Genomic DNA, 55,451 nt, shown 5'->3' with positions numbered 1-55,451 from the left:
AGCTGCCCGGACCCGATCCGCGGCGGCGCCGACATCCTGGTGCTGTGCGAGGTCTTCACCATCGACATGACCCCGCACGAGTCCAACACCCGCGCCGAGCTGCGCGAGGTCGCCGAGCGCTTCGCCGCGCAGGAGTCGCTCTTCGGCATCGAGCAGGAGTACACCTTCTTCAAGGGCTCCCGCCCCCTCGGCTTCCCCGACGGCGGCTTCCCGGCCCCGCAGGGCGGCTACTACTGCGGTGTCGGCGCCGACGAGATCTTCGGCCGCGACGTCGTCGAGGCCCACCTGGACAACTGCCTGAAGGCGGGTCTCGGCCTGTCCGGCATCAACGCCGAGGTCATGCCCGGCCAGTGGGAGTTCCAGGTCGGCCCGCTGTCGCCGCTCGAGGTCGCCGACCAGCTGTGGGTGGCCCGCTGGCTGCTCTACCGCACCGCCGAGGAGTTCGGCGTCTCCGCGACGCTCGACCCGAAGCCCGCGAAGGGCGACTGGAACGGCGCGGGCGCGCACACGAACTTCTCCACGAAGAAGATGCGGGAGTCCTACGACGCGATCGTCGCCGCGTGCGAGGCGCTCGGTGAGGGGGACAAGCCGCTGCAGCACGTGAAGAACTACGGCGCCGGCGTCGAGTCCCGGCTCACGGGCGCGCACGAGACGGCGCCGTGGGACAAGTTCTCCTACGGGGTGTCGAACCGCGGGGCGTCCGTCCGGATCCCGTGGCAGGTCGAGAAGGACGGCAAGGGCTACATCGAGGACCGCCGCCCGAACGCGAACGTCGACCCGTACGTGGTCACGCGGCTGATCGTGGACACCTGCTGCACGGCGCTGGAGAAGGCGGAGCTCGTCTGACCGCACCACCATCACGTCCCGGGCGCCCGCCGCTTCGCGGTGGGCGCCTTCGGCGTTCGTGGGGCCGCCGCCCGGCCCCGCCCCGGTTGGGCTAAGCGCCTGCGGCGAAGTTCGGGGCTGATGACCAGCCACGTCCTCACCCGGCCACCCCGCTCCCACGGGGCCCCGGGGCGAAGCCCGCGGAATTCGCTGCGCCGCCCACCCCGCCGGAGGCACTCGGCCCAGGTCGCGGGGGGTCGCGGGGCCGCCGAGGGTGGAGCGCATGGGTGGCGTGCGCAGGGTGGTGGCGGGTCGGCGTGCGTTGTCCGGCGCGGGGGCCCTGGCCACCGTGCTGGTCTTCCTGGTCACCGCGCTCGCCTTCTGCCGCGTCACCGTCGCCGATCCCGCCTACTGGACGCGTGCGTTGCGGGCCGCCGACGCCTACGACCGGACGTACGACGAGCTGCTCGTCGACCCCGGCGTCCGGGCCGAGCTCCGCTCCGGCGCCCTGGGCGTCCCCCTGCGCAACGACGTCCTCATCGACCAGCTCCCCCTGCTCGTCCCGCGCCCGGCGCTCCAGGCGGCGGGTGACCGCGGCGCGGTCGCGCTCACCTCGTATCTGACGGGCCGTACGGCCGAGCCGTCCCGTGCGGAGCTGGTGCGTCCGCTGACGCGCAGCGCCCAGGCCGCGGGGGAGCGGCAGCTCGCCGCGCTGAAGGCGGACGCGGAGCCGCAGACCGCCGAGCGGCTGGGGCAGCTGGCGCGGGACCTGCAGGAGGTTCCCGCCGACCAGTGGCGCTCCGGCGGGGCGGTGACGGCGCTGCGGCCGCCGCTGAGCGCGTTCGTGAGCGATACGTGGGATCCCGAGACGGCCGCGCAGATCAACGGGCTGCTGGATCCGCTGCTGCAGGTGGTGGGCGGTGCGACGGCGGCCACGGGTGCGGCGGACGAGGCGAAGGCGCCGCGGACACCCCCCGCCCCCGCGGCTCCCCCCGTCGCGGTCGCCTCCGATGCCCCCGCCGGGCTGGACGCCCTCCGCCCACTCCTCGTCGTCGCCGGCTCACCGCTCGCCTCCGGCACGGCCGTGCTCGGCACCGCCGCCGTGTGCGCGCTGGTCCTCGGCATGGCGCGGCGCGCCGGGGTGTCCCGGACCCAGACGGCCGCGGCGGTCTGCGGCGGGGCCGCCGTGCTCGCCTCGGCGGCCGGGCTGGCGGCGTGGGCGGCGCTGCCGGCGCCGGCGCAGCTGACCGGCGGGCTGCCGCAGAGCGCCGGCGCGCTGGTGGCGGACGTGGCGCGGCAGTTGTACGGGGAGGCGGCCCGGCGCTGGGCCGTGGCCGTCCTCGCGCTGACCTCCGCCGCCGTGGCCCTGCCCGCGCTGTGCCGCCGTTCACGCCGGCAGGCGCTCGCGGCGGCGGCGCTCGTCGCCGCGCAGCTGGTCCTGCTGCCGGCGGCGCCGTCGGCCGCCTCCACCGGCTGCAACGGCAGCACGGAGCTGTGCGACCGCCCGTACGACGAGGTCGTGCAGATCGGCGCGCACAACGCCATGTCCACCGTGGCCGACGGCTTCCTCAACGCCCACCACGACCCGTCCATCACCGGCCAGCTGGACCTCGGCGTACGGGCGCTGCTGCTGGACACCCACTACTGGGAGACCGGCGAGACGCTGCTGCCGCCGGGGCTCGGGCTGCGCGGACAGGCCCGCGACACGCTGGTACGGGCCGTGGACGACGTGGTCAGCGCCCGCCGCGGCACCTGGCTCTGCCACGGGCCGTGCCGGCTCGGCGCGAGCGGCCTCACCGCGCAGCTGCGGGCGGTCGGCCGCTGGCTGGACGCGCATCCGCGTGACGTCGTCACCCTCATCGTGCAGGACGGCATCACGGCCGCCGACACGGAACGGGCCTTCCGCGAGGCGGGCCTGCTCCGCCATCTGGCCCGCCCGCCGGCGGATCCGACGGCGCCGTGGCCGACGCTCGGCACGATGGTCCGGCGGGGGCAGCGCCTGGTGGTGTTCGCCGAGCAGGGCGACGGCCCGATGCCCTGGTACCCGAACCTCTACCGGTACGCCACGGAGACGCCGTACCAGATCGCGGAGCCCGGGCAGCTCGGCTGCGTACCGGGCCGGGGCGGGGCGAGCCGCGCCAAACGGCTCTTCCTGCTCAACCACTTCGTCACCCGCGAACGCAGCGCCGACCGCCTGGCCGCGGCCGCCGTCAACCGGCCCGACGTGATCGTGGCCCGCGCCCACGAGTGCGCCCGCACCCGCGGCGGACTGCCGACGGTGATCGCCGTCAACCACGTCCAGCTCGGCGACGCGGTGGAGGCCGCCCGGCGGCTCAACGCCGAAGGGCGCTGAGCGGCGGTCAGTTGCAGCGCTTGCCCTTCGCCGGGAGCCGGCCCTTCAGCAGGTAGTCCTCCACCGCGCTGTCCACGCACGTGTCGCCCGCGAGGTACGCGGTGTGGCCGTCGCCGACGTGGGTCAGCACCCGCGAGCCGTTGGCCAGCACGCCGGCCAGGGCGGCGGCGCCCGCGTACGGGGTGGCGGGGTCGCGGGTCGTGGAGACGAGCAGGGCCGGGGGCGCGCCGCTGGCCCGGACGCGGTTGGCGGTGTTCTCGCCCGCGACCGGCCAGCCCGTGCAGGTCAGCAGCTCGGCGGCCATCGCGTCGCCGAACAGCGGGGACGCCTCGCGGAACCCGGCGACCGCGCGGGTGTAGTCGCGCGGGGCGTAGCGGCGGCTCTCGTCCCGGCAGCTGATGGCGCGGTTGGCGTCGTCGGCGTTGGCGGTGGCGTCGTCGGGCGCGCGGGACGCCGAGCGGGACGCCCCGCTGAGCGCCGCGCGGGACGTACGGCCGGAGCCTCCGCCCGCCAGTCGTACCAGCGGCGCGCCGTCGCCGTCGGCGAGCGCGGTGAACGCCTCGCGCAGCGCGGGCCAGCCCTGCTCCTTGCTGTACAGGGCGCCGATGATCCCCTGGACGAAGGTGTCCTGGTCGAGATCGCCGGCCTTGGTAGCCATCGTGTTGCTGTCGAGGTCGATGAACAGCTGGTTCAGCGTCCGCCCGGCCTCCCGCGCGCTGCCGCCCAGCGGGCAGGAGCCCTCCTCCTGCCCCGAGTTGTCCGCCGTGCAGTCCGCCACGAAGCTGTCGAGCGCGAGCTGGAAGGCGCGCGCGTCCGCGAGCGCCGTCTCCCGCGGGTCCTTGGTCACGTCCATGACGCCGTCCAGTACGAACCGGCCCGCCCGTCCTGGGTACTTGGCGAGATAGTTGGCGCCCAGCTTCGTGCCGTAGGAGAAGCCCAGGTAGTCGAGCTTCTCGACGTCCAGGGCGGCCCGCATGACGTCGAGGTCGCGGGCCGAGTCCACCGTGCCGACCCAAGGCAGGACGTCGCCCGCCTCGCGGCCGCACGTCTCGTTGACCAGTTCCTCGGCACGGGCGATGGTGACGGCCTCGGGCGTGGTGTCGGGGGTGTGGTCCAGCTCGTCCCAGTCCGCCTCGGCCGGCTCCCCGCAGCGCACCGGCGCGCTGCGGCCGACGCCGCGCGGGTCGTGGCCGACGAGGTCGTAGACGGTGTTGAGGCGCCCGAGCCCGTCCGCGAACGCGGCCAGGCCCTCGACGCCGGACTCGCCGGGACCGCCGAAGTTCAGCACGAGGGCGCGCCGTTCCCGCTGTTCGCCGAGCGCTCCCGTGGCGGGCACCCGCAGCATGGCCAGCTCGAACGTGCCGCGGTCCGGCACGGCGTAGATCTTCGGCACCTTGAGCGTGCCGCACTCGAAGCGGCTCGTGTCCTCCTGCGGAGGGGTGACCCCCGCGGCCTTCAGCTCCCGGGCCAGCTCCGGCCCGCAGGCCCGCCAGGCGATCCGCTGGGCGTAGAACGCGCCCAGCCCGGGGGGTGTGCCGGGCTGGGCGGCGGGTGCGAGGACGAGGATCCCGGCGACCGGCAGCGCCACGGCTGTGACCAGGGTGGCCGCGGACCGCCAGGGGCGGGGCGAAATGCGTGGTCGGGGGCCCATGCGGTCACGGTAGGCGGGGGGTGGGACCACCGCATCCGGGCGCCGGAGGCTCGGACGCCGGACGCGCGGGATCAGGGACGCGCGGGATCCGACGCCGCCCTACGCGGCCGCGTCCACCCCCGCCAGGAAGTCCGCCACCGCGGCCGTGAACGCCTCAGCGTCGTCCAGCCACGGGAAGTGCCCCGCCCCCGGCTGCACGACCAGCCGCGCGCCCGGCAGCAGCGCGGCGTGCTCGGCGACGGTCGGCGGCGGGGAGTTGACGTCGACCTCGCCCGCCAGCAGCAGCGCGGGAGCGGTCAGCGCGGCCAGGGCGGTGCGGGTGGCCGGCGGGTCGAAGGCGCCCGCGGAGCCGTAGACCGCGGCGCCCTCGTCGTTCCGCTCGGTGGCCTCGGCGGCGTGCACGGCCCGCGCCGCCCCGTCCCAGCGGCCGTGCCGCAGCGGGGCGAGGTCCGCCAGCGCCTGCGGGGTCACCCGGCCCGCCTGCAGCGCCTCCAGCGCCGCGTACGCCTGGGGGAACCACGGTTCGCCGGCGCGCAGCCGCGCCACCTCGCGCCGCAGTTCGTCGGACGGGGCGAGGCCGACGGCGAAGGGGCTGGGCGTGACCAGCACGAGGCTGCGCACCCGGTGCGGGTGGCGGGCGGCGTACAGCACCGCGAGGTTCGTGCCGCCGCTGTGGCCGAGCAGGTCCATCCGCTCCAGGCCCAGATGTCCGCGCAGCGCCTCCACGTCGTCGACCAGCCGGTCGCAGCGGTACGAGGCGGGGTCGGCGGGTGCCGCCGAGCGCCCGGTGCCGCGCAGATGCGCCAGCACCAGCCGGCGGCGGCGGTCCAGCCCGCCCAGCCCGCCGAGGTAGCCGGGGGACTGCAGCGGACCGCCGGGGACGCAGACCAGGGGCAGGCCCTCGCCCCGTACGTCGTAGGCCAGCCGGATGCCGTCGTAGGCGTCGTATCCGGGGCCGTCGTAGCCGGAGTCGGGGGAATCGGGGGAGGCCGCAGTCACGGCGGCCATCCTCCCCGGGGAGGACGGCCGCCGCGAACGGTTTTCGCCGGTGGCGGAGTCGCTCGTCAGGCCAGGATCTTCGCCTTGGCCTGCTGGAACTCCTCCGGGGTCAGGTCACCCTTGTCACGCAGCTCCGCCAGCCGGGCGAGTTCGTCGGCGTGGCTCTTGCCGCCGCCACCGCCGCTGCCCGCCGCGTCGCGGACGTAGTCGCGGAAGGCCGCCTCGTTCGCCCGGGCCTGCTTGATGTCGCGCTCGCCCATGCTCTTGCCGCGCGCGATGACGTACACCAGGACGCCCAGGAACGGCAGGATGATGCAGAAGACCAGCCAGCCCGCCTTGCCCCAGCCGCTCAGGGTGTGGTCACGGAAGATGTCCATGATGACCCTGAACAGCAGGAACAGCCACATGATCCAGAGGAAGAACCAGAGCATGGTCCAGAACAGGTCGAGCAAGGAGTAGTCGTCCATGATGGCCTCCGTCCTTCGGACACGGCTGTCCGCTTGGGGCCAGTATTGGACGGTATGGCGCACGTCGCATCTTGAACCGTCCGGGCCGGTGCACCGCCCCGCGCGCTCACTCCCCGGACTGCTCCGCCCGCTCCCCCGGCCAGTCCAGCCGCAGCCGCACGGCGCGCGGCAGCGACGCCACGACCAGGTCGTACGAGTCCTCGATCAGCTCCCGCACCAGCTTCCGCGGGACGGATCCGTCCAGCGTCACCGTGTTCCAGTGGCGCTTGTTCAGGTGGTAGCCGCCCACGATCGCCGGGTACTGGGACCGCAGCCGCACCGCCAGCTCCGGATCGCACTTCAGGCTCACCGTCAGCGGCCGCGCGGGCAGGGCCGACAGGGCGAACATCTTCCCGCCCACCTTGAACACGGACACCTCGGGCGCCCGGGGGAAGGGCTGCTCCTCCACCGCGCCGATGAACTCCAGGCAGGCTTTCCGCAGCAGGGCCGGGGTGAAGGCGGTCTTCGCGGTCATGGCAGGAAGACTATGCGGCGGGTGTGTCGATTACGGGCCCGGCCGTTCGTCGGTGGGGTGAAGACAAGCCGAGACTCGGGAGGATCCCATGCGGTACATGCTGTTGATCTGCGGCGGCGGCGAAGCGGAGGAGACGGCTCCCGTCGACGCGCCCGTGACCGACGAGCGCGCCATCGACGACGACGCCCTGGACTGGGTCGGCGCCACCGCCGCCCGGCGGACCGGCCACCGGCTGCGCCCGCCGGCCGAGGCGGTCACCGTCCGCGTGCGCGGGGGTGAGGTGCTGCGCAGCGACGGGCCGTTCGCCGAGACCAAGGAGTTCGTGGCCGGCTACGACCTCCTCGACTGCGACACCCTCGACGAGGCGGTCGAGGCCGCCGCCCGGCACCCCGTGGCCGCCGGCGGGGCCGTGGAGATCCGTCCCTACTGGGACGACGTCAGCGACGAGGACGCGGTCCGCGCCGTGGAGGAGGACCTGGTCCGCGCGACCCGGGAGCGGGACGCGGACCGGATGGCCGTGCACTTCGACGCGGACATCGAGCGGTACGACGCGACGGACCTCACCGGCGTCAGGGCCGTGACCGGGGCCGACGCGGCGCGCGAGCAGGAGGAGGAGTTCTTCGCCGCCTTCAGCGGACCGCTGGACGTCCGGACCGCCGGGCAGCGGCTCCTCGTCGGCGAGGGCCTCGCCTTCAGCCACGGCATCCACCACGTCACCGGCACCCTGACCACGGGCGAGGCGTACGACGCCGCCGTCCGGGTGACCACGGGCTACCGGCTCGACCGCGGCCGCTGGCTCGTCGTACACCGGCATCTGTCGGTCGCGGGCAAGGGATGACGGCTGAGCGTGCGGAGGGCGGCGGCGTCGAGGAGGCGGTCGCCGCCGCCTTCCGCGAGGAGTGGGGCCAGGTCGTCGCGACCCTGATCCGGATCACGGGTGACTGGGACCTGGCCGAGGAGTGCGCGCAGGACGCGTTCGCCAGGGCGCTGGAGACCTGGCCGCGCGACGGCGTGCCGGCCGGCCCCGGCGGCTGGCTGACCACCACCGCGCGCAACCGCGCCCTGGACGTGCTGCGGCGCGCGGCGGTCGGCGAGCGCAAGCTGCGGGAGGCGGCGATGACCTGGGACGACGGCGGTCGGGGGGCGTACGACGGTGGGCTGGGGGCGTACGACGAGCAGGAGGCGGCGTACCGGGACAGCGGACTGCACGACGACCGGCTCCGGCTGATCTTCACCTGCTGCCACCCCGCGCTGGGGCTGGAGGCCCGGGTGGCGCTCACCCTGCGCACGCTCGCGGGCCTGACCACCCCGGAGATCGCCCGCGCCTTCCTGGTCCCCGAGGCGACCATGGCGCAGCGGCTGGTGCGGGCCAAGCGGAAGATCCGCGACGCCGCCATCCCGTACCGGGTGCCGCCCGCGCATCTGCTCCCCGAACGCCTCACCGGCGTGCTGGCCGTGGTCTACCTCCTCTACACCGAGGGCCACACCGCCGGCACCGGCACCGACCTGGTGCGCGCCGATCTGTGCGCGGAGGCCCTGCGGCTGGCCCGGCTGCTCGCCCGGCTGATGCCGGACGAGCCCGAGGCGCTGGGCCTGCTCGCCCTCGTGCTGCTGCACGACGCCCGCCGCGCCACCCGGGTCGACGCCGCCGGCGATCTGCTCACGCTGGAGGAGCAGGACCGTACCCGCTGGGACCGGCCGCGGGCGGCCGAGGGGGAGGCGCTGCTGGAGACGGCGCTGCGCCGCGGCCGGCCCGGCCCGTACCAGCTCCAGGCCGCCATCGCCGCCTGCCACACCCTCGCCGCCTCGGCGGAGCGGACGGACTGGCCGCAGATCGAGGCGCTGTACGGGGAGCTGCTGAAGGTGCTGCCCACCCCGGTCGTCCGGCTCAACCACGCGGTGGCCGCGGGCATGGCGCGCGGGCCGGACGCCGGGCTGGCGCTGCTCGCCGGGCTGACGGGCCTGGACGACTACCATCTGCTGCCCGCCGCCGAGGCCGATCTGCTCCGCCGGGCGGGGCGGCGGAGCGAGGCCGCCGCGGCGTACGAGCGGGCGCTCACGCTGGTGGAGAACGACGCCGAACGCCGCTTCCTGCTCCGGAGGCTGCGCGAGTGCGCTCCGGGGTGAGCGCGGCGCGTGCGTGCCGGGCACGGGGCCGAACGGGTCGGATCGCCATCACCGCAGGCCACGGGCCCGCGCGCGGCGGGCGCGGAACGGGGATCATGGGTAGTGGATCCGAGTAGTGGCGCAATGGCCCCGTCCGATGCCGCAGTGATCCTGTTGATGCCGCAACGACCCCGTACACCTCCGGGAGGCGCGATGAGCCCGTCCGGGGCGCGTCGCCCCGATCCCCGGCCCGCACTGCGGGAGGCCGCGGAGCGGCTGAGCCGCGCGTACGAGGGGGTCTTCGGCCGGGAGACCGTCGAGCGGTTCCTCGGCGAGACCTACGCCGAGCTGGCGTCGCGCAGTACGGTGCCCTCGCTGCTGCCGCGGCAGACGGAGGCGTTCGCCCGCCAGCGGCTGCAGGCGCTGGCGCGGGTGGAGGGCCGGGACCCCCTGCCCGGCCGGCCGGTCGTGCTGTTCCTGTGCGTGCACAACGCCGGGCGCAGCCAGATGGCCCTCGGCCTGTTCACCCGGCTCGCCGGCAGCCGGGCCCAGGGCTGGTCGGCCGGCTCCGAACCCGTCGGCGGCGTTCACCCGGTGGCGGTCGACGCGATGCGGCGGCGCGGCATCGACATCTCCGGCGAGTTCCCCAAACCCTGGACGGACGAGGTGGTCCGGGCGGCCGACGTGGTCGTCACCATGGGCTGCGGCGACGCCTGCCCCGTCTACCCCGGCAAGCGGTACGTCGACTGGCCGCTGCCGGACCCCGACGGCCAGGACCTGGACGCGGTGTGCCGGATCCGCGACGAGATCGAACGCCGGGTGCGGGGGCTGCTGGTGGAGCTGGGCGTATCGGAGGAGCCGGAGGGCGGCGGGGGAGCGGTGATGACGCGGCCGGAGCCCGAGACCTGAGCGTCCGTCACGCGGGATGGTGCGCGGCCAGCGCCGTGCCCAGCCGGCGCAGGCCCTCCGCGATCTCCGCCGGGGTCTGGGTGACGAAGCACAGGCGCAGCGTCGCCGGGTCGGGCGTGCCGGCGTAGAACGGCGCTCCGGGCACGTACGCCACGTCGTGCCGGACCACCTCGGGCAGCAGCGCCGTCGTGTCGTGACCGTCCGGCAACCGCACCCACAGGAACATGCCGCCCTCCGGCCGGTTCCACACCGAGCCCCGCGGCAGCGCGTCCGGCAGCCCGGCGAGCATGGCGTCGCGGCGCTCGCCGTACGCGGCGGCCACCCGGGCCACATGGGCGTCGAGGTCGCGGTCGGCGAGATAGCGGGCGGCGGCCAGCTGGTTGACGGTCGGGGTGTGCAGGTCGGCGGCCTGCTTGGCCACGGCGCAGGCCCGCAGCAGCGCGGCCGGCGCGCGCAGCCAGCCCAGCCGCAGACCGGGGGCCATCACCTTGGAGAAGCTGCCGAGCAGGGCGGTGCGGTCCGCAGCGCCCGGATGGGCGGCGATCCAGGGCACGCGTTCGCCCTCGAACCGCAGCTCGCCGTACGGGTCGTCCTCGACGATCCACAGGCCGCGGCGCACGGCGATCTCGGCCACGGCGGCGCGGCGGGCGGTGGGGAGGGTGCGGCCGCTGGGGTTCTGGAAGTTCGGCACGACGTACAGCAGTTTGGGCCGCTCCCGCGCCACCAGCTCGTCCAGGGCGGCCGGGTCGAGGCCGTCGCCGTCGCCGGGCACGGACACCACGCGGGCGCCGGCGAAGGCGAACGCCTGCAGCGCGGCGAGATAGCAGGGCTCCTCGACCAGCACCGTGTCGCCGGGCTCGATCAGCGCGGTGGCCAGCAGGGACAGGCCCTGCTGCGAACCGGTCGTGACCATCAGGTCGTCGGGACCGGTCGGCACGCCGCGCACGGTCGTACGGGCGGCGAGGGCGGTACGCAGGGCCGGCTCGCCCTCCGTCGTGGCGTACTGCAGGGCGCGGGCCGACTCGTCGCGGAAGACGGCGGCGTACGCCTCGGCTATGCCCGCGGAGTCGAAGAGCTCGGGCGCGGGCAGGCCGCCGGCGAAGTTGATCACCTCGGGGCGGGCGGTGACCGCGAGGATGTCGCGTACCGGCGAACCGCCGATCGCGGTGGCCCGGGCGGCGAGCGCGGGCAGGGCGGCGGGGGCGGACACGGACACGTGGACGGCTCCTTCGGGTGATGCGGCCAGTCCCCGCACCCTAGGCATCGGCGGGCCGCAGGCGGGGGGCGTTTCGCCATCCGGACGGGGGTCGGTGCGGTGGGTCAGGGGGTCTTCCCGCCGGCTTCCCGGGCGGCGCGCTCCAGCCGGTCGCGGTAGTCCGCCCACCAGGCGGCGTCGGCCTCGGGGGTGCTCGTGTTGGTCTCGTCCATCCCGACGGCGCCGTCGATGAGTTCGCGGAGGATGTCGGCGTGCCCGGCGTGGCGCTGGGTGTCCGCGACGACGCGGACGAGGGCGTGGTGCAGCGTCACCCGCGCCTTGTCGGCGGGCCACCAGGGCACGCGGCCGACGGCGTCCAGCGGCAGCGCGTCGATCGTCGCGTCCGCGTGGGCCCAGGCCCGGCGGTAGAGGCCGACGACGAACTCCCGCGACTCGTCGGCGGTCGCCCACATGTCGGCGTTGGTCTCCGCCCCCGCGTCGAGCCACGGCTGCGGCTCCCCGGACGGCCGCCCGAACGTGTCCCCGAGATACCCCAGTTCGACACTGGCCACATGCTTCACCATGCCGAGCAGATTGGTCCCGGTCGGCGTCATCGGCCGGCGGATGTCGTACTCCGAGAGCCCTTCGAGCTTCCACAGCAGGGCGTCCCGCGCGGACTGCAGATAGCGGCGCAGGTCGTCCTTGGGGTCGGTCACTTCGTTCATACGAACAGTCTGCCGGGCGGGTGATCTTTGTCCAGTGCCTCAGGGCGACTGTGACTTTGCGTGGTAACTGTCGTACGTCCTAGCCCGTCACCAGCGCCTCTGTGTTCAGGATGGCACGCCATCTGTCGTCGAATTTGCACCGTACTTGTCGTCTCGGCCGCATTTGCGGCCAAGTTGTCGGCAACTTCGGAGCTCTCACGTGTACGGGTGGCATCTGCCACTTGCCTGTAGGTGTGACCGATCGAAGCGCTGACCACCTGGTACATCGGCCCGAGGAGCGTGTCCCGGAGCTGTGGTCGCACAAGTGCACCTGGCGTGACCTTCTACTGCCGCAGTCTTGCGACAGGGGCCGGGACGATTTGGACCTCGATGATGGCTGGGAGAATCGATGGACGGCGACATGGCGGTAAGCCGGTGACTCGGTGACGTGCCCCGTGGCGCATTTGCGGTCGGCGCCGACGGCTGGGCGGCAGCCCATGCGGGGATTTACCTGGCGTCGTGATCAGCGCCATCGTCCGGGGCTGGAGTTCTTGGTGAGGACGGGGAGACTGCATGCCTTCGAGAGCTTGGAGGAGGACCGGCTGCTGCTCGCCTTGGACTTCTGCGGCGACGTGGTCGAGTTACTGTCACAACCCCTGGAGCTGAAGTTCCGCGCCGGTGGCCAGTGGCGGCGGCACATCCCGGACTTCCTGGTTGTCACCCGCGGCTCGACATGGCTGATCGATGTCAGGCCGGCACGGCTGATTCGGCCGGAGGACTTCGAGAAATTCTCTGCGTCGGCCGTGACAGCGGGGAGCTGCGGCTGGGGCTACGAGGTCGTGGCGGGGTGGAAACCGCATGTGGCGACAGCGATCGAGGCGATGGCGGCGCGACGGCGAACAATGGCGGACCCGCTGGGCACGCAGGCGACCTTGCTGGCAGCATCACGTCGGGGACTGCCCTTCGGCGAGCTGGCGGTGAGCTGCGAGTACTGGCCGGTGGCGCGGGCACACCTGCTGCATCTGCTCTGGCACCGCCGATTGGGAGTGGATCTCTCGCAGCCGCTGTCCGATGCCTCGCCTGTGGTCTGCTCGGAAGAGGCGTCGTGAGCGGGGCCGAGGCGCTGGACTTGTCGCCGGGAAGCGTGCTGGTTCTGGACGAGGCGCAATGGACGGTTGAACTACACGAACCGCATCTCGGTCACGTCCAGTTGGTGGCCGCAGACGGAGTCCGGCAACGAGTGAGTTACCGCTTCTTGGTGAACCATCCCCGCTGCCGCACATCCTCGCAATCGAAGGGCGCGTGGGTCGATCGAGGCCGCCAGCCAGCGACCATGCGTGATCTCACGGCGGAACAGCTGAAGATCGTCAAGCTGCGGTTCGCGCATCTCATGGAGCTCAACTGCGGCTATCGCAGCGGAGATGCAGACAAGCCAGCCCCGGGCGAGCCGAAACCTCAGTACGACCCGGATCGCACGACATTGGGGGAACGGCGCGCAGCCAAGGTCGCAGAACTGGCGGCGCTGAATCCTGAGGAAGCGCAGATGCTGGGCTTGGCGAACGTGGGGGTGCGGACGCTGGAGCGGTGGGAGGGCAAGCGCCAGCGCTTCGGGCTGATCGGATGCGCCGACGGTCGCTGGTTACGCGAAGGAGGCGGGCACCCCAGCATCAGCGAAGAAGTCCGCCAAGCGATTCTCGCGGTTCGGGAGGAGACCAGGCACCGCTCGCGGGTCAATGGTCGCACCCGTGCCACGATGATCCGCCGCTACATAGGCGAGACGTTCGACGATCCGGATGCCATCGAGGTCCCGAGCTACCACACCCTGCGGCGCGTCTGGCATGAGTGGTTCGGATCCGGAGGCGCCCGGCAGCGCTATGAACGCTCGGCGGATCTGCCGAGGAAGAACGGGTACGTGGTGGTGATCCGGCCCGGCCAGGTCGTCGCACTCGACACGACGATCTTGCCGGTCATGGTGCGCGAGCACGTATTCGGCGAGCCGGTACGGGTGCATCTGACGCTGGCGTTAGACGTCTACACGCATTCGATCTGCGCGTTCCGCCTGACGCTCGTGTCGGACACATCGGTAGACGTGGCGATGGTGCTGCGGGACGTGATGCTCCCGCTGCCCATGCGTCCCGAATGGCCACAGGAGATGGAATGGCCGTATCCGGGGCTCCCGGCAGCTGTGGTCGCACAGTTCGCCGGCCACCCTGTTGCGGGCCTGCCGTTCTTCTCCCCGGAGACCGTGACCGCTGATCACGGGGCCGTCTACCGCAATCATCATCTTGTCGAGGTTCAGGAAGCCATTGGGTGCCGCGTCCTTCCTGCTCGTGTCCTCCGCCCCACCGACAAGCAGGCGGTGGAGCGAGTCTTCCGCAGCATCCGTTCCCTGCTCTTCGAGCACCTGCCCGGATATACAGGCGTTGACGCTGCTGACCGAGGCGCCGCCCCGGAAGATGACGCGACCCTGTCGATCGACGCGATGGAGAGCCTCATTGCCCGCTGGGTGGTTCAGGTGTGGCAGAACCGGCGGCTGGGGGACTATGCCCCGAGTTGGGACCCCGACGGGGACCACAGCCCGAACTCGCTCTTCGCCTCCTCCTTTGGGCAGGTCGGGTTTCCCATGGAGATCCCGTCGCCCGAGCTCTACTACCGCTTTCTGCCCGAACATCGGGTCCGGCGCATCCATGGTCATCGCGGCGTGAAGATCAAAGGGCTCTGGTACTGGGACGAGGTCCTGGAACCCTTTGAGCACCAGCAGTCCACTCGCGGAGGTGCGCGCAAGCACACCTGGGTGATTCGGCGTGAGCCGCGCGACCGGCGCACCGTGTTCTTCCAGCACCCACTCACCCACGAATGGCACCCGCTGCGCTGGACGGGGATGCCGCCGGAAGGCGAAGTGCCCGCCTTCGGCGACCTTCGGGCGGAAGAACTGCTCGCGACGGTTCGCCAGGCCGGCCTGAAACCCCGCACGGACGCCGAGTTGCTGCCCATTCTCCTGGAGCTGATGGGCACGCACGATCCCGTCGCAAAGTGGCCGACCCAGATGACGAAGACCCAGCGCACACAGCTTGCCCGAGAGGTGGGCCAGGGCAAGGCTGCCGCTCGGGATCGTCCACGCACCACGGGCCGAGCCCCGCAACCCCTGCCGCGAGCAGCGGGCGAATCGGCGGCTCGGACGGCTGCCGAGACGCGGGCCCAGGAAACCGCCTTGAGTCTGGAAGCGCACCGCCGGCGACGGCGCAACGAGGTGGCCATGTCCCCGCCCGGGTTGCCGACTGAACTCGGAAGCAGCTACCGCACCCGCAACCTCTTCGCGCTTCCCAACGACTCCGAGACCAACCCGGACGATACGGCGCAGGAGCCCAGCGATGAACACCTCGGCAAGGAATGACCTGCAACAGCACACCACCGCCAGGCTCGGCGACTCTCTGCCTTTCTTACGCCTCGGCCCCAGGCCGGATCGCACCACCTACCAGGGCTGGCAACAGTGGCGCACAACCCGCGGCTCCTTCGTCCCGGCGCCAAAGATCAGTCTGAACCAGTACCGGCTGATGACTCCGCGCAAGCGCGCCATCCACGACCTGCACCGAGCCGCGTCCCATGTCAATATGCGCCTTCTGGAGACGCCGATGAGCGCCCGGGTCACGGCTCTGATGCGAGCCCGCATCCAGAACAATGCGCTGCGCGTCGAGCCGGGCACCCGCGACGGCCTCATGATCAACGGTGGCGGCTACCAGGGCAAGACCGAGACTGCCTGCCAGACAGCCGCCGAGTTCGAGGACTTCTGGTGGGACCTGGTGGAAGAGCTCGGGCCAACCCCCATTCCAGGGACCCGGGACCTCATCGCCCCGGTCGCCTACTGCCAGACACCGGTGAAGGCGACCCCCATCGCGCTCTGCGAAGCCATCCTGGACTTCTACGCCGCCCCCTACGGCAAGAACCTCCGCGGCATGATCCGCAACGTCCGCGGGTCGATCAAGGCCCACAGCACGTCCGCCCTGCTGATCGATGACATCACGCGCTTGAAGATGCATCGCGAGGATGACCAGGACACCCTCGACCTCATCCGCGACCTGATGAGTCTGGACGTCACACTGATCCTGATCGGCGTGAACATTCCGCGCTCCGGCCTGCTCCGCGAGGGATGGCACGACCCCCGCACCGGCCAGTGGACCTACCAGCGCCTGAAGGCGAGTCGCAGCTACAACCCCGACGCGTCCACCCAGACCGAGCGACGCTTCGACATCATCAACCTCGATCCCTTCGACTACACCACCGACGCCGGCATCTCTGCATTCCTCACCCACCTGGCCGGCGTCGAGGACCAGCTTCGACTGTTCGATGCCGGCCCGGGGACCCTCACCGAGGGTCGCATGCCCGAATACCTCTACGGACGCACCGGCGGCATCGTCGGCCTCCTCAAGCGTCTCCTGGAGGACACCTGCACCAGGGCGATGGAGCGCGGCCTCGAAACGTTCACCATCGATCTCTGCGACGAGATCGACATCAACCTGGGAAATCTGCCCGACCGGGACCCGGACGCAGGCGAGGTGCCCCATATCCCCGACACCACGCCAGCCAGGACACCCAGCAAGAAGCGTCGCAACACTGTGCTCGACGACCGTGGCACACCCCAGGCGGCCGACAAGTGAGCGGGCAGCGCACCGGGCCCCGTCCGCTACCCCGCGGCCTCGATCCTCTGCCAGACGAGATCCTCCCGGGGTTCATCCTTCGTCTGGCCTCCCACAACAACACCAGCCCGGCCGTAATCGCCCACAGACTGGGGCTTGTCGGCGGAACCGACATGGTCAACCGGACGATGATCCCGGCCGGCTTTACGCTGAATCTCGACGATCAGCGTCTCCAGCAGGCTGCCGGCGCGGCCAGAATCACCACAGACGAGCTCAGAGCGCTCCTCCTGGAACCGCTCCGCACGCGCTACGGCCCCCTCGACACCGAGACGAGGTCGGCCACCCCCCAAGACCTCGGTCGCTCAAGTCACTGGCTCTACCTTCGCAACTCTCAGTACTGCCCGCGATGCCTCGCCGATCACGCAGGCACTCCGGCTGCCTTCGGAGGTGCCTGGAAGCGCCGGTGGCGCCTCCCGGTGATGTTCGCCTGCACCCAACATGGGCAGCTCCTCCGCTACAACTGCCCAAGCTGCCGACAGCCAGCACAGTCCGCCCAAAGCGGGATGATCTCCCGAGCCACCCTGGAAGGACTGCATCCAGCTCATTGCCGCAACCCCCGACAACCCGTTGACTCATCCAACTCATCACGCCCGACCTGCGCGGCAGACATGAGAGCCATTCGCCCCTCCATCAAGCTGCCCGACACGGAGACCCGATCAGTCCTGCTGGGCTTCCAGGAACGCATCGACACCCTCCTTGCGGATGACGGGCCAGCGGACATCGACAGCTGCGGCAAGCCGATTCCGGCGGCCACATACTTCGAGGATCTTCGCTTCGCGGTCGCGCTCACCTTGGCCACGTGGCCGGCCGTCGAACTGCTGGCTCCCAACCGGGCAATCGCCCGGATAGTCGAGGGCGAGGCCCAGCGCCTTCGGATAAGGGCTCACCGCGGTCGACGGGGCACCAAAGCCGAAACGCTCCGCATGGCCCCATTCATCGTTCCACCGACGTCCTCGCTGGTCAGAGGTGCCGTCCTGAACACCGCCGCCCAGCTCCTCGAAGGCTGGAACCAGCGCTCACTGCCGATAGTGGTCGGCGGCGCGCTCAGGGGGCACGGCGGCCTCCGCCGTTACCTCCAGCAGCGAGTGGAGATCTCAGCCGCACTACGATCCCTCCTCGAAGCACAGCTCCCGCGAACTGACCGCAGGTGAAGTTCAGGCTCCAGTCGTGCGCAGCATGGCCTGCAATCTCCGGACTTCAGAGATCAAACGCGGCACGTCCTCACGCGCCGAGGCGATGAAGTCAAGGTCGGCATCGAGCTGGGCATTGGGACTGATGAGCGTCTGTCGCCCGTTCACGAACCTGCTCAGATACATCTCGCCGTCATCCAGGTCCGTGGTGTCAGGCGCGAGCTGAATGCAGCTCGCGCCGCCAGTGGCACCTTGAGTTTCGAGCACGGGAACCCACGGACCCGCCGACGCTCGGGCGACTCGAGCCTCCATCTCGGCAAGCTCGTCCTCCGTCAACTCCTCCATCGACATAACGGAATCACGCCTCCCTTCTGGCCAGGAGTCCACAAGGCCTCGCCCCGTAGTCATCCCGTCCGTGTCAACCAGACATCGACAGCTGCCTTGACCTGCGTGAACCGCTGATCCTGTCGTTTGCCAGACGCGGCCACGTCGCTGAGCGCATAGGCGGTCGTCTTGAAGCCGTCCGGATGATGGAACTCGGCGCCCCAGTTCCCCAGACTGACGGACATCACGTCACTCCGCTCAAGACGGTACTGCCCCCACGGATTGACGATCACGATCACGTCCTTTCGCACCTCCAGCCGCACCCGGAGGAAGGCGAACCAAGCGAAGAGGCACAGTGCAACAGACAGGGCGGTCCACGCGGCAGCGGACTGCACCCTCGGCCAAGTCGGTGACGCTGCCCAAGCGCCCCAGGCAACCGTCGCCCGCACGCTGACGATTCCCGCGACGAGGCAGACCCCAGGTCGGGTCGCTCCACCGATTCGCCAGGCCGCCACAGGAGTCTCGCCCGCGTTCCTCATGGCGGGATTCTCCCGCACGACCGTGAACAGCAACCAGTCGGCGAGGCGGCTCAATCTACAAGTCAACGGGCCTGCTGGCTCGACGACTGCGAGCGGAGACGACAGTTGGCGTGCTCGTCCGACAGATAACTTGCAACGTCACAGCGACCATCTTGCGCGGACGCCCCGCAGACCCCCGGAGTTATTCGAATGGGAGTTCACAACTCCGGTCTGACCAGCGGGATTTGTCAGTGTGGCGTCGTACAATGGAGGAAGAATCCAAGCCGGGATTCCGTGACGCCGAGGAGGTCGCCAGATGCCCGTGGCCCGCTCCCCCGTCCAGCCCACCCTCTTCCCCCTGCGCAAGAAGCCACTGCCCGCCGGGAAACCGCGCGTGTGGTACATCGCCCATAACCGCCGGCTCAAGGCGATGCGGATAGCCATCGCCCTGCTCGACACGGGGGTGTACACCCCGCAGCAGGCAACCGACCGGCTCATCCACGAGACGGCGGCCAGGATAGGGGTGCATCCGCCGTCCGCGACGACCTGCGCGCAGGTGCGCAGGCTCCTGCCCCGGATCTGAGTCCCGCGCCCGGCGCGGCCCGTCAGCGGGCCGCGCCGGTCCCTGCTCGCGGCACCGGAACGCGTCACGGCGCCGCGGGCGTTACGGTGAGGGACCATGGCGAACGATACGCAGGCGGACCAGTGGAACGGTGCCAACGGCCGGTTCTGGGCCGAGCACAGCCGGCGGTACGACGCGGTGCTGCGGCCGCGGACGCGGGCGCTGATGAAGGCGGCGGCGGTCGGCCGCGCCGACCGGGTGCTGGACGTCGGCTGCGGCTGCGGCGAGACGACGCGGCTGGCCGCGTCCTCGGCCTCCGAGGGCTCGGCGCTCGGGGTGGACCTGTCCGCCCCGATGCTGGAGATCGCCCGCGCGGCGGCGGCCGAGCTGCCCAACGCCCGCTTCGAGCAGGCGGACGTCCAGACCCGGGACTTCGGCACCGAGGAGCCGTACGACCTGGTCCTCAGCCGCTTCGGCGTGATGTTCTTCGACGCGCCGGAGACCGCCTTCGGCAATCTCGCGGGGGCGCTGCGCCCCGGCGGCCGGATCGCGTTCGTCTGCTGGCAGGGGGAGGGCGGCAACGACTACTTCCAGGTCCCCTTCGCCGCCCTGGCCCCCTACGTCGAACTCCCCGCCCCCGTGGCGCCGAACGCCCCCGGCGGCTACTCCCTCGCCGACCCGGACCGCGTCGCCGCCCTCCTCACCGGCGCGGGCTTCACCGAGCCGCGGCTCGAATCCCTGACGGAGCCGCTGCGGATCGGGGACGACGCCGTGGACGTGGTGTCCTTCCTGCGCCGCAGGCCCGTGTTCCGCGAACTCCTCGACCCGCTGGACGACGAGACGGCGGCCCGCGCGACGGACGCGCTGACCGCGGCGCACCGCCCGTACGAGACGGCGGACGGCGTGCTGATGAACGCGCCGTCGTGGCTGGTCACGGCCGCCCGGCCGTAACGGCGGGCGGCCGGGGGCGTCACGCGCGCCACTCCTGGCGGTATGCGGGATCGCGCGCGTACGGCAGGGCGAGCTGGGCCACGGTGTGGCGAAGGGCGGCCGCGTACCCTTCGAGCCGGGCGAGCTCGACCAGGTCCGGCTGACCCACGGCGAGCCCCGCGTGGAGGGCCTGTGCGAGGCGCTGGGTGGCGTCCACCGCCACCGCGCAGCCGCGCTCGCAGTCGTCGACGAGCGCCTGCTTGGCGTTGAGGTCGGCGACCTGGCCCTGCCATCCGTGCAACCGCCCGCTGATGGCGGCGTCCCGCTCGTGCGCGAACCGGGTGCGGAGGAACGGGATCAGCCCGTCGGGGGCGACGAGGCCCGCGATGTCGGGCAACGCGGGCGTGGGATCAGGGGGCGGGAGCGGGGCGGGTGGGGGTGCGGTGCCGATCAGGAGGTCCGGGGCGGGGGCGATGGTGGCCAGGGGGTCCTGGGCGGGGGCGATGGTGGCCAGGGGGTCCGGCTCGACGGGCAGCGCCGCAGTCAGCGGGTCCGCCGCCGGTGGCCCGGCCCCGACGTCGGCGCCGATCCCGGCCTGCGGTGCCGAGGCGAGTGGTACGACCCCGGCCCGGAGGTCCGCCGACGGGTCCGGTGCGAGGACGCCGGCGGGTGCGGTGAGGCCGCCGGGTGCCGACATCCAGCCGCACATCCGGCACAGGTAGCGGTTGTCGTGCCCTTCCACCACGGCGCCACAGCCAGGGCATATGGCCTGCGTGGCTTCGATGTCGGGCTCGGCAGCGGCGTCGATGGTCTCCACCTCCAGGAATAGCGACGGCACGTCCGCCGTCGACTGCACTGCCACCCGGCTACCCGGACACCAGCGGCGTATGCGTCAGCGCCTAACCTGTGCCCGTGCTCACCTACCCCGAGGCCGGCGCGACCCGGAACCCGACACTCCCCTCCGGCTACCGCCACCTCTCACACACGGCCCGCCTGGGAGAAGGGGAAGCCGTCTTCACCGCGGCGGCGGAGGCAGTCCTGTCCTGGGAGATGCACCGCCACCTCATCGGGGTCCGGATCCAGGCGGACGGACCGCGAGCCGTGCGAGGCGCACACGTCGAGGTGACGCTCGGCGCGGGACCCCTGCGGATCACGGCACCGTGCGAGGTCGTGTGGACGGTCGACGACGAGCACCGCGCCGGGTTCGCCTACGGCACGCTGCCCGGGCATCCGGAACGCGGTGAGGAGGCGTTCGTGGTGACCCTGGCCGAGGACGGCGGGGTCACGCTCACCGTCCGGGCGTTCAGCCGCCCCGCGGCCCGATTCGCCCGCGCGGCGGGCCCCCTGGTCCCGGTGTTCCAGCACGCCTACGCCCGAGGTCTCGGCCGCACCCTGCGGAGGCTCGCCGCGGCGCGGTGAGCGGGTACGCGCAGCGCGCCGCGAACGCCCGCCGCCGTACCGCCCGGGGGTCCGACGCGCACCTCACGCGCACCGGGGGCGGGACGCACCCCGCGGCCGGGCCGCGGAAATTCAGCTGCGTCCTCACACGCGCACCCTCACACTGGAGCGGGGCTGAGGCAGGCACCGGAGCCGCCCGCCGACGCGACAACCGGCGCTTCCACCTGCGCGATCACCGTCGTCGCCTCCTCACCTCACCTCACCTCACCCCATCCGTCCTCCCGAGGAGACCCTCATCCAGGCTGCCGTGACCGTCACCCCCGCCCGTGTACCCGAGTTGCTGCTCAATCTGGCGACCGTCCGTCCCGTGTTCCTCTGGGGTGCGCCCGGGATCGGCAAGTCGTCGCTCGTGCGGACGTTCGCCGCGTCCCTGGGGCTGGAGTGCGTCAGCCTGCTGGGTACGCAGCTCGCGCCGGAGGACCTGATCGGCGTCCCCCAGATCCGCGACGGCCGCAGTGTCTTCTGCCCGCCGGAGAGCATCGCCCGCGACGAGCCGTACTGCCTGTTCCTCGACGAGCTCAACGCGGCCACCCCCGACGTCCAGAAGGCCTTCTACTCGCTGATCCTGGACCGGCGCATCGGCTCCTACGAACTCCCCGAGGGCAGCATCGTCATCGGCGCCGGCAACCGCGCCACCGACAACGCCCTCGCCCGCCCCATGGCCTCCGCCCTGGTCAACCGGCTCACCCACATCCATCTGCGGGCCAGCGCCACCGACTGGCTGACCTGGGCCGGGGAGCAGGGCATCCACCGCTGGGTGACCGACTACCTCGTCGACCGGCCCGACCACCTGTGGTCGCAGCCGCCCAAGACGGAGGAGCCGTTCTCCACGCCCCGCTCCTGGCACATGCTCTCCGACGTGCTGCACTCCTTCGGTCCCACGCTCGACGACGAGACCCTGAAGGTCATCGCGTACGGCACGCTCACCCCCTCCCACGCGGTCTCCTTCTGCGGCTACGTCAAGATCGTGCGCAACGCACACGGCCTGGACGCGATCCTCAAGGGCGACGCCTCCTGGCCGCACCGGCTCGAGGACCGGGACCTGCTGTACTACCTCGCCGAGGCGTTCCGCGGTCGGCTGGTCAAGGACCTGCCCGCGAGCAAGGAGCACGTCTCGCCGGCCGTCCGGCAGACCGCGTACCGGGCCAAGTCCCTTTTCGTACAGCTCGCGGAGATCTCCGTGGAGGTCGCGCAGACCGTGATCGCCGAGGACGCGGACGGCCAGCCGGTGCTGCCGGCGTGGTTCCTCGTCGAGGCCGCCCGCGACATGCCCCGCCTCGTCGAGGCCCGCCGATGAGCCCTCTGCGACCCGAGCCCCGCTGATGAGCCCCGTGCCACCCGAGGCCCGCCCATGAACCTCCTACGATCCGAGCCCCGCCGATGAGCCCCCGCGCCCGCGCCAAGGGCGAGCAGCGGACCGACCCCGCCCACGAGGCGTATCTCGCCGGGCTGGACGTCATCCGCCGCAACCCCGCCCTGACCGCGATCGGCGCCCGGACCTGCCGGTCGCAGGACTGCGCCCACGCCTCCACGCAGGGCGGCCTGGTCCGCGTCACCTCGGACGGTGTCCTCCACGTCCACCCCACCCTCCGGGCCGAACCCGGCGACTGGGCCTGGGCCCTCGCGCACTGCCTGCTGCACCTCGGCTTCGGTCACGCCCCGGCCGCCAAGGGCACCCGGACCCAGCCCGACCGCTACGACCTGGCCGCGCGCTGCGTCGTGGTCAACCGCTTCCTCCTCACCTTCCCCGCCGGCAGCACCCCCGCCCATCTCCCCCTCACCTATCCGGGCGGCGACGAGGAGGAACTCGGCGCCCGCTGGCGGCGCGACGGCATCCCCGCCGAGTACACGGACTGCGGCGCGACCCCGGGCGAACCCGATATCGTCCTCGTCCCCTGGCACGAGTGGTCGCAGCCCGAGGACTGGCAGCTCGCGTTCGCACACGCCCTCACCCGCACCGTCTCCGCCTCGATGGACGTCGCGGGCGGCCGCCGCGAGACCCTCGACGGCCAGCGCGTGCGACTCCACCCCTGGGAGCGCGCCCTCAACTGGTTCATCTCCTCCTACCCCCTCCTCGGCGGCATCGCCGCCGGCCTCACCCTCGTAGCGGACGCCGAACTGGCCCGCGCCCACGGCATCTCCATCGCCGCCGTGAACGCCACCGCCGGCGAGATCTACCTCAACCCCCTCAAGCGCTTCACCGACGAGGAATGGCGCTTCATCCTCGCCCACGAGATGCTGCACGCCGCCCTGCGGCACGGCGACCGGTGCGGCGCCCGCGACCCCTATCTCTTCAACGTGGCCGCCGACTACGTCATCAACGGCTGGCTGCTGGAGATGAACGTCGGCGACATGCCCCAGGGCCTGCTCCACGACCCGGCCCTGGCGGGGCTGTCCGCGGAGGAGGTCTACGACCGGCTGGTCACCGACCGGCGCCGGCTGCGCAGGCTGGCCACCCTGCGCGGCAAGGGCCTCGGTGACGTGCTCGGTCAGCCGCTGCCCCACGCGCCCAGGGACTACGTCGACCTCGACGAGTTCTACCGCCGCGGCCTGCACCAGGGCCTCGACCTCCACCAGCGTGAACGCGGCCGGCTCCCGGCCGGGCTGGTCGAGGAGATCCGCGCCCTGTCGCAGCCGCCCGTGCCCTGGGACGCCCGGCTGGCCCGCTGGTTCGACGAGTACGTGCCGCGCCCCGAGCCCGTGCGCACCTACGCCCGGCCCGCCCGCCGCCAGGCGTCCACACCCGACATCCCCCGCGCGGGCCGCTACTTCCCGCCCGAGGAGGTGCCGCGCCACACCTTCGGCGTCCTCCTCGACACCTCAGGCTCGATGGACCGCACCCTGCTGGGCAAGGCGCTGGGCGCCATCGCCTCGTACGCCACGGCCCGCGACGTACCCGCCGCGCGCGTGGTGTTCTGCGACGCCGCTCCGCACGACGCCGGCTATCTCCCCGCGACGGAGATCGCCGGGCGGGTGCGCGTGAAGGGCCGTGGCGGGACCGTGCTGCAGCCGGGGCTGGACCTGCTGGACCGCGCCGAGGACTTCCCGCCCGCCGCGCCCGTACTGATCATCACCGACGGCGACTGCGACGTCCTGCGCGTGCGCCGCGAGCACGCCTATCTCGTCCCGCGCGGCGGCGGACTGCCGTTCACGCCCCGCGGGCCCGTGTTCCGGTTGAGCTGAGCGAGCCGGCGTCTGTGCCGCGCCCGCAGGCCGTGCCGTCTGGCCTCCCTGAACTCCGCGCTCACGCTGCGCCGTCGCGCGTGGCGCTCCACGGCGGCCGCGATCTGTTCCCGTACCACGTCATCTGCGTCTGTCATGTCACTCAGCGTGACACAGCCGCACGACACCCCGCGTCCCCCTGTGGATAACTTCCCTCCGGATGGCTCCTCCGGATGGCTCACGCCGCGTCCGCGACCGCCACTTCGATGCCCTTCAGCCGCTCCGGCTCCGCGACGACGTCAATCCCGTCGATCAGATCGCTGTCCGGCGCGAACGAGAACGCCAGCACCACCCGCAGCTCCCCGAGCGGCGCCATGACCAGCCCGACCGCCCCGTCCAGCAGCGCGACACCCGTGAACCGGGCCCGTCCCGTCGCCGCCATCGCGCCCTGGGCCACCGTCTGCGCACCCCGCACGGTCACCGGCTCCGGCGTCGGGATGACGGCGGCGTCGGCGTACAGCACCACGTCCGGATGCAGCAGCGAGACCAGCGCCTGCAGATCGCCGCCCCGCGTCGCGGCGAGGAACGCGTCCACGACCCGCAGCCTGCGAGCCGCGGAATCGGAGCCAACTGCGCCGGACGAGCCGGCACCACCCCGCACCCGCCGCCGCGCCCGGCTGGCCAGTTGCCGTGCCGCCGCCGGGGTCCGCTCGATCATCGGCCCGATCTCGTCGAACGGCACGGAGAACATGTCGTGCAGCACGAAGCTCAGCCGCTCCGCGGGCGTCAGCGTGTCGAGCACCACGAGCAGCGCGACCCCGACCGAGTCGGCCATCAGCGCCTCCTGCTCCGGATCACGCCCGGCGTCCTCCACGGCGCGCGCCGGCGTCGGCGGCAGCTGGGCCTCCAGCGGCTCCTCACCGCGGGTACGCCGCGAGCGCAGCATGTTCAGGCACACCCGCGACACGACGGTGGTCAGCCAGGCGGGGAGGTTGGCGATCTCGTCGGCGGCGGAGCGGTCCAGCCGCAGCCATGCCTCCTGGACGGCGTCGTCCGCCTCCGCCAGCGACCCGAGCATGCGGTACGCGACGGCGCGCAGCCGCTGGCGCTCCTCCTCGAACCGCCCGGCCAGCGAGGCGATGTCGTCCGCCATGTCCCAACTCCCTGCACTACAGCATTCCCTGCACAACAGCGCGAACCAGCTGATTCGACCCTACCGACGCGCCCCGGCCCACGATCACCGGGGCCGTGAACGGTTCCCGGCCCGACGGCGTAGTACCCCGCAGGCGCGGTCCAACCGGAAAGGCCAGAAGCAATGATCACGCGTACACGGCGTACCGTCATCCCCGCGGCGCTCGGCGCGCTGCTCCTCCTCGGCGGTGCCGCCTGCGGCTCCGACGACGGCTCCGGCAGCGGCTCGGGCGCCGGTTCGGGCACCGAGGTGTCGATCACCTCGCCGGCCGACGACGGGTCGATCAGCATCCCGTTCACGCTGAAGGTGGACGCCAGCGAGGAGCTGGGCACCACGGACTCCGGCAAGCACCACGTCCATCTGTACTTCGACGGCGACGACCAGAAGTACGAGGTGGTCGAGGAGGCCAGCCACGAGATCACGGCGGAGTCCCCGGCCGTCGCGGGCCTGACGCCCGGCGAGCACACCCTCAACGTCTCCCTGCGCAACGCCGACCACTCGCCGGCCGGCGCGGAGGACGAGATCACGGTCACCGTCGGCGAGGGCGGCGCGCAGCCGTCCGCCTCGGGCGACACCGGGGGCGGCGACGACGGCGGCTACGGCTACTGAGGCGGACATGGCTGCGAGGCACACGGCACCCGGCCCCCCGACCACCAGGCGCGACACCGCCACCGTCACCCGCAACAACGCCCGCACCCGCTGGTTCCACGCCGGCGTGTACGTCGTGGTGTCGGCGCTCCTGCTGACGGGCTGGTGGCTGACCCTGGGCCACGAGGGCGATCCGAGCGTACTGGCGGAGCTGCTCGACACCCCCGATCCCGAGCTGCACACGAACCTCGGCTGGGCGCTCGCCTCGTACGCGGCGGCGGGCGCCCTACTGGGATGGCGGGGCGCGCGGACCCTGCTGCGGGACTCGGTGCGCTTCCGCCGCTCCGACCTGCGCTGGTTCGCCCGCCTCCCGGGGGCCGCGTTCACCGGCCGATTCGCCCGCCACGAGGGGCACTTCGACCCGGGGCAGCGCATCGCGAACCTGCTCATCCTCGCGCTGCTCCTGGTGCTCATCGTGACCGGGATCGGCCTGGACCAGGTCTCGGGCGGCCCGGCGTTCGTCTGGTACCGCCGCATCCACGTCTGGTCGACGTACGCCCTCACCCCCGTCATCGCCGGCCACATCCTGATCGCGGCCGGCGTACTCCCCGGCTACCGCGGCGTATGGCGCGCCATGCACCTGGGCGGACGCCTGCGGCGGACGGTGGCGGGGCGGCTGTGGCCAGAGTGGCTGGAGCGGGACGAGGGGAAGCGGCCACGGTAGGCGGGTGTCACGGACCCCGGCCCGCAGCGGTCGCGGTCCGCGCGGCAGGGGTCAGGGCAGCAGGCCGAAACCGAGCAGGACGGCCGCCTCGACCCGCACCGTTCCAGGGGTGAACGCCCCGTCCGACTCGGGATCTCCTCCCATACGCACCCCATGGCTGCGAACGCCGAGCGACTCCGGGTCGACGTCCTGGACATGCAGGACGGTACCGAGCCGGATCCCGCACGCGTCCGCATACACCTCGGCCTTCCGGCGGGCCGCCGCCACCGCCCTGCGGCGGGCCTCGTCGCGCATGGCGGGCTTCTCGAGCACGTCGAAGTGCACCTCGTCGACGCGGCTCGCGCCCGCCTGTACGGCGTCCTCGATGAGGCGGTCGAGCCCGTCCAGCCGCTCGGTTCGGACCGTGTACGTCGCCTCGCAGCGGTAGCCGAGGAAGACCCGCTCTCCGCCGTAACCCTTGAAGTCGGAGCGGAGGGTGAGCCGTGACCCGGACACGTCCTCGTCGGGTATGCCGTGGACGCGCAGCACCTCCCGGAACCTGACGACGGCGCCGCCCGCCTCGTCGAACGCCTCCTTGGGCGACGGAGCGTGCAGATCGACCGCCAGGGTCACCTCGGCCACCTGCGGCTCGGCCGAAACACTCCCCGCACCCAGCACACTGAGCCCCCAGGGCTCCTTGATCTCCGCCATACGGCGATCGAACCACCCCCACCCACCCGCCACAACGCCCTTCGGGCGTCCCCTCTGTACGGGCCGCCGCCGCGGCGACAGCGGGGGATCGTTTCGTGGCGGGTATCGCGTGCACAGCCCGCTGGGCGGCATCCTGGCGGCGCTGCTGCGATGCCCCCTGCCGTACCGCCGGGAGCGGCGCGCCGCTCAAGGGCGCGCCGGCCGCCGCCGGCTTCACCGCCGAGGTGATCGCCTGCGTCGCGGCCGCTAGGTCGGCTGCGCGTACTGGCCACCGGTGACACTTCGGGCCGCCATCGACGGGGTGTCCGCGGGGCGAGCCTCGCGCCGCTCGTAGCCACCCTCGCGCCCTTCGCCTTCTTCGGTGGCCCGGGACGCCGTGGAGGGATGGTCGGCGATCTGCGCCCCGCTCTCCGGCGTGATCACGGGCAACATGTGGGCGTTCCTCAGCGTCCGCAGGCCGCTGGGGGAGGCACAGGACTGAGCTGGCCCGGACTACGACGACGAACTCGACGTCGGCCGCAGTCGCACGTCCCGACGCGGGCGCCGACCCTGGGCGGTCTCCGGAGGCCGCCAGGAGTGCGGTGCTGCTCGCCTACGGCGCCGATCCCGAACGTCCCTCCTGCGACGGCCTTACCCCGATGCACATGGCGTCGGTGTCGGGGCACGAGATGGCAGTCCGTCTCCTTGCGGCGCACATCGCGAGGAAGCGCCGGACGGATGGCCGGAATTACACCTGACCTGCTTGAATGCGGGCATGGGTGAAGTGCCTACAGCCATTTGGGTGTTCATGACCGGAGCGATGGCCGCCGGGATTCTCATCAACCGAAGGCAGGACCGCCTCGCGGCCCATCTCGTCGACGGCAGGCGGATCCAGTTCCGTTGCGCGGTGAGAAATCCGCAATCGCCCCGCTGGACGAGCGGACGGTTCGTGGTCGACTCCGGATTGTGGTCCTGGGAGCCGTGCTCGACCCGGGGGGACGTACGAACCCTGCCCGCCGACCTGCGGCTGGCGCAGGTGCTGCCCCAGGGCGCACCGGAGGCGAAGCGGACCCACTTCCGATCCATGATCATCAAGTGCTCGTCATCCCAGGGCGACGTACTGATAGCCACCGTCCCCGGACAGATCGAGCACCTGTACATGGCGCTGACCCGCGCCTGATCCCCATGCCGGGGCACACTGCCATCCTGGCGGCCCGTGCCTGGCAATGCCGCCAGCTCCCCTCGTAACGATGGCAGGGCGGCCGCAACCCTGATCCGGCCCGTCGCGTACGTTGCTCACCCATGACCGACATCGAGAAGCTCACGGGACTGTTCGCCGCCCTCGGAGCGGCGAACCCGGAGAGCTGGGCCATCTCCGAGATCGACGAGGATCTGCCTCAGCTGGCCCGCTACCGGCTGCTTCGCGCGACGTCGCGCGATGTCGCCGCCTGGGAGGGCGCAGCGTCGCGGTGGGTCGAGGGATACCAGCGTGGCGGCCCGGCATCGGAGCCGATTTCTCGTGCGCTGGCCGCCGGCGTCACGGTGGAGGATCTCGGCGTGATCGCGCGCGAGGTGGCCCGTGAGACTGCGCTCGGCCTGTTGTATCGCTTGTCTGACCCGACGGACGACGCTGCCCCGGCCGGCATGGAGGCTGACCTTCCCGGCTGGCAGTTGGTGGAGATTTCGGCGGCCGGCGAGGCGACCGGCCGGGTGCTCGACGGCCTGTACGAGGACCTGGCGGAGCTGGATGGTACGCGGGAGGGCGAGGGGCGTTGATGGATGTGCGGGGTCCGGAGCCGCTGCCGCAGTTCCCCTATCACCCTGATCCAGTGGCGACCGGGTCGGTCGCGCCCTCTGACGCGGAGTGCATCTGCTGCGAGCGAGTTCGCGGCTTCATCTACGTCGGCCCCGTGTACGCCGTCGACGAGATCGATGAGGAGCTGTGTCCGTGGTGCATCGCCGACGGCAGCGCGGCGGAGAGGTTCGAGGCGCAGTTCACCGAGGTCGACGGTGACGTGCCACTCGACGTCGTCCGGGCAGTGGAGCAACGGACGCCGGGATTCTCCGGCTGGCAGCAGGAGCGTTGGCTGACGCACTGCGGCGACGCCGCGATGTTTCACGGCCGCGCCGGAGCCGCCGAACTCGCGCGGCACCCCGACGCCCTTGCGGCGATCTCGGCCGACCTTGACACGCGCAGATGGCCGCCTGCCCAGATCCGCCACTTCGTGTCTGCCCTGGACAAGGACGGGCAGCCGACCGCGTACACCTTCGAGTGCCGGACGTGCGGTGCATGGCTTGCGTACGCGGACTTCACCTGACGGCGGTCGTTGGGCCCGGGAAAGGGGGAGCGGGACAGGCCAGACCGAAACGACCGTGGGCCGTGCCCTCCCGCGAAGGGAAGAACACGGCCCACGGCCCATAGCTGGACCAGAGTGGCGGATGGCCGCTCTGACCTGCGGCGATCCTAGATGTCGAAGAAGTGATGCGCTGGTTTCGTGGCCTGCGAGCAAGCCTAGGATCACCGCTCTGACCTGGCATTTAGTCGTCAGTAGTTGTCGACGTTGGCCACCGTTGGTCACCCCTTCACGGCCCCAGCACGGCCCGGGAGGGCACTCACTGTTGCGATGGCAGGGTCCAGATCGCTAGAGCCGCCAGGCCGCATGCGGGTTGCTGAACAAGGTGCCAGGCGCGGGCAAGAGCACCGTACGCGCTCGGACATCAAGCCAGTCCGGATCGAAGGCCAGGCCCATCGTTCGGTGCATAAGAGCGAACGACTCGGCTTCGTGGGTTTCCATGTGGAAGGCCACATCCTGGGCCCAGGTCGGCAACGTGGGCGGGGGATCCATGAAGGCCGCGTCCTCCATGTCCAACGGGTCGAAGGCGCCATCCACGAGCCCGTCTCGCGCATGCATCACCTGATAGCGGGCGTTGATGCTGGCGTAGATGCTGAAGAACTCCCCGCTATGGGCTGAGGCGCGGCGGGCGATCTCCGGGATGCTCCCGTGGTAGCCCCACTCCATGGCCACGACATGCTTGCCGGCGGTGAGGACGCGCAGCAGGGCATGGTCTCGTGACGGATGCTCCGCTATCTCGTAGGCGGTCTGGTCGAACGTCATGAGCCGGGAGACGCCAGGGTCGCCACCGAACGCCCGGATGACCTCGTCCTCGTCCTTCCCCGTGATCACAGAGATGGTGTACGTGTGGAGGTCTTCGGCGGTGTCGACCCACGCGTACTGGGTGACCAACTCGTCCCACTCAGGCTTGCCCGGCAAGTTGCCCCCTCAATTAGCCGATCTTCGGAGTTCCGCGAGGCAGGCTATCGCCGGGCGTGGTCCGCGGTCTCGCCCTCTGAGCACGCGACTTGGTCGGGTGGTACTTCATCTACTTCTTCCCGATCTACACGGGCCAGACGATCTCCCGGGACGAGTGGAGCGACCGGATGTGGTTCTCGACCTGGATCTAGCTGGGCTTTCGGGCCACTTCCTCGATCACTATTCGGCTTCGGCGTTGGTCATCGTTGGGCGTCGTAGGTCGACATTGACCAACACTTCACGGCCCACGGACGGCCCAGGATCGATCAAGCAATGCCGATCATTCCCCTGCTATCACGAAGCTGGCGAACACCGCGACGAAGCCGGATGTGACAGTCCCGAGGCACAAGGCGATGGGGCCCAGCACGGCTAGCGCGTGCTCCCATCCGTTGCGTGCCCTTGACGCAAGGCCCAAGCGCTCAGCTGCGCGCTGAGAGAGCGCGACCTGTCCAGCAGTCTGCTCGATCGCCGCGCGCACCTCGGCATCGTGCTTTTTGTCAAGCAAGAGGCGAACACCGCACGCGTCCTTGATCACGAGCAGGTCCATCGACTGCTGAGGAGTTGGAAGAAAGATCCTTCGCACCTTCACGGGCCCAGCGAAACTGACTGTGCGCCGTCCACTCAGGGTCTTCCCACTCAGCAGGGAGTCGTCGAGTAGTGTCACGCCTCGCGGAATAGCGAAACCAAACCACACGGCGAAGCTGGCGAACGGCGAGAACAACGCAAGAAGGCGCCACGATTCGTCGTCCAGCAGCCCAGCCACTAGCGCCATAACGGGCACGACCAGCAGAGTGGTCCAGTCCACGAGTTGCCGAGCGGAACGTCCCTGACCGGCGGTAATGGCGCGGGCGAGTGAGAGATCAAGTGTCACGGCGTGACGATATCTGGCCTAGCCGATCCAGTCACTGTCACCTGTGGCACAAGGTCGGCGGAGCGACTTTTGGACTGGAGCTGCCATGGGGCGGGAGATCACGAGGCCCTAAGCTGATTTGCGATCGGGCTGGCTTCCTGGCCTGCCCGCAATGCCCGATGGGGCCTCGTGATCTTAGGGACCCGCCCCATGGTGGCTGTCTAAAAGTCGTGGAGCCGACCGGACCCAGCCCGATCGGTTCTCCTCGGACTGGCGGCTGTCATCGCGTGCGCGCGGCCCGCCGGCCGCACCGCGCGGGGCGAAGACAGGAGCGCGGGTGCGGCCGAGAAGGGCCGCGCGGCCCGCGTGCGGGCCGCACTTGATCGAGTAGGGATATCCGTAACAGGCTGGGCTCCGGGATCAGCTCCGCTGGGCTACCGGGGCAGGCTTTCGTCCAGGTAGTGCTGGACGGGCTCGAAGAGGCCATAGGGGACGTACTCGGGGATTTCTGCGTGGCTGATCCAGGCAAGCTCGGCCAGTTCCTCGGCGTCGGCTACGTGAGCCTCACCAGAGATCAGTTCGCACGCCGTGTAGCTCATGAGCCGCTTGGTCGCCGGGTGGATCCGCTCGCCGAGGAGCTTGACCGCGTTGACGGTCAGGCCCGTCTCTTCCTGGGTCTCCCGGACTGCTGCCTGCTCGGCGCTCTCCCCCTCTTCCACTGCCCCGGCGGGGAACTGCCAGGACAGCTCACCCTCCTTCACCCGGCGTCGGACCATCAGGACTCGACCCTCATGCACGATGATCGCGGCGGAGATCCCGGGCTTGTCGTCGGTCTGCTGGGTCATGCCTGCTCCTCCAGAACGGCCATGATCGGCGGGTAGATTCTATCGGCGGGGATGAAGCGGGTGATGGCGTTTTTCGGGGCCCAGGTCACGTCCACGTTCTCGACCACGTCGCTGTTCCTGGCGTCTCCGGCCAGGTATTCGCACAGGAAGTACTCGCACAGGACTCCGGTGATCGGGTGGAGTCGGCTTCCCAGATGCTGCCGGACTGCGCAGTGGACGTTGGTTTCGGAGTGCGTCTCTTGGACGGTGACCAACTCGGGTGGCACGCCGGGTTTCACCACTCCAGCAGGGAACTGCCAGGTGATTCCGCCCGCATCGTCGCCACGGCGGCACACGAGGAGCACGTCGGCGTCACGGATGACGATGGCTATGGCTACTCGAAGGGCTTGGGCTGCTGGGCCTTCGGTAGGTACCTCGGGACTCGAACGCGTTCCGCCGGCTGCCAGGAGGGCGAAGCGCTGGCGTACAGGATCGCTGGCGTTCTCGTAGGTCGTATCGAGAAGCTGCTGCATCTCAGTGCGGGGGACAACATCGGGATCAGCGTGCCAGGCTGCGATGGTCCGTACGGCGACGCCGAGATGTGCGGCGAACGCCTCGTTGGTCATCCGTAACGCTGCTTGGAGCGTGCATGCGTAGCGGCCGTTCCAGACCTCGATCACGTCCACCAATCGACCCCCGCCGCTTCGTGGTTGGCATCGTGCATCGGAAGTGCGTACCTGGTGCACTTGCGCTGCACCGGTTGCTCATGGTGAGTAACCGGCGTCTGGGGTTGACTCGAAGGCATGGAGAACACGCCCCCGGAAGTCGAGAGAACCGCCGACATGAGTCCGGTTGAACTGGCCAGACTCGCCAGCCAGATCGAGTCGCTGACGGTGGCAGTCCGTGAGCTGTCGGACCGCCTGGTGATCCTCCGCGATCACATCAGCCTTGGCCATGCCGAACGGACTCTTCGAGTTCATCGACGCGTCCAGTCAGCCGAGTGACAGCCTCGGCGAGCGTGCTCAACTGGGCCGCGAGGGACTGATAGTCGGCGGAGTTGGGCTTGTGCGGGACTTCGAACTCGTCGCGAACGAATGTGCCTCGCCCAGGGCTCGTGTAGATCAGGCCAGCGTCCTTGAGGATGTCGTACGCGGCCTGTGCGGTCCCCGGCGCGACGTCTTCTTGAATCGCAAGATCCCGCACTGAAAGCAGCTTGGCTCCGCGCGCAAGGGATCCCGAGATGATCTGAGCGCGAAGGCGATCGGCAATCAACTGGGAAGCCGGCGCAGTGTCCTCGGGGGCCATGAGCCGAGCGTATCGCCAAATCCGTGTCAGGTCACCCAAGACTCTTGACGCGCCAAGTTCCAAGCGTACTATGACACTTGAGACACTCGTTACGCCGGGGCGGCCCCTACCGCCAAGCAGTTACCGCCCCGGCTCCCCGAAGGGAGCTTTCATGATGCCTGGTTCCGCCCACAGCGCGCGCAGCCTGTTCCCGTCCTGCCTGGACCTTCTTGATGTGTTAGGCCGTCCGGCAGCCTGTCCCGGCTGCGGCACGCGCGCTCCGGCCTGGACTCGGGTGGACATCGACGGCCTGTCGGTCCTGACGCACGACGGCGACGTGATCTGCCCCCGTGACGAGCACTTCGGTTCCCGTCCGGCGACGGCTCCGGACTCCCGCCGCGACGACGCGATCGTGATCCCGTCGCCGTGTATGGCCTGCGGCACGGACGGGGCCGACTGGGGCTGGATCCAGCGTGACGGTCTCGGCGTGCTCGTTCACGACGTGTCCTCGTCGGCTCCGCAGGTGTGTGCTGCGGGTGAGCCGTTCGTCTGGGAGACCGGAGAGCCGGTCTGCGGTGACTGCTGCGGCACGGGCATCGCGACCGATGATGACGGGTCCGTGACCGGCACGATCGGCGCGCAGATCCCGTGTTCGTGCTCTGGTTTCGCGCAGATCACGTTCCCGGTCGAGATCGGCCCCGAGGACGAGCCGATGCCCGGCTACCGCGCCCAGACCCTCACCCCTGCTGTCGAGGCGTGCACGGCGGTGGCCGCGTGAGTCACTTCCCCGTTTCCCCGGAGGCCGTGGCCGATGTCGCGGCCTCCATGGGCACCGACCCGTTAACCCTCGCGGATCTGCTGCGGGTGGCGAACTCGCCGGGGTTCGAGCGCTGGCGTGAACAGGTTCGCCGTACCGGTGGCTGCGCCCACCCGATCCGCCTTCAGGGCCAGACCGTCACCCGTGACGTGCGCACCGGGGATGTGCTGTATGCCTACAGCACTGCCCATGAGCCGGGCGGCATGCTCCGGGTGGCCTGCGGCAACCGTCGGGCCTCGCGCTGCCCCTCGTGTGCCTGGACCTACGCCGGGGACACCTACCACCTGATTCGCGCCGGGATCACCGGGGACCTGAACAAGGGCGTCTCCCCGGTCGTGCGGGATCACCCCCGGGTCTTCGCCACCCTCACCGCCCCCTCCTTCGGCCCCGTGCACAACCGGCCCGACGCTGGGCGCTGCCGCTGCGGCACCGCCCATCCGGAGGATGACCCCGTGCTGGGCACGGCGCTCGATCCGGGTCGGTATGACTACGCGGGTGCGGTGTTGTTCAACAACTTCGCCGGCGACCTGTGGCGCCGCTTCACGATCTACTTACGCCGCGAGATCGCAGCACGCGCGGGCCTGACCCAAACCGCCCTGGCGGACGTCTGCCGGGTCTCCTTCGGAAAGGTCGCCGAGTTCCAAAAGCGGGGCGCCGTGCACTTCCACGCCGTGGTGCGCCTGGACGGTCCGGACGGCTCCGACACCGCCCCGCCGGCGTGGGCCTCCCTCGCGCTCCTGGACGAGGCGATCCGGGCCGCTGCCGCGCGCGTCTCCGTCCCTGTTCCCGCTTCCGGCGACTATCCGGCCCGGGTGCTGCGCTGGGGCTCGCAGATCGACGTACAGCCCATCGGCGCCCTGGGCCATGAGGAGCTGACCGAACAGGCGGTCGCGTCCTACGTCGCGAAGTACGCCACCAAGGCAGCGGAGACCACGGGGACCGTAGATCACCGGATCGGTGAACTGGCAGAGCTGGACAAGCTGCCGTTACCGGCGCACACCCGGAGCCTGATCGAAGCGTGCTGGGAGCTGGACGGAGCCTACCCGGATCGGCTGCTCGCGCACTGGGCACACATGCTCGGCTTCCGGGGCCACTTCTCCACCAAGTCCCGCCACTACTCCACCACCCTGGGTGCCCTGCGCCAGGTCCGGGCCGACTACCGCGCGCGCCAGGAACGCCGCGAACGGGGCCTGTCCGAGGACCTGGACGATGCGGAGGGCTCCACGATGGTGCTCGCCCACTTCACCTACGCCGGACAGGGCCACACCCCTGGGGAGTCCTGGCTGGCCGCGTCGATCGCCGAGGACATCCGGCTGAACCGCGAGATCGCACGCGAGGCGATGGCCGATCTCGACCGGTGGGAGGTGGGCTGGGATGACTACGCGCAGGCTGCCTGAGCGCTACCTGACCCCTGTGGACCTGGCGGACCTGTTCGGGGTGCCGCTGGAGACGGTCTACGCCTGGCGCCGCAAGCGCATCGGTCCCCGCGGCTTCCGTGTCGGCCGGCATGTGCGCTACGACCCCGAGGACGTACGCCGCTGGGTGGTCACGCAGCTGATGGAGGCTGCCTGATGGCCGGACACATCCAAGACCGCTGGTACAAGACCGAAACCGGCCCTGACGGCAAACCGCGCAAGGTCAAGTCCGATCGCTACGGCACGGGCCTGCGCTACCGCGCCCGGTACGTCGGCCCGGACGGCACCGAGAAGTCCAAGAGCTTCCCCGATCGGCAGAAGCGCCGGGCGGAGTCCTGGCTGGCAGAGATCGCGGCGGACATGTCGCGTGATGAGTATGTTGATCCGAACGCAGGCAAGGTCACGTTCCAGCAGTACGCGACCGAGTGGCTGGCATCGCAGACGGCCGACGTTTCCACCATCGACATCATGGAGGTCCGGTTCCGGCTCCATGTCTTCCCGCACATCGGCTCGCGATCGATGCGCGCCTTCCAGCCGGGCACCATTCGACATTGGGCGCGTGTGCTCCAGGAAGCGGGTCTCGCTGCCTCCTATCAACGGGTGATCTTTGCCAACGTCTCGGCGGTGTTCGCGGCTGCCGTGGATGATGGGATCATCCGCAGAAATCCGTGCCGTGCTGGGTCGGTTCGAGCCCCGAAGCTAGATCCTCGGAAGGTGATCCCGTGGACCCACGCGAGGGTGTTCGCCGTGCGGGCTGGGCTGCCGGACGCCTTCCGGGGCACGGTTGATGTCGGAGCTGGATGCGGGCTGCGACAGGGTGAGGTCTTCGGCCTGGCCGTGGATGAGGTGGACTTCCTCGGGGGAGTGGTGCACGTCGTTCGTCAGGTGAAGATGGTGAAAGCGCAGCTCGTCTTTGCTCCGCCGAAGGGCGGCAAGCTCCGTGACGTGCCTCTACCCGATGTTGTGTCGTTCGCGCTGGCGGAGCACATCACCCGCCGGCCGCCCCTGGCAGTCACGCTGCCGTGGAAGACGCCTGACGGCCCGCCGGTCACCGCGTCGCTCCTCTTCTACACGCGAGAAAAGACGGCGCTGAACCGGAACTACTTCAACATGTACCTCTGGAAGCCTGCCCTCGTATCGGCCGGCGTCATCCCGCCTCGACAGCCGGGTCAGCGCTTCGAGCCCTCACGCGAGCACGGCATGCATGCCCTGAGGCACTTCTACGCATCCGTGCTCCTCGACGCCGGCGAGAGCATCAAGGCCCTGGCTGAATACCTGGGGCACTCGGATCCAGGCTTCACGCTGCGCACCTACACCCACCTGCTGCCGAACAGCCAGGATCGGGCCCGGCGGGCGATTGACGCCTCGTTCCGGCGAGCTGCGACCGACGACGCCGCATAGATCACCCCCGAAACGACCCGTGGGCCGCGCCCTTCCGCGTTGGAAGAGCACGGCCCACGGCCCGTAGACGGCCCAGAGTGGTGGATACCCGCTCTGACCTGCGGCGATCCTAGATGTCGAAGTACATCTCGAACTCGTGCGGGTGCGGGCGCAGCTGGATCGGGGCGATTTCGTTCGTGCGCTTGTAGTCGATCCAGGTCTCGATCAGGTCCGGGGTGAAGACGCCGCCCGCGAGGAGGTACTCGTGGTCCGCCTCCAGGGCGTCCAGGACAGCCGGGAGGGACGTCGGGACCTGGGGGACGTTCGCGTGCTCGTCGGGGGCGAGCTCGTAGAGGTCCTTGTCGACCGGCTCGGCGGGCTCGATCTTGTTCTTGATGCCGTCCAGGCCCGCCAGCAGCAGCGCCGAGAAGGCGAGGTACGGGTTCGAGGACGGGTCCGGGGCGCGGAACTCGATGCGCTTGGCCTTCGGGTTGGCGCCCGTGATCGGGATGCGGATCGCCGCGGAGCGGTTGCGCTGCGAGTAGACCAGGTTCACCGGAGCCTCGAAGCCCGGGACCAGGCGGTGGTACGAGTTCACCGTCGGGTTGGTGAACGCGAGGAGGGACGGGGCGTGCTTCAGGATGCCGCCGATGTAGTAGCGGGCGGTGTCCGACAGGCCCGCGTAGCCCTGCTCGTCGTAGAACAGCGGGTCGCCGTTCGTCCACAGCGACTGGTGGACGTGCATGCCGGAGCCGTTGTCGCCGAAGATCGGCTTCGGCATGAAGGTCGCGGTCTTGCCGTTGCGCCAGGCGACGTTCTTCACGATGTACTTGAAGAGCATCAGGTCGTCGGCGGCGGCCAGCAGCGTGTTGAACTTGTAGTTGATCTCCGCCTGGCCGGCCGTGCCGACCTCGTGGTGCTGGCGCTCGACCTCCAGACCCGACTTGATCAGCTCGGAGGAGATCTCCGCGCGCAGGTCGGCGAAGTGGTCGACCGGCGGGGCCGGGAAGTAGCCGCCCTTGTAGCGGACCTTGTAGCCGCGGTTGCCGCCGTCCTCGAGGGCGCCGGTGTTCCAGGCGCCGGCCTCGGAGTCGATCTCGTAGAAGGCGCGGTTCGCGGTGGTCTCGAAGCGGACGCTGTCGAAGACGTAGAACTCGGCCTCGGGGCCGAAGTACGCGGTGTCGGCGATGCCGGAGGAGGCGAGGTAGGCCTCGGCCTTCTTCGCCACGTTCCGCGGGTCACGGCTGTACTGCTCGCCGGTGATCGGGTCGTGGATGAAGAAGTTGATGTTGAGGTGCTTCTCCTCGCGGAACGGGTCCACGCGGGCCGTCGACAGGTCCGGGACCAGCGCCATGTCGGACTCGTGGATGGCCTGGAAGCCGCGGATCGACGAACCGTCGAACATCAGCGTCTCGGCCGGGTCGAAGGCCTCGACCGGCACCGTGAAGTGCTGCATGATGCCGGGAAGATCGCAGAAACGGACATCGATGTACTTGATGCCGTTGTCCGCGATGAACTTCTTGGCATCCTCGGCGTTCTGGAACATCCAACTCCTCCTTGTCCCGGTGCGCGGATGCGATCGGGATTGCGGCGCTTCGGCACGCCAGTGCGGTGGCATGCCCGCCCTGACCTTAGATTCACGGGATTTCTCGGGCATGACCCGTTTGTTTCGACGATGTTAACCAGCCTGGCCCCGCGAGCCCGGCAGCGATACCCGGGCGTCGGGGTTTTCCGGCGGGGCGCGTACCGTGGACGTGTGGCTGAGATGGACAAGCGTCAGGCAGTGGGTTCATGGCTCTCCGGGCCCCGGGCAGCGGCGGAGTCGATGGGCGTCGACTTCGGGTACCGCGGTGAGCAGCTGGGGCTGCCGAAGGAGGGGCCGGGGTCCGTCGCCCCGGTCGGCAGGCGCATCGCCGCGCTCTACATCGACTGGGTGCTGTGCTGGGTGATCGCATACGGCCTGTTCGCTGCCGGCGAACCGTCTTCACTCTCCGCATGGACCCTCGGGGTTTACTTCGTCCTCGCGTCGCTCACCGTGGGCACCATCGGTGTCACTCCGGGTAAGCGTCTGCTGCGCATCCGGGTCATCGGCGCCGGCGGGGCGCGCCTCGGCTTCGTGCGCTCGGTGCTCCGGTCGGCGCTGGTGTGCCTCGTCGTCCCGGCGGTCGTCTGGGACCGCGACACCCGCGGCCTCCACGACCGGCTGGCGGGCTCGGTCGAGGTCCGGATCTGATCGCATACGCGCACACACGCGCACGTGACACGCGACACGTGAAGGGCCGGAGGATCACATCCTCCGGCCCTTCACGTCGTACAGCGGGCGAGCGCCTCAGCGCATCCGGCCCTGCCCCTTCGGCATCCGCATGCCGCGGCCCGGGATCGGGCCCTTCGGGATGGGCATGTTCGACATCAGGTCGCCGAGCGCCTTCAGGCGGTCGTTCACCGTGGTCACCTGCTGGCCGGTCAGCACCCGGGGCAGCTTCATCAGGGTGGTCCGCAGCTTCTTCAGCGGGACCTGGCCCTCCTCGTTGCCCATCACGACGTCGTGTACGGGCACGTCGGCGACGATCCGCGCCATCTTCTTCTTCTCGGCGGCCAGCAGGCTCTTCACCCGGTTCGGGTTGCCCTCGCCGACCAGCACGATGCCCGCCTTGCCGACGGCGCGGTGGACGACGTCCTGGTTGCGGTTCATCGCCACGGCGGGGGTGACCGTCCACTGGCGCTTCATGTTGTCCAGGACGGCCGCGGCGGCGCCCGGCTGCCCCTCCATCTGGCCGAAGGCGGCGCGCTCGGCCCGCCGGCCGAAGACGATCGCCATGCCCAGCAGGGCCAGCAGCGCGCCGAGAATGCCCAGGTAGACCGGATGACCGATGGCGAATCCGATGCCCAGCAGGGCACCCAGGATCAGGATGCCGGTACCGGCGATCCACAGACCGATCGTGCGATCGGCCTTCTTGGTCATCTTGTACGTCAGGGCGATCTGCTTCAGACGCCCGGGGCTGTTCTCGGGGGATGCGGTGGCCATGTCGAGAATTCTACGTGGGCCGCGCCCCGGGGGGAGCCGTGGCCCTCGTCACCTACTCGGGAGGCTCCTCGCGGTCGACCGCATCGCCTGCTCCGTCTCCCGGCGGTCCCGGGCCCGGCGGCGGTCCTCGAGCACCGCGTTCCAGGCGTTGCGCCTGGCCGTGCTCTGGCCGGCGCGCAGCAGGACCCTCTCGATCGCGCGCAGGGTGTCCGTGACGTTGGTGGTACGTGCGAGTGCCGGCTGCATGTTCCTTCCCCTCCCCGAACTGCTGGCCGGATGCTGTCGGCGCCCCGGCCGTCACGTCTGTGTGAGGCGGGAGCAGCGGCGCTCCCGGCCTCCATGCTCACCTACGGGTGTTACCAGGGCGTGACCAGTCGGTCAAACACCCATAAAAGGCCGGTGTCCGCTGTTACGGTCACCGGCCTTCGTCTGGCGTCGTGGCGTTACGCCGCGGACTGGGCGCGGCGCTCCACCGCCTGCTTGTACAGGCGGCCCGCACGGTACGACGAACGCACGAGGGGGCCGGACATGACACCGGCGTAGCCGATCTCCTCCGCCTCCTGCTGCAGCTCGACGAACTCCTCGGGCTTCACCCAGCGCTCCACGGGGTGGTGGCGCGGGGTCGGGCGCAGGTACTGGGTGATGGTGATCAGCTCGCAGCCCGCGTCGTACAGGTCGCGCAGCGCCTGGCTGACCTCCTCGCGCTCCTCGCCGAGGCCCAGGATCAGGTTCGACTTCGTCACCAGTCCGGCCTCGCGGGCGCGGGTGATGACCTCCAGGGAGCGCTCGTAGCGGAAGGCGGGGCGGATGCGCTTGAAGATCCGCGGCACGGTCTCGACGTTGTGCGCCAGGACCTCCGGGCGGGACGAGAAGACCTCGGCCAGCTGCTCCGGTACGGCGTTGAAGTCGGGGATCAGCAGCTCGACGCCGGTGTCCGGCATCGCGCCGTGGATCTGGCGCACGGTCTCGGCGTACAGCCAGGCGCCGCCGTCCTCGAGGTCGTCGCGGGCGACGCCGGTGATCGTGGCGTACTTCAGGCCCATCTGCTGGACGGACTCGGCGACCCGGCGCGGCTCGTCGCGGTCGAGGTCGGCGGGCTTGCCGGTGTCGATCTGGCAGAAGTCGCAGCGACGGGTGCACTGCTCACCGCCGATGAGGAAGGTCGCCTCGCGGTCCTCCCAGCACTCGAAGATGTTGGGACAGCCCGCCTCCTGGCACACCGTGTGCAGGCCCTCGTCCTTGACGAGCTTGCGCAGCGCGTTGTACTCGGGGCCCATTTTCGCCCGGGTCTTGATCCACTCGGGCTTGCGCTCGATGGGGGTCTGGCTGTTCCGGACCTCCAGGCGGAGCATCTTGCGACCGTCGGGTGCGACAGCGGACACGTCCGGGCTCCTCAGCTTTCGATTCTTCGGCGGATACCAGAGTACGCCTTGTGTTGTGTGGGTCTGTCCCGACGGGGACCCAGCGTCAGACGGCCCGCGGCAGGGGCTCGGCGGACTCCAGGACCTCGCGCAGGTACTTCTCCACAACAGGGAGAACCTCCGTGACCGGTACGTCTCTTCCCAGCTCGTTGGAGAGGGAGGTCACGCCCGCGTCGCGGATGCCGCAGGGGACGATGCGGTCGAACCAGGTGTTGTCCGGGTCGCAGTTCAGGGCGAAGCCGTGCATCGTCACGCCCTTCGCGACGCGGATGCCGATCGCCGCCAGCTTGCGGTCCTCGCCGCGCTGGCCCGCGTTGGACGGGGCGTACTCGGGGCCGGCCATCCGGGGGTCGTACTCGTCGTCCTGCAGACGGGGGTCGAAGTCCAGGGAGAGGCCGCCGAGCGCGGGGCGCTCCTCGACCGGATCGCCCAGCACCCAGACACCGGAGCGGCCCTCGACGCGGGTGGTCTCCACCCCGAACTCGGCGCAGGCGCGGATCAGGGCCTCCTCCAGCCGCCGCACATGGGCGACGACGTCCACGGGGCGGGGGAGCTTGAGGATCGGGTAGCCGACGAGCTGGCCCGGGCCGTGCCAGGTGATCTTGCCGCCGCGGTCGACGTCGACGACCGGGGTGCCGTCCAGGGGCCGCTCGTTGTCCGCCGTGCGCCGCCCGGCCGTGTACACCGGCGGGTGCTCCAGCAGCAGGACCGTGTCCCCGGTCTCGTCCGCGAAGCGCGCCGCGTGCACCCGGCGCTGCTCCTGCCAGGCCTCCTGGTACTCGACGGCGTCCTCGCCGAAGCCCAGGTGGACGAAGCTGAGTGTGGACACGGTGACCTCTCATGGTCGGTTCGCGGCTCGCGGGGACGAGCCCCTCAGCCACTGTACGGCGGGCCGCTAAGGGATCCCTGCGGCGGGTCTCCTCACACGATCGGATGAATAAGGGACGAAGGTGGCGATGGGGGCGTCCTGGGTAGCTAAATTCACGCCGTTCTACGAGGCCAGGCAGGAGATCCGACAGGTGACGACGGAACGACCCTCACAGCGCACTCCTAACCGCCAGCTCTCCGCGCTCATCGCCGAGGCCGGGTTCTCCAACGCCGGGCTGGCCAGGAGAGTCGACCAGCTCGGACTGGAGCACGGACTCGACCTCCGATACGACAAGACCTCCGTGACGCGCTGGCTGCGCGGGCAGCAGCCGCGCGGCACGACACCGGCCCTGATCGCCGAGGTCTTCACCCGCCGGCTGGGCCGCCGGCTCACCGCCCAGGACCTCGGACTGGACGCGTGCGCGCCGGTCTACGCGGGACTGGAGTTCGCGGCCTCGCCGGCCGAGGCGGTGGACATCGTCAGCGGGCTGTGGCGCAAGGACACCGGCAGCCAGGCGGAGCTGCGGAAGATCGCGTTCACCCCCGCCGGGCTCGTGGTGCCCAGCCGGGACTGGCTCATCGGGCGCCCCGACGAACGCGTCGCGCGCGGCGAGGGCCCGCCCGCGGAGCCGGCGCGGGTGCCGGCGCAGCTGCGCGGGCCGGGGGCGCGCGGACGCGGCGGGGAGCACGCGTCCGTGGACCGGCTGCCGGGGCAGCGGGTCACCCAGGGGGACATCGCCGCCCTGCGCAGCGTGGGGGAGCTGTTCCGGGCGCTGGACCACGCGTACGGCGGCGGGCACGCCCGGCAGGCGCTCGTGCGGTACCTGGAGCACGAGACCGAGCCGATGCTGCGCGGCTCGTACAACGAGGCCACCGGACGCCGGCTCTTCTCCGCCACCGCGGACCTGACCCGGCTGGCCGGCTGGACGTCGTACGACATCGCCGCCCACGGTCTCGCGCAGCGCTACTTCGTGCAGGCGCTGCGCCTGGCGCAGGCGGCCGGCGACCGGGCGTACGGGGCGTACGTGCTGGTCACCATGAGCCGGCAGGCGGTGTACCTCGGGCACGGGCGCGAGGCCGTGCAGCTGGCGCGGGTGGCGCAGCAGGGGGCGGGCAGCGGGGTGCCGCCCGTCGTACAGGCGCTGCTGCACGCGGCGGAGGCGCGCGGGCACGGCGTACTGGGGGAGGTGCGGGCGTGCACGGCGTCCCTCGCGCGGGCGGAGCGGGCGCTGGAGACGGCGCGGCCGGGGGACGAGGTGCCCTACTGGGCGCGGTTCTTCGACGAGGCACAGCTGGCCGACGAGTTCGGGCACTGCCACCGGGACCTGCAGCAGTACCGGGCGGCGGCCCAGCACGCCGAGCGCTCGCTGCAGCTGCGCGGCCCGGGGTTCGCCCGCAGCCGGCTGTTCTGCCGGGTGGTGCTGGCCTCGGCGCGGCTGGGGCTGGGCGAGCTGGACACGGCGTGCAGCGTGGGCGCGGAGGCGGCGCAGGCCGCGGCGGAGATGCGCTCGGCGCGGGCGACGGAGTACGTGCGGGACTTCGAGCGCCGGCTGGAGCCGTACCGGGACGCGGCGCCGGTGCGCGCGTACCGCGACCGTACGGCGGCGCTCGCGGGGGCGGGGGCGGGGGCGCGGTAGGGGGCGCGCTTGGTCCGCTTGGGAGGTCTACGCCGGTGGGGGCGCCCTGTGGGGCGCCCCTCGGGGTTTTCGGGGGCGGGTGCGTGGTGTTACGCCGCCGCCGGTAACGGGCCCAGTTCGCCGCCGCGTCGTAACACGCCCACGTCCCGCAACAGGGCCTCCGCCGCGCGCCGCCCGGAGTACAGGGCGCCCTGCGGGGTGGAGGTGTCGCGGTGGTCGCCGCAGACGTACAGCCCGCACAGCATCCGCACCGGCCGGTGCACGTCGTGCGGGGGCGCCATCACGGGGACGGCGTCGGGTTCGTGGTGGGCGCCGACCAGCTCCCAGCGCTGGGCGGAGGTGCGGTGCAGACGGCCCAGATGCGTACGGACCTGCTTGTCCAGTACGCCGAGCGGCTCGCGCGAGGTGACGCCCAGCACCGTCGAGGTGATGAGGACCTTGCCCGCGGGCGCGCGGGTGGGGTCGACCCGGCTGGTCACCATGGTGTGGGCGACGGGGCCGTCGTCCGGGCCCGGAAGCAGCAGGGCGGCGTCGCCGGAGGGCGCGGTGTCAGTGGTGTGGTGCAGGATCGAGACCGGGTGGAAAGCCGGCAGCCGAAGGCCGGGGAGCAGCTCGGCCGCCGCCCGCGCGCCCGTGGCGACGAGCACCGCCCGGCAGTCGAGGGTGCCGTGGTCCCGGGTGGTCACGGTGGTGGTGGAGACGGCCGCCGCGCGCACCCCCGTGCGGACCGCGCCGCGCGGCAGGGTCGCCGCGAGCAGCCGGGGGAGGGTGTCCGCCCCGCCCTCGGGGAGGCAGGGCGCGCCCAGCGCGAAGCTGCGCAGGGCGAGGTCCATACCGCGGCTCGACGTGCCCAGGTCGGGGTCGCTGAGCAGGGCGGTCAGCAGCGGTTTGACGAGCGGGTCCAGACCACGGTCGGCCAGTGCCCGGGCGGCGGTGTGCTCCGGGCGGGCCAGCAGCCGGGGTACGGGCACGATCGCCAGCCTTGCCAGGGCCGTCGTGAAGCGGGCGTGGTGCAGTACGCCGCCCAGGGGCGCACGCGCCATGCTCGCGAGGGCGCGGGCGGTCACCTGTGCGCCCCCGGTGCCTCCGATCAGGCGGGTGGGCGCGAGCTGGTGGCGGCGTCCGTCCACGGTGACGACCACGCCGCCGGGGAACGTGCGCAGCGGGAGGGCGTCGAGTGCGGGCGTACGGGCGAGCTCCGGGTAGGAGGTGTTGAGCAGCTGGGGCATCCGGTCGAGGCGGAAGCCGTCCACGGTGTCCGTGGCCATGCGGCCGCCGATCCGGTCGCCCGCCTCCAGCACGACGACGTCGACCCCCGCTCTGGTCAGGTGCTGTGCGGCGGCGAGGCCGGAGATCCCGGAGCCCACGATCACGACGTCGGCCCGCCGGTGGGGGCCGCCCCTGTGTGTTCGGCGTGCGCTGCTCGGCACGGTTCCTCCCGGGGGGTGTGGAGTCACTGTTCGGCGCCCTTTGGTGCGCTATGGCGCCTGTTTCATGCCCAACTCGGGTGTCTGCTACCCGAGTCGGTGTGACCGTAAGTCGTTTTTTGGCCGGGGGTCAGTCGCGCACGGTCCGTGCATCGCAGCACGGTGGGCGCGCGGGGCGGGTCGCGGTGCCGCGTCGCGTTGCGTTGCGGGGGCTTCGCCCCCGGGCCCCCTTTGCGGGCTGCGCCCGCTTCTCGCGCCTGGACGGCGCTCGGCCTCAAACGCCGGCCGGGCTGGTTTTGGGCCCCTCGCCCTGATGCCTGGCGGCGGGCGTTGTCGGCGCTGCGCGCCTCGGCCTCAAACGCCGGCCGGGCTGGGATTCGGCCCCTTGCCCTGATGCCTGGTGCGGGGCAGGGGTGCGCCCATGTGCGGGTTGCCTGGTGCGGGGCTGTGCCACTGCGCGGGTTGCCCGGTGGCGGGCTACGCCACCCCGCGGGTTGCTCGGTGTGGGGCTATGCCACTGCGCGGATTGCCTGGTCTACCGTGGGGAACGCGAAGGTGAAGCCTGATTCGTCGAGGCGGGACGGGAGTACTCGCTGGCTGCCCAGCATGTCGTTGGCGAAGTCGCCGACCGCCAGCTTCAGCAGTGGGCCCGGGACCGCGAAGACCGTCGGGCGGTGCAGGACGCGGCCCATCGCCGCCGTCACCTCGCGGTTGGTGACCGGCTCCGGGGCCGTCAGGTTCACCGCGCCCGAGAGCCAGTCCGTGTCGATGAGGTGCCGCATCGCGGCGACGTGGTCGTGCAGTGAGATGAAGCTCCAGTACTGGCGGCCGTCGCCGATCCGGCCGCCCAGCCCCGCCTTGAAGATGGGGAAGAGCTTCCCCCACGCGCCTCCCTTGCGCGAGACCACCAGCCCGCTGCGGGCGAACACCGTGCGGATCCCGGCCTCCTGCGCGGGCGCGGCCGCCGCCTCCCACGCCTGCACCATGTCGGCCAGAAACCCCTCGCCGGGCGGCGCGCTCTCGTCCGTACGGCGGTCGCCCGTGTCGCCGTAGTAGCCGATCGCGCTGCCGCACACGAACACCCGCGGCGGCGAGTCCAGCGCCGCGAGCGCCTCCGCGACGGCCGCCGTGCCGTGCACGCGGCTGTCCCAGTGCGCCTTCTTCACCGCCGGCGTCCACCGCTGCATCGTGATGCTCTTCGCCGCCAGATGGACGAAGCCGTCGCACCCCGTCAGCCCGGCGGTGTCGACGTACCCCCGCGCCGGATCCCACCGCACCTCGTCCGGCGCCGCGGGCTCACGCCGCACCAGCCGCACCACGTCGTGCCCGTCGGCGGTCAGCGAGCGGGAGAGAGCGGAGCCGAGGAGACCCGAAGTCCCGGTGATGGCGATACGCATGGGGACATCCTGCCGTGCCGGGCGCCCGGGTGAGGAGCCCTGCACGGATGGGAAGCGGCGTGGCAGAGTGAATCGGTGGCCCGATTCCGCATACGCCCCGCCGAGTACTCCGACGAGCGCGCACTCACCGACCTCGACGTGCGCACCTGGTCGCCGCTGCACGCCGTCGCGCCCAAGCCCCAGCCGCCGTACGCCCCGTTCTTCGACGGCGGACACAGACCGCAGGACTATCTGGTCGCCGAGACCGACGACGGCGGGGTGGCCGGATACATCCGGGTGGCGCCCCCCACGAACCTGCCCAGCAACGCGCACGTACGCCAGATCCAGGGCCTGGCCGTGGACGAATGGGCGCGCGGCGAGGGCATGGGCCGGGCGCTGCTGCGGGCCGCCGCCGAACTGGCCCGGCGCCAGGGAGCCGTCCGGCTGACACTGCGCGTGCTCGGGCACAACGCGCCCGCCCGCACGCTGTACGAGTCGGAGGGGTACGTGGTGGAGGGGGTGCTGCCGGGGGAGTTCTGGCTGGAGGGGCACTGGGTGGACGACGTACTGATGGGGCTCCGCCTGCGCTGACCCCGCCCTCCGTCTGAGCCGCCCCCGCCCTCACTCCTCCCGGTACTGGTCCCAGAGTTTGGGGAATCGTTCCGCCAGAGCGCGATCGCTCTCGAAGTCCACCGGCGTGCCCAGCGGCTCCCGCGGCGGGGGCGGCAGGTCCAGGCCGGGCGCCTCGAGACCCGTCAGCTGCTCGTACGCCTCGTCCGACGCGTAACCGAGGGCCTCCGCCTCACCGTCCGCCTCCTCGTCGAAGTCGTCGAGCAGATCGGCCAGGTCGTCCGGCTCGTGCAGCGCGCCCTCGAAGACCTCCCGCCCCTGGCCGATCAGCCAGCACCGGAACGAGTCGAAGGCGTCGTCGCTCGCCCCGTCCAGCAGCACCCAGGCCGCGCCCCACACATCCCAGCGGTACGAGCGGTTCATCCGGGACTCGAAGTGCCGGGCGAAGTCCAGGACGGAGTCGGGGTCGAGCTGCGTCAGCCGCTCGACGAGCAGGTCCGCATGGTCGTCGGGGTCGCCCTCCGACGCCTCGCGGGTACTGTCGATCAGCTCCCAGAACTCCTCCTCGTGCATCACCTGCCCAGGATCGGGCCTGGGCGCCGGTCGCGCACGCGGAGTACCGGGATTCGTCACGCTCTTCGCACACCGGGGGTACGGCCGCGGACACGCCGGCCGGGTTCGTAAACCCTGACAGAGGTTGTCGGGATTCCCGGAGATGCTCGGTCCATGGGTTCTCAAGCGGAGAAGAAACTGGACGGAAAGGTCGCCCTCGTGGCCGGAGCGACCCGCGGTGCCGGCCGCGCGATCGCCGTGGCGCTCGGTGCGGCCGGGGCGACCGTGTACGCGACGGGGCGCACCACACGCGAGAAGGTGAGCGAGGTCGGCCGTACGACCGAGACCATCGAGGAGACGGCCGAACTCGTCGACGCGGCGGGCGGCCACGGCATCGCCGTACCCGCGGACCACCTCGACCCGGAGCAGGTCGCGGCGGTCACCGCGCGCATCGACCGCGAGCAGGGCCGGCTCGACGTGCTGGTGAACGACATCTGGGGCGGCGAGCACCTGATCGAGTTCGGGAAGAAGATGTGGGAGATCGAGCTGTCGCGCGGACTGCGGATGCTGGAGCTCAGCGTGCGCAGCCACATCATCACCAGCCACTACGCCCTGCCGCTGCTGGTCCGCCGGCCGGGCGGGCTGGTCGTCGAGGTGACCGACGGCACGGCGGAGTCCAACAAGGGCTACCGCGACCAGTTCTACTACGACCTGGCGAAGAACGCCCCGATCCGGATGGCGTTCAACCTCAGCCACGACCTGAAGGACGCGGGCGGTACGGCGGTGTCCGTCACGCCGGGCTTCCTGCGCTCGGAGCAGATGCTCGACAACTTCGGCGTCACCGAGGAGAACTGGCGCGACGCCGTCGCGAAGGAGCCGCACTTCGCGATCGCGGAGACCCCCGCGCTGGTCGGCCGGGCGGTCGCCGCGCTCGCCTGCGACCACGACCGGGCGCGGTGGAACGGCCGATCGCTCTCCAGCGGGCAGCTGGCGAAGGAGTACGGCTTCACGGACGTCGACGGATCGCGGCCGGACGCGTGGGGGTACTTCTCCCGCGTCTTCGCGGGCGAGCAGCCGGACGCCGCGGACTACCGCTGACGGGTTGTCGGTACCGCGTGGCATCGTTGCCGTCATGCGCGCCGCCCGGCTCATCCACCTCGTCCTGCTGCTGCAGGCGCGCGGCAGCATGACGGGCACGGAGCTGGCCGAGGTGCTGGAGGTGTCCGAGCGGACCGTCCAGCGGGACGTACAGGCCCTCTCCGAGGCCGGGGTGCCGGTGTACGCCGACCGGGGCCGGGTGGGCGGCTACCGGCTCGTCGGCGGCTACCGGACCCGGCTGACGGGGCTCGGGCGGAGCGAGGCGGAGGCGCTGTTCCTCTCCGGTGTGCCCGGCGCGCTGCGGGAGATGGGGCTCGGCGACACCGCCTCGGCGGCCCGGCTGAAGGTCTCCGCTGCGCTGCTGCCCGAACTGCGCGACGCCCAGGACAGCGCGGCGCAGCGCTTCCATCTGGACGCGCCCGGCTGGTGGCGGGAGCCGCCGACGCCGCCGCTGCTGCCGGAGGTGGCGCGGGCGGTGTGGGCGGACGCGCGGCTGTCGGTGGCGTACCGGAGGCGGCCGGGGGAGGAGGCGGTACGGCGGGAACTGGAGCCGTACGGGCTGGTCCTGAAGGCCGGGGTCTGGTACCTGGTGGCGCGCGTGGCCGGTGCCCTCACGGGTGCGGGCTTCCGCGTCTACCGCGTCGAGCGCGTGGAGGAGGCCGCCGAGACCGGCACCGTCTTCGAGCGCGAGGCGGACTTCGACCTCCCCGCGTTCTGGGCGGAGCGCGCCGCCGCCTTCGCCCGCTCGCTGCTGCGTGAGCGGGTGACGCTGCGCCTGACGCCCGCCGGCGTACGGCGGCTGCCCGACCGCACCGACCGGGCCGCGGCCCTGGAGGCGCTCCGGGAGGCGGGCGAGCCCGACGAGGGGGGCCGGGTCACGGCCGTCCTGGCCGTGGAGTCGCTGGACGTGGCGTACGACCAGCTGCTCGGCCTCGCCCCGGACGCCGAGATCCTCGCCCCGCCGCAGCTGCGCGACCGCGTCGCCCGGGCGCTGCGGGAGGCGGCGCAGCTGTACGGCTGAGCGCCTCCGGCGGGGTGCGCGCCCGAGACGCACGCAGGGGGCCACCGGGAATCCCGGCAGCCCCCGCGGTGCGTTATCGGCTCACGCCAGGCCGTACTTGGCGGCCGCCTCGGCCACCGTCTCCGGCTTGACCTCGCCGCGCCGCGCCAGCTGGGCGAGCGCCGCGACGGCGATCGACTGGGCGTCCACGCCGAAGTGGCGGCGGGCCGCGTCGCGGGTGTCGGAGAGGCCGAAGCCGTCCGTGCCGAGCGAGGTGTAGTCGCCGGGCACCCACTGGGCGATCTGGTCGGGGACCTGCCGCATCCAGTCGCTGACGGCGAGGACCGGGCCACGCGCGCCCTCCAGGGCACGGGTGACGTACGGGACCCGGTCTTCACCCTTCAGCTGCGCCGCGTCACAGGACAGGGCATCGCGGCGCAGCTCGCTCCAGGAGGTGGCGGACCAGACGTCGGCCGCGACACCCCACTCCTCGGCGAGCAGCTTCTGGGCGTCGAGCACCCAGTGGATGGCGGTGCCGGAGGCCAGCAGCTGGGTGCGCGGCGCCTCGGCATCGGTGAGGTCGGAGACCTTGAAGCGGTAGAGCCCCTTGAGGATGCCCTCCTCGACGCCCTCCGGCATGGCCGGCTGGGGCTTGGGCTCGTTGTAGACGGTGAGGTAGTAGAAGACGTCCTCGGGGCTGGCCCCGTACATGCGCCTGAGGCCGTCCTTGACGATCACCGCGATCTCGTACGCGAACGCCGGGTCGTAGTTCAGCGACGCCGGGTTCGTGGCCGCGATCAGGTGCGAGTGCCCGTCGGCGTGCTGCAGGCCCTCGCCCGTCAGGGTCGTACGGCCGGCCGTGGCGCCGACGATGAAGCCCTTGCCGAGCTGGTCGGCGAGCTGCCACATCTGGTCGCCGGTCCGCTGCCAGCCGAACATCGAGTAGAAGATGTAGAACGGGATCATCGTCTCGCCGTGCGTGGAGTACGCGCTGGCGGCGGCGATGAAGTCGGCCATGGCGCCGGCCTCGGTGATCCCCTCGTTGAGGATCTGGCCGTCCTTGGCCTCCTTGTAGTACATCAGCTGGTCGCGGTCGACCGGCTCGTACGTCTGGCCCAGCGGCGAGTAGATGCCGGCCGACGGGAACAGCGACTCCATGCCGAAGGTGCGGGCCTCGTCGGGGACGATCGGCACCCAGCGGCGGCCGGTCTCCTTGTCCCGCATGAGGTCCTTCATCAGCCGGACGAACGCCATGGTGGTGGCGACGTCCTGCGAGCCGGAGCCCTTGTACACGGCCTGGAACGCGCGCTCCGACGGCTCGGGCAGCGCGGGCAGCGGGTGCGTGCGGCGGGCCGGGGCGGGGCCGCCGAGGGCGGCGCGGCGCTCCTGGAGGTAGCGCACCTCGGGGGAGTCGGCGCCCGGGTGGCCGTAGGGGACCTGGCCGTCGACGAAGGCGCTGTCCGGGATCGGCAGGCCGAGCCGGTCGCGCATCGCCTTGAACTCGTCGTTCGACAGCTTCTTCATCTGGTGGTTGGCGTTCTTCGACTCGAAGCCGCCGCCCAGGGTGTAGCCCTTGACGGTCTGCGCCAGGATCACCGTCGGCGCGCCCTTGAAGTCGAGCGCCGCGCGGTACGCCGCGTACACCTTGCGGGCCTCGTGGCCGCCGCGGGAGGTGTGGAAGCACTCGGAGATCTTGGCGTCGGTGAGCAGCTTCGCCAGCTCGCGCAGCTCGGCACTGGCGCCGAAGAAGTGCTCGCGGATGTAGGCGACGTCACGCGTCTGGTACGTCTGGAACTGGGCGTCCGGCACCTCGCGGAGCCGGCCCACCAGCGCGCCGGAGACGTCGAGCAGGAACAGCTCGTCCCAGGCGGAGCCCCACAGGGACTTCACGACGTTCCAGCCGGCGCCGCGGAACTGGGCCTCCAGCTCCTGCACGATCTTGAAGTTGGCGCGGACCGGGCCGTCGAGGCGCTGCAGGTTGCAGTTGATGACGAAGGTCAGGTTGTCCAGGCCCTCGCGGGCCGCCAGCGCGAGGGCGGCCGTCGACTCGGGCTCGTCCATCTCGCCGTCGCCGAGGAACGCCCACACGTGCGAGGCGGAGACGTCCTTGATGCCGCGGTTGGTCAGATAGCGGTTGAAGCGCGCCTGGTAGATCGCGGAGAGCGGGCCGAGGCCCATGGAGACGGTGGGGAACTCCCACAGCCACGGCAGCCGGCGCGGGTGCGGGTAGGACGGAAGGCCCTTGCCGCCGGCCTCCTGCCGGAAGTTGTCGAGGTTCTCCTCGGTCAGCCGCCCGTCCAGGAAGGCGCGGGCGTAGATGCCGGGGGAGGCGTGGCCCTGGATGTAGAGCTGGTCGCCGGAGCCGTCGGCCTCCTTCCCGTGGAAGAAGTGGTTGAAGCCGATCTCGTACAGCCAGGCGGCCGAGGCGAAGGTGGCTATGTGGCCGCCTACGCCGAGCTTCGAGCCGCGGGTCACCATCGCGGCGGCGTTCCACCGGTTCCACGCGGTGATCCGGGACTCCAGCTCCGGATCGCCGGGCAGCTCGGGCTCGACGGCGGTGGGGATGGAGTTCACGTACGGGGTCTGCAGCAGCCCGGGCACGTCCAGCCCGGAGTTCGCGGCGTGCTCGACAGTGCGGCGCACCAGCTGGGCGGCCCGTTCGGGGCCGGCGTGACGCGTGACGGCATCCAGGGACTCACGCCATTCGGCGGTCTCCTGCGGGTCGCGGTCCGGGAGCTGGTCGAGCTCGCTCGGACGGGTGCGGTGTACGGCTTCGGTCATACCATCGACTGTAAGTCTGATCGATGATCGATCAAAGACCGGGGGTCAAAGTCGGCACGCGGTGCCAAAGCGATCGGCACGCGGTGCCCTGATTTCGGGCTCGGGTGCGGGCGGGGCGGCTCAGATGGGCGGGGTACGGGGGTCTGCGGACGCGGTGCGGGGCAGCCTGCCCGATACGGGCGGTCTGCCGGCGCCGTGGACGGCCGCCCGGGGGAGACCCCCCGTCGGGCGCGGACGGCCGCCCGGGGAGACCTACCGCAACGGCGCGGACAAGCCCCCGAGGGAGACCTACCGTCGCGGCGCGCAGCCCAGCACGTGGGCCTTCACCAGCTCCGCGACCTGCGGATCGCGGTGCCGGAACGCCTCCACGACGTCCTGGTGCTCCTGCGCGTACGACTCCTGGTGCGTGCCCAGCCAGCGGATCGACAGCGAGGTGAACACCTCGATGCCCAGGCCCTCCCACGTGTGCAGCAGCACGCTGTTGCCGGCGGCCCGCACCAGCTCCCGGTGGAACGCCACCGTGTGCCGCACTTGCGCCTCGCCGTCCCCCTTGGCGTCCGCCTCCCGCAGCGCCGCCACGTGCGGCTCCAGGGCGGACACGTCCCGCGCCAGGGCGGGCGCGGCCAGCTCCGCGGCGATCTGCTCCAGCCCGGCCCGTACGGGATAGATCTCCTCGAGGTCCGCCGCCGTGAGATTGCGCACCCGCACGCCCTTGTTCGGCGACGACTCGATCAGCCGCAGCGACTCCAGCTCCCGCAGCGCCTCCCGCACCGGCGTCTGGCTGACCTCCAGCTCGGTCGCGATCCGCCGCTCCACGATCCGCTCACCGGGCTTCCACCGCCCGCTGATGATGCCCTCGACGATGTGCTCGCGGATGTGCTCGCGGAGGGAGTGCGCGATGGGGGCGGTCGGGGTGGTGGTCATCTGGGGGCTCCTCACGGGGCCGCGGGCGCGGGGACGCGCTCATTATCCCGGCCCGGGGAAGCCCGCGCAGCGGGGGATACGACGGTGCCCCCGCCCGGATCGTCACCGGGCGGGGGCACCGTACTAGCGGTCGCGCAGGCTCAGAGGCCGAGCTCCGTCTCGAACTCCGCGGCCTCCAGGATCTCCTTGACCGTGGTCAGGTAGCGGGCCGCGTCGGCGCCGTCCACCAGACGGTGGTCGTAGGAGAGGGTCAGGAAGACCATGTGGCGGACGGCGATGGTCTCGCCCAGCTCCGGGTGGTCGATGACCACCGGGCGCTTGACGGTGGCGCCGATGCCCAGGATGCCGACCTGGTTCGGGGGCACGATGATCGTGTCGAACAGCGCGCCGCGCGAACCCGTGTTGGAGATGGTGAAGGTCGCACCCGACAGGTCGTCCGGGCTGATCTTGTTGGCCCGGACCGCGCCCGCCAGCTCCGCGGTCCGCCGGGCGATACCGGCGATGTTGAGGTCGCCGGCGCCCTTGATGACCGGGGTCATCAGGCCCTTCTCCGAGTCGACGGCGATGCCCACGTTCTCCGTGTCGAAGTACGTGATCGTGCCCTCGTCCTCGTTGATCCGGGCGTTGACGACCGGGTTGGCCTTCAGCGCCTGGACGGCGGCCTGGACGAAGAACGGCATCGGCGAGAGCTTCACGCCCTCGCGGGCGGCGAAGGCGTCCTTCGCCCGGGCCCGCATCTTCATGATCTTGGTGACGTCCACCTCGATCATGGAGGAGAGCTGGGCCTGGCCGTGCAGGGCCTTCATCATGTTGTCGCCGATGACCTTGCGGATCCGCGGCATCTTGACCGTCTGACCGCGCAGCGGGGAGACCTCGAGGACCGGGGCCTTCTTCGCGGCGGCGGCCGGGGCGGCGGCAGCGGGAGCAGCGGCGGCGGCCTTGGCGGCCTCCGCGGCGGCGAGCACGTCCTGCTTGCGGATCCGGCCGCCGACGCCGGTGCCCTTGACGGACGCCAGGTCCACGCCGTTCTCCGCGGCGAGCTTGCGCACCAGCGGGGTGACGTACGCGCCGTCCGCGTCGACGGTCGCCCGCGGGGCGACGGCAGGCGCGGGGGTGACGGGGGCGCCGGCGTCCGCCGCCGCCTCGTGGATCGCGGCACGGAAGTCGTCGTCGTTCGCCATGATGCCGAACGTGCGGTGGCCCAGGGCCAGCACCATC

The 55,451-nt window shown here is 71.3% G+C and carries 56 protein-coding genes and 1 pseudogene (1 of these 57 running past the window's edge); 29 read left to right on the top strand and 28 right to left on the bottom strand.

The features are described from left to right. Both glnII and AB0M28_RS18545 read left to right on the top strand, forming a co-directional pair. Positions 1-846: the 3' portion of a glutamine synthetase gene (glnII, locus tag AB0M28_RS18550; protein ID WP_365405471.1), read on the top strand. 174 nt of this gene lie to the left of the window's left edge; the window shows 846 of its 1,020 coding nt (coding positions 175-1,020); its start codon lies off the left edge, out of view; the stop codon is at positions 844-846. 262 nt (positions 847-1,108) lie between these two features. Then, the gene (locus AB0M28_RS18545) at positions 1,109-3,178 is read left to right on the top strand and encodes a hypothetical protein (RefSeq protein ID WP_365405468.1); all 2,070 of its coding nucleotides are present in this window, start codon (positions 1,109-1,111) and stop codon (positions 3,176-3,178) included. Between the two features lie 7 nt (positions 3,179-3,185). On the opposite strand, the gene AB0M28_RS18540 is transcribed toward AB0M28_RS18545, so the two are convergent. From AB0M28_RS18540 to AB0M28_RS18525, 4 genes are all read right to left on the bottom strand, one after another. After that, positions 3,186-4,829 carry an alpha/beta hydrolase gene (locus tag AB0M28_RS18540; protein WP_365405465.1) on the bottom strand — a complete coding sequence of 548 codons (1,644 nt, stop codon included), beginning with the start codon at positions 4,827-4,829 and terminating at the stop codon, positions 3,186-3,188. 99 nt (positions 4,830-4,928) lie between these two features. Beyond that, complete coding sequence (locus AB0M28_RS18535) at positions 4,929-5,828, bottom strand: alpha/beta hydrolase (protein WP_365405462.1); 900 nt, start codon at positions 5,826-5,828, stop codon at positions 4,929-4,931. A gap of 65 nt (positions 5,829-5,893) precedes the next feature. Beyond that, on the bottom strand, positions 5,894-6,295 hold the full coding sequence (locus AB0M28_RS18530) for an SHOCT domain-containing protein (RefSeq protein ID WP_365405460.1): 402 nt from the start codon (positions 6,293-6,295) through the stop codon (positions 5,894-5,896). 106 nt (positions 6,296-6,401) lie between these two features. Next, the gene (locus AB0M28_RS18525; protein ID WP_365405457.1) at positions 6,402-6,809 is read right to left on the bottom strand and encodes an MmcQ/YjbR family DNA-binding protein; all 408 of its coding nucleotides are present in this window, start codon (positions 6,807-6,809) and stop codon (positions 6,402-6,404) included. A gap of 88 nt (positions 6,810-6,897) precedes the next feature. Here AB0M28_RS18525 and AB0M28_RS18520 point away from each other — a divergent pair, with 88 nt between their 5' ends. The 3 genes from AB0M28_RS18520 to AB0M28_RS18510 all read left to right on the top strand — a co-directional run bounded on the left by AB0M28_RS18520 (position 6,898) and on the right by AB0M28_RS18510 (position 9,824). Next, the gene (locus AB0M28_RS18520) at positions 6,898-7,647 is read left to right on the top strand and encodes a YciI family protein (RefSeq protein ID WP_365405454.1); all 750 of its coding nucleotides are present in this window, start codon (positions 6,898-6,900) and stop codon (positions 7,645-7,647) included. After that, entirely contained in the window at positions 7,644-8,936 is a 1,293-nt protein-coding gene (locus tag AB0M28_RS18515; RefSeq protein WP_365405451.1) for a sigma-70 family RNA polymerase sigma factor, read from the top strand. Before AB0M28_RS18520 ends, AB0M28_RS18515 begins: the two co-directional genes overlap by 4 nt. A gap of 192 nt (positions 8,937-9,128) precedes the next feature. Continuing rightward, on the top strand, positions 9,129-9,824 hold the full coding sequence (locus tag AB0M28_RS18510) for an arsenate reductase ArsC (protein ID WP_365405448.1): 696 nt from the start codon (positions 9,129-9,131) through the stop codon (positions 9,822-9,824). Between the two features lie 7 nt (positions 9,825-9,831). Here the strand turns inward: AB0M28_RS18510 and AB0M28_RS18505 are convergent, their stop codons facing one another. Both AB0M28_RS18505 and AB0M28_RS18500 read right to left on the bottom strand, forming a co-directional pair. Further along, positions 9,832-11,088 (bottom strand): PLP-dependent aminotransferase family protein, encoded by a 1,257-nt coding sequence (locus AB0M28_RS18505; RefSeq protein WP_365405445.1) that lies wholly within the window; start codon positions 11,086-11,088, stop codon positions 9,832-9,834. 56 nt (positions 11,089-11,144) lie between these two features. Beyond that, positions 11,145-11,744: a DinB family protein gene (locus AB0M28_RS18500; protein ID WP_365405442.1), complete on the bottom strand. Its 600-nt coding sequence runs from the start codon at positions 11,742-11,744 to the stop codon at positions 11,145-11,147. 422 nt (positions 11,745-12,166) lie between these two features. Between AB0M28_RS18500 and AB0M28_RS18495 the strand changes: the two genes are divergently transcribed. The 5 genes and pseudogenes from AB0M28_RS18495 (at position 12,167) to AB0M28_RS18475 (ending at position 17,568) form a co-directional block, all read left to right on the top strand. Beyond that, a complete protein-coding gene (locus AB0M28_RS18495; protein WP_365405439.1) occupies positions 12,167-12,832 on the top strand; it encodes a TnsA-like heteromeric transposase endonuclease subunit in 666 nt (221 codons plus the stop codon). Beyond that, entirely contained in the window at positions 12,829-15,117 is a 2,289-nt protein-coding gene (locus AB0M28_RS18490) for a transposase (protein WP_365405437.1), read from the top strand. The genes AB0M28_RS18495 and AB0M28_RS18490 overlap by 4 nt, the downstream gene beginning before the upstream one ends. Then, positions 15,095-16,378: a hypothetical protein gene (locus tag AB0M28_RS18485; RefSeq protein WP_365405434.1), complete on the top strand. Its 1,284-nt coding sequence runs from the start codon at positions 15,095-15,097 to the stop codon at positions 16,376-16,378. Before AB0M28_RS18490 ends, AB0M28_RS18485 begins: the two co-directional genes overlap by 23 nt. Then, a pseudogene (locus AB0M28_RS18480) lies at positions 16,375-16,809 on the top strand (TniQ family protein); the annotation flags it as partial. The gene AB0M28_RS18485 and the pseudogene AB0M28_RS18480, both read left to right, overlap by 4 nt. A 216-nt stretch (positions 16,810-17,025) precedes the next feature. Further along, positions 17,026-17,568, top strand: coding sequence for a hypothetical protein (locus tag AB0M28_RS18475; protein WP_365405498.1), 543 nt, complete (start codon positions 17,026-17,028; stop codon positions 17,566-17,568). A gap of 3 nt (positions 17,569-17,571) precedes the next feature. On the opposite strand, the gene AB0M28_RS18470 is transcribed toward AB0M28_RS18475, so the two are convergent. Both AB0M28_RS18470 and AB0M28_RS18465 read right to left on the bottom strand, forming a co-directional pair. Continuing rightward, positions 17,572-17,898 carry a hypothetical protein gene (locus AB0M28_RS18470; RefSeq protein ID WP_365405432.1) on the bottom strand — a complete coding sequence of 109 codons (327 nt, stop codon included), beginning with the start codon at positions 17,896-17,898 and terminating at the stop codon, positions 17,572-17,574. Between the two features lie 53 nt (positions 17,899-17,951). Next, positions 17,952-18,464, bottom strand: a complete 513-nt coding sequence (locus AB0M28_RS18465) for a hypothetical protein (RefSeq protein ID WP_365405429.1) — start codon at positions 18,462-18,464, stop codon at positions 17,952-17,954. Positions 18,465-18,705: 241 nt separating this feature from the next. On the opposite strand from AB0M28_RS18465, the gene AB0M28_RS18460 reads away from it, so the two are divergent. Beyond that, positions 18,706-18,972: a hypothetical protein gene (locus AB0M28_RS18460; RefSeq protein WP_365405426.1), complete on the top strand. Its 267-nt coding sequence runs from the start codon at positions 18,706-18,708 to the stop codon at positions 18,970-18,972. A gap of 96 nt (positions 18,973-19,068) precedes the next feature. Then, complete coding sequence (locus AB0M28_RS18455; RefSeq protein WP_365405424.1) at positions 19,069-19,902, top strand: methyltransferase domain-containing protein; 834 nt, start codon at positions 19,069-19,071, stop codon at positions 19,900-19,902. A gap of 19 nt (positions 19,903-19,921) precedes the next feature. Here AB0M28_RS18455 and AB0M28_RS18450 read toward each other — a convergent pair whose 3' ends face one another. Then, on the bottom strand, positions 19,922-20,743 hold the full coding sequence (locus tag AB0M28_RS18450; protein ID WP_365405421.1) for a hypothetical protein: 822 nt from the start codon (positions 20,741-20,743) through the stop codon (positions 19,922-19,924). Positions 20,744-20,787: 44 nt separating this feature from the next. Here AB0M28_RS18450 and AB0M28_RS18445 point away from each other — a divergent pair, with 44 nt between their 5' ends. The 3 genes from AB0M28_RS18445 (at position 20,788) to AB0M28_RS18435 (ending at position 24,522) form a co-directional block, all read left to right on the top strand. Further along, positions 20,788-21,300: a DUF1990 domain-containing protein gene (locus AB0M28_RS18445; protein ID WP_365405418.1), complete on the top strand. Its 513-nt coding sequence runs from the start codon at positions 20,788-20,790 to the stop codon at positions 21,298-21,300. Between the two features lie 274 nt (positions 21,301-21,574). Continuing rightward, complete coding sequence (locus tag AB0M28_RS18440) at positions 21,575-22,636, top strand: MoxR family ATPase (protein WP_365405495.1); 1,062 nt, start codon at positions 21,575-21,577, stop codon at positions 22,634-22,636. Between the two features lie 83 nt (positions 22,637-22,719). Further along, positions 22,720-24,522: a hypothetical protein gene (locus tag AB0M28_RS18435; RefSeq protein WP_365405415.1), complete on the top strand. Its 1,803-nt coding sequence runs from the start codon at positions 22,720-22,722 to the stop codon at positions 24,520-24,522. A gap of 217 nt (positions 24,523-24,739) precedes the next feature. On the opposite strand, the gene AB0M28_RS18430 is transcribed toward AB0M28_RS18435, so the two are convergent. Then, entirely contained in the window at positions 24,740-25,654 is a 915-nt protein-coding gene (locus tag AB0M28_RS18430; RefSeq protein ID WP_365405412.1) for a sigma-70 family RNA polymerase sigma factor, read from the bottom strand. A gap of 162 nt (positions 25,655-25,816) precedes the next feature. Between AB0M28_RS18430 and AB0M28_RS18425 the strand changes: the two genes are divergently transcribed. Both AB0M28_RS18425 and AB0M28_RS18420 read left to right on the top strand, forming a co-directional pair. Then, entirely contained in the window at positions 25,817-26,302 is a 486-nt protein-coding gene (locus tag AB0M28_RS18425; protein WP_365405410.1) for a hypothetical protein, read from the top strand. A 7-nt stretch (positions 26,303-26,309) separates the two neighbouring features. Continuing rightward, positions 26,310-27,005: a cytochrome b/b6 domain-containing protein gene (locus tag AB0M28_RS18420; protein ID WP_365405407.1), complete on the top strand. Its 696-nt coding sequence runs from the start codon at positions 26,310-26,312 to the stop codon at positions 27,003-27,005. Positions 27,006-27,056: 51 nt separating this feature from the next. Here the strand turns inward: AB0M28_RS18420 and AB0M28_RS18415 are convergent, their stop codons facing one another. After that, positions 27,057-27,695: an SIMPL domain-containing protein gene (locus AB0M28_RS18415; RefSeq protein WP_365405404.1), complete on the bottom strand. Its 639-nt coding sequence runs from the start codon at positions 27,693-27,695 to the stop codon at positions 27,057-27,059. Positions 27,696-27,941: 246 nt separating this feature from the next. After that, entirely contained in the window at positions 27,942-28,127 is a 186-nt protein-coding gene (locus AB0M28_RS18410; protein WP_365405401.1) for a hypothetical protein, read from the bottom strand. 349 nt (positions 28,128-28,476) lie between these two features. On the opposite strand from AB0M28_RS18410, the gene AB0M28_RS18405 reads away from it, so the two are divergent. The 3 genes from AB0M28_RS18405 (at position 28,477) to AB0M28_RS18395 (ending at position 29,992) form a co-directional block, all read left to right on the top strand. After that, a complete protein-coding gene (locus AB0M28_RS18405) occupies positions 28,477-28,854 on the top strand; it encodes a hypothetical protein (RefSeq protein ID WP_365405398.1) in 378 nt (125 codons plus the stop codon). Positions 28,855-28,976: 122 nt separating this feature from the next. Beyond that, positions 28,977-29,450 (top strand): hypothetical protein, encoded by a 474-nt coding sequence (locus AB0M28_RS18400; protein ID WP_365405396.1) that lies wholly within the window; start codon positions 28,977-28,979, stop codon positions 29,448-29,450. Then, on the top strand, positions 29,450-29,992 hold the full coding sequence (locus AB0M28_RS18395) for a CbrC family protein (RefSeq protein ID WP_365405393.1): 543 nt from the start codon (positions 29,450-29,452) through the stop codon (positions 29,990-29,992). The genes AB0M28_RS18400 and AB0M28_RS18395 overlap by 1 nt, the downstream gene beginning before the upstream one ends. Positions 29,993-30,316: 324 nt before the next feature. On the opposite strand, the gene AB0M28_RS18390 is transcribed toward AB0M28_RS18395, so the two are convergent. The 5 genes from AB0M28_RS18390 to AB0M28_RS18370 all read right to left on the bottom strand — a co-directional run bounded on the left by AB0M28_RS18390 (position 30,317) and on the right by AB0M28_RS18370 (position 33,964). Beyond that, the gene (locus tag AB0M28_RS18390; protein WP_365405390.1) at positions 30,317-30,946 is read right to left on the bottom strand and encodes a DUF6461 domain-containing protein; all 630 of its coding nucleotides are present in this window, start codon (positions 30,944-30,946) and stop codon (positions 30,317-30,319) included. A 319-nt stretch (positions 30,947-31,265) separates the two neighbouring features. Then, positions 31,266-31,856 carry a hypothetical protein gene (locus AB0M28_RS18385; protein WP_365405387.1) on the bottom strand — a complete coding sequence of 197 codons (591 nt, stop codon included), beginning with the start codon at positions 31,854-31,856 and terminating at the stop codon, positions 31,266-31,268. A 413-nt stretch (positions 31,857-32,269) separates the two neighbouring features. Continuing rightward, positions 32,270-32,680 (bottom strand): NUDIX hydrolase, encoded by a 411-nt coding sequence (locus AB0M28_RS18380; protein ID WP_365405384.1) that lies wholly within the window; start codon positions 32,678-32,680, stop codon positions 32,270-32,272. Beyond that, on the bottom strand, positions 32,677-33,345 hold the full coding sequence (locus AB0M28_RS18375; protein WP_365405381.1) for an NUDIX domain-containing protein: 669 nt from the start codon (positions 33,343-33,345) through the stop codon (positions 32,677-32,679). Before AB0M28_RS18375 ends, AB0M28_RS18380 begins: the two co-directional genes overlap by 4 nt. Positions 33,346-33,601: 256 nt before the next feature. After that, positions 33,602-33,964 carry a GntR family transcriptional regulator gene (locus AB0M28_RS18370; protein WP_365405378.1) on the bottom strand — a complete coding sequence of 121 codons (363 nt, stop codon included), beginning with the start codon at positions 33,962-33,964 and terminating at the stop codon, positions 33,602-33,604. A gap of 274 nt (positions 33,965-34,238) precedes the next feature. Here AB0M28_RS18370 and AB0M28_RS18365 point away from each other — a divergent pair, with 274 nt between their 5' ends. From AB0M28_RS18365 to AB0M28_RS18350, 4 genes are read left to right on the top strand one after another with little or no spacing between them, the layout of a single operon-like run. Beyond that, positions 34,239-34,721, top strand: a complete 483-nt coding sequence (locus AB0M28_RS18365) for a hypothetical protein (RefSeq protein WP_365405375.1) — start codon at positions 34,239-34,241, stop codon at positions 34,719-34,721. Between the two features lie 47 nt (positions 34,722-34,768). Next, positions 34,769-36,157 (top strand): replication initiator protein RepSA, encoded by a 1,389-nt coding sequence (gene repSA / locus AB0M28_RS18360; RefSeq protein ID WP_365405492.1) that lies wholly within the window; start codon positions 34,769-34,771, stop codon positions 36,155-36,157. After that, the gene (locus tag AB0M28_RS18355; protein WP_365405372.1) at positions 36,135-36,332 is read left to right on the top strand and encodes a helix-turn-helix domain-containing protein; all 198 of its coding nucleotides are present in this window, start codon (positions 36,135-36,137) and stop codon (positions 36,330-36,332) included. The genes repSA and AB0M28_RS18355 overlap by 23 nt, the downstream gene beginning before the upstream one ends. Next, positions 36,332-37,576: a tyrosine-type recombinase/integrase gene (locus tag AB0M28_RS18350; RefSeq protein WP_365405369.1), complete on the top strand. Its 1,245-nt coding sequence runs from the start codon at positions 36,332-36,334 to the stop codon at positions 37,574-37,576. The genes AB0M28_RS18355 and AB0M28_RS18350 overlap by 1 nt, the downstream gene beginning before the upstream one ends. Positions 37,577-37,685: 109 nt before the next feature. Here AB0M28_RS18350 and glnA read toward each other — a convergent pair whose 3' ends face one another. Beyond that, a complete protein-coding gene (gene glnA, locus AB0M28_RS18345; protein WP_365405366.1) occupies positions 37,686-39,101 on the bottom strand; it encodes a type I glutamate--ammonia ligase in 1,416 nt (471 codons plus the stop codon). Positions 39,102-39,320: 219 nt separating this feature from the next. Here glnA and AB0M28_RS18340 point away from each other — a divergent pair, with 219 nt between their 5' ends. Continuing rightward, positions 39,321-39,788 (top strand): RDD family protein, encoded by a 468-nt coding sequence (locus AB0M28_RS18340; RefSeq protein ID WP_365405489.1) that lies wholly within the window; start codon positions 39,321-39,323, stop codon positions 39,786-39,788. Between the two features lie 96 nt (positions 39,789-39,884). On the opposite strand, the gene AB0M28_RS18335 is transcribed toward AB0M28_RS18340, so the two are convergent. From AB0M28_RS18335 to lipB, 4 genes are all read right to left on the bottom strand, one after another. Continuing rightward, entirely contained in the window at positions 39,885-40,580 is a 696-nt protein-coding gene (locus tag AB0M28_RS18335; RefSeq protein ID WP_365405363.1) for a DUF4191 domain-containing protein, read from the bottom strand. 48 nt (positions 40,581-40,628) lie between these two features. Further along, positions 40,629-40,826 carry a hypothetical protein gene (locus tag AB0M28_RS18330; protein ID WP_365405360.1) on the bottom strand — a complete coding sequence of 66 codons (198 nt, stop codon included), beginning with the start codon at positions 40,824-40,826 and terminating at the stop codon, positions 40,629-40,631. A 197-nt stretch (positions 40,827-41,023) separates the two neighbouring features. Then, positions 41,024-41,962, bottom strand: coding sequence for a lipoyl synthase (lipA, locus tag AB0M28_RS18325; RefSeq protein WP_365405357.1), 939 nt, complete (start codon positions 41,960-41,962; stop codon positions 41,024-41,026). Between the two features lie 85 nt (positions 41,963-42,047). Then, positions 42,048-42,830 (bottom strand): lipoyl(octanoyl) transferase LipB, encoded by a 783-nt coding sequence (gene lipB / locus AB0M28_RS18320; protein WP_365405354.1) that lies wholly within the window; start codon positions 42,828-42,830, stop codon positions 42,048-42,050. Positions 42,831-43,020: 190 nt separating this feature from the next. Here lipB and AB0M28_RS18315 point away from each other — a divergent pair, with 190 nt between their 5' ends. After that, entirely contained in the window at positions 43,021-44,505 is a 1,485-nt protein-coding gene (locus AB0M28_RS18315) for a regulator (RefSeq protein WP_365405351.1), read from the top strand. 89 nt (positions 44,506-44,594) lie between these two features. Here the strand turns inward: AB0M28_RS18315 and AB0M28_RS18310 are convergent, their stop codons facing one another. Beyond that, entirely contained in the window at positions 44,595-45,935 is a 1,341-nt protein-coding gene (locus AB0M28_RS18310; RefSeq protein WP_365405348.1) for an NAD(P)/FAD-dependent oxidoreductase, read from the bottom strand. Between the two features lie 506 nt (positions 45,936-46,441). After that, positions 46,442-47,329 (bottom strand): TIGR01777 family oxidoreductase, encoded by an 888-nt coding sequence (locus AB0M28_RS18305; protein ID WP_365405346.1) that lies wholly within the window; start codon positions 47,327-47,329, stop codon positions 46,442-46,444. Between the two features lie 75 nt (positions 47,330-47,404). Between AB0M28_RS18305 and AB0M28_RS18300 the strand changes: the two genes are divergently transcribed. Next, a complete protein-coding gene (locus AB0M28_RS18300) occupies positions 47,405-47,899 on the top strand; it encodes a GNAT family N-acetyltransferase (protein WP_365405343.1) in 495 nt (164 codons plus the stop codon). A 30-nt stretch (positions 47,900-47,929) separates the two neighbouring features. Here the strand turns inward: AB0M28_RS18300 and AB0M28_RS18295 are convergent, their stop codons facing one another. Further along, positions 47,930-48,451, bottom strand: coding sequence for a DUF4240 domain-containing protein (locus AB0M28_RS18295; protein WP_365405486.1), 522 nt, complete (start codon positions 48,449-48,451; stop codon positions 47,930-47,932). 153 nt (positions 48,452-48,604) lie between these two features. Between AB0M28_RS18295 and AB0M28_RS18290 the strand changes: the two genes are divergently transcribed. Beyond that, complete coding sequence (locus AB0M28_RS18290) at positions 48,605-49,528, top strand: SDR family oxidoreductase (RefSeq protein ID WP_365405340.1); 924 nt, start codon at positions 48,605-48,607, stop codon at positions 49,526-49,528. A 34-nt stretch (positions 49,529-49,562) separates the two neighbouring features. Further along, positions 49,563-50,549, top strand: coding sequence for a WYL domain-containing protein (locus AB0M28_RS18285; protein WP_365405338.1), 987 nt, complete (start codon positions 49,563-49,565; stop codon positions 50,547-50,549). Positions 50,550-50,630: 81 nt separating this feature from the next. Here the strand turns inward: AB0M28_RS18285 and aceE are convergent, their stop codons facing one another. From aceE to sucB, 3 genes are all read right to left on the bottom strand, one after another. Beyond that, the gene (aceE, locus tag AB0M28_RS18280; protein WP_365405335.1) at positions 50,631-53,309 is read right to left on the bottom strand and encodes a pyruvate dehydrogenase (acetyl-transferring), homodimeric type; all 2,679 of its coding nucleotides are present in this window, start codon (positions 53,307-53,309) and stop codon (positions 50,631-50,633) included. Positions 53,310-53,597: 288 nt separating this feature from the next. Beyond that, positions 53,598-54,233: a GntR family transcriptional regulator gene (locus AB0M28_RS18275; protein ID WP_365405332.1), complete on the bottom strand. Its 636-nt coding sequence runs from the start codon at positions 54,231-54,233 to the stop codon at positions 53,598-53,600. Positions 54,234-54,373: 140 nt separating this feature from the next. Further along, a partial coding sequence (gene sucB, locus AB0M28_RS18270) for a 2-oxoglutarate dehydrogenase, E2 component, dihydrolipoamide succinyltransferase (RefSeq protein ID WP_365405329.1) occupies positions 54,374-55,451 on the bottom strand: 1,078 nt, incomplete at its 5' end.

The organism is Streptomyces sp. NPDC051940, assembly GCF_040680895.1.
Classification (GTDB): Bacteria; Actinomycetota; Actinomycetes; order Streptomycetales; family Streptomycetaceae; genus Streptomyces.
This window is presented reverse-complemented; position numbering and strand designations above follow the sequence as displayed.

Coding starts and splice junctions, on each gene's coding strand:
- AB0M28_RS18455 (WP_365405424.1), top strand. CDS start 19,069: ATGGCGAACGATACGCAGGCGGACCAGTGGAACGGTGCCAACGGCCGG.
- AB0M28_RS18415 (WP_365405404.1), bottom strand. CDS start 27,695: ATGGCGGAGATCAAGGAGCCCTGGGGGCTCAGTGTGCTGGGTGCGGGG.
- AB0M28_RS18520 (WP_365405454.1), top strand. CDS start 6,898: ATGCGGTACATGCTGTTGATCTGCGGCGGCGGCGAAGCGGAGGAGACG.
- AB0M28_RS18395 (WP_365405393.1), top strand. CDS start 29,450: ATGGATGTGCGGGGTCCGGAGCCGCTGCCGCAGTTCCCCTATCACCCT.
- AB0M28_RS18350 (WP_365405369.1), top strand. CDS start 36,332: ATGGCCGGACACATCCAAGACCGCTGGTACAAGACCGAAACCGGCCCT.
- aceE (WP_365405335.1), bottom strand. CDS start 53,309: ATGACCGAAGCCGTACACCGCACCCGTCCGAGCGAGCTCGACCAGCTC.
- AB0M28_RS18515 (WP_365405451.1), top strand. CDS start 7,644: ATGACGGCTGAGCGTGCGGAGGGCGGCGGCGTCGAGGAGGCGGTCGCC.
- AB0M28_RS18380 (WP_365405384.1), bottom strand. CDS start 32,680: ATGACCCAGCAGACCGACGACAAGCCCGGGATCTCCGCCGCGATCATC.
- AB0M28_RS18475 (WP_365405498.1), top strand. CDS start 17,026: ATGAGAGCCATTCGCCCCTCCATCAAGCTGCCCGACACGGAGACCCGA.
- AB0M28_RS18400 (WP_365405396.1), top strand. CDS start 28,977: ATGACCGACATCGAGAAGCTCACGGGACTGTTCGCCGCCCTCGGAGCG.
- AB0M28_RS18510 (WP_365405448.1), top strand. CDS start 9,129: ATGAGCCCGTCCGGGGCGCGTCGCCCCGATCCCCGGCCCGCACTGCGG.
- repSA (WP_365405492.1), top strand. CDS start 34,769: ATGGGCACCGACCCGTTAACCCTCGCGGATCTGCTGCGGGTGGCGAAC.
- AB0M28_RS18420 (WP_365405407.1), top strand. CDS start 26,310: ATGGCTGCGAGGCACACGGCACCCGGCCCCCCGACCACCAGGCGCGAC.
- AB0M28_RS18435 (WP_365405415.1), top strand. CDS start 22,720: ATGAGCCCCCGCGCCCGCGCCAAGGGCGAGCAGCGGACCGACCCCGCC.
- AB0M28_RS18295 (WP_365405486.1), bottom strand. CDS start 48,451: ATGCACGAGGAGGAGTTCTGGGAGCTGATCGACAGTACCCGCGAGGCG.
- AB0M28_RS18430 (WP_365405412.1), bottom strand. CDS start 25,654: ATGGCGGACGACATCGCCTCGCTGGCCGGGCGGTTCGAGGAGGAGCGC.
- AB0M28_RS18285 (WP_365405338.1), top strand. CDS start 49,563: ATGCGCGCCGCCCGGCTCATCCACCTCGTCCTGCTGCTGCAGGCGCGC.
- AB0M28_RS18290 (WP_365405340.1), top strand. CDS start 48,605: ATGGGTTCTCAAGCGGAGAAGAAACTGGACGGAAAGGTCGCCCTCGTG.
- AB0M28_RS18330 (WP_365405360.1), bottom strand. CDS start 40,826: ATGCAGCCGGCACTCGCACGTACCACCAACGTCACGGACACCCTGCGC.
- glnA (WP_365405366.1), bottom strand. CDS start 39,101: ATGTTCCAGAACGCCGAGGATGCCAAGAAGTTCATCGCGGACAACGGC.
- AB0M28_RS18530 (WP_365405460.1), bottom strand. CDS start 6,295: ATGGACGACTACTCCTTGCTCGACCTGTTCTGGACCATGCTCTGGTTC.
- AB0M28_RS18305 (WP_365405346.1), bottom strand. CDS start 47,329: ATGCGTATCGCCATCACCGGGACTTCGGGTCTCCTCGGCTCCGCTCTC.
- AB0M28_RS18340 (WP_365405489.1), top strand. CDS start 39,321: ATGGACAAGCGTCAGGCAGTGGGTTCATGGCTCTCCGGGCCCCGGGCA.
- AB0M28_RS18525 (WP_365405457.1), bottom strand. CDS start 6,809: ATGACCGCGAAGACCGCCTTCACCCCGGCCCTGCTGCGGAAAGCCTGC.
- AB0M28_RS18355 (WP_365405372.1), top strand. CDS start 36,135: ATGACTACGCGCAGGCTGCCTGAGCGCTACCTGACCCCTGTGGACCTG.
- AB0M28_RS18505 (WP_365405445.1), bottom strand. CDS start 11,088: ATGCCTAGGGTGCGGGGACTGGCCGCATCACCCGAAGGAGCCGTCCAC.
- AB0M28_RS18370 (WP_365405378.1), bottom strand. CDS start 33,964: ATGGCCCCCGAGGACACTGCGCCGGCTTCCCAGTTGATTGCCGATCGC.
- AB0M28_RS18545 (WP_365405468.1), top strand. CDS start 1,109: ATGGGTGGCGTGCGCAGGGTGGTGGCGGGTCGGCGTGCGTTGTCCGGC.
- AB0M28_RS18275 (WP_365405332.1), bottom strand. CDS start 54,233: ATGACCACCACCCCGACCGCCCCCATCGCGCACTCCCTCCGCGAGCAC.
- AB0M28_RS18460 (WP_365405426.1), top strand. CDS start 18,706: ATGCCCGTGGCCCGCTCCCCCGTCCAGCCCACCCTCTTCCCCCTGCGC.
- AB0M28_RS18540 (WP_365405465.1), bottom strand. CDS start 4,829: ATGGGCCCCCGACCACGCATTTCGCCCCGCCCCTGGCGGTCCGCGGCC.
- AB0M28_RS18425 (WP_365405410.1), top strand. CDS start 25,817: ATGATCACGCGTACACGGCGTACCGTCATCCCCGCGGCGCTCGGCGCG.
- AB0M28_RS18410 (WP_365405401.1), bottom strand. CDS start 28,127: ATGTTGCCCGTGATCACGCCGGAGAGCGGGGCGCAGATCGCCGACCAT.
- AB0M28_RS18335 (WP_365405363.1), bottom strand. CDS start 40,580: ATGGCCACCGCATCCCCCGAGAACAGCCCCGGGCGTCTGAAGCAGATC.
- AB0M28_RS18485 (WP_365405434.1), top strand. CDS start 15,095: ATGAACACCTCGGCAAGGAATGACCTGCAACAGCACACCACCGCCAGG.
- AB0M28_RS18470 (WP_365405432.1), bottom strand. CDS start 17,898: ATGTCGATGGAGGAGTTGACGGAGGACGAGCTTGCCGAGATGGAGGCT.
- AB0M28_RS18500 (WP_365405442.1), bottom strand. CDS start 11,744: ATGAACGAAGTGACCGACCCCAAGGACGACCTGCGCCGCTATCTGCAG.